Below are 57,671 nucleotides of genomic sequence, written 5' to 3'. Positions count from 1 at the left end.
TCATCGAATACCGTATTGGTATAAGCGATTATCATTTCCATGCACTCATAGGGGTAGGGTGTTTGGTAAATACCTTGCTCAATGCCCTCACGAATAATGGCCGTGAGGATTGGCGGTACTTGATTGATGACCACCTGCTGTATTTTGCGATGCATCAAAGCATTTTGTGGCTTATGAACATGCTCCATCATTTCCTGTCCACCATGTTCATTTTGCATATTCAATGCCATGACAACGCGCAATATACGTTCATTTACAGCGATGCTTGTGTCTGCTGCAACGGTTTTTGCCTTTGCGAGCATCGTGCTTGTATAACGCTCAATCAGTGCATCCATAATATCTTCCTTGGATTTAAAATGATAATAAAGGGTGCCTCGAGCAATACCTACTTTTTCCAAAATATTACTTGTGCTAGTGCCGTCAAACCCCTTCTGCGTAAATAATTCATCCGCTGCATCTAATATTTCATTTCTGCGCTCTTCTGCTTTTTTCATTTCCCTCATCAAGACAACTCCTTATAATTGACCGACTGCCTGTCGATTTATCTTACCTTTATCCTAGCATAGGACGACTTCTGTTGGCAATAATTTCTACAAAAAAAAGAATCTGCTTTACGCAGATCCTTATTTTTGTAGGTCCTCGTTCTTTCGATATTCCAAAATATCGCCAGGCTGGCAATCCAATGCCTCACAAATAGCCTCTAATGTTGAAAAGCGGATGGCTTTGGCCTTGCCGTTTTTTAAAATCGAGAGGTTTGCCATCGTGATGCCAACCTTTTCTGAAAGCTCTGTTACACTCATTTTTCGTTTCGCCAGCATTACATCAATATTAATGATCATTGCCATAGTATTCACCTCAAACCGTTAGATCATTTTCTGATTTGATATCGATGGCATTTTTAAGAAGCTTTTGCAGCACAGCAGCAAAGACTGCCACGACAAAGGAAGCAAAAATAATGACCATTCCGATAAGTATAAGACCTGGTGCATCGTCTACTTCTGCAGCATAGTATATCAGTGGCATGCCAACCACGTAAACACTACTAATAATAATTGCACAATATTTGATCTTGATTAAAGCTTTCACTGACAGCTCTGAAAATGCAATGTTTTGGTCAATATAGCTTAGTAGTTTGATTGTCGTAAATAGAGCAACAAAATAAGCGATAGCCGTTGCATAGACGCCAACTAAAGCAACAATGGTTAGGACCGGAGAATGCCCCGCTGTACCCAAAGCAACACGAGGCACCACCCATACACATAAGGCAAGAACGGGTATGCCTATTAGAAAAACAGCTATCTTTAAAAAGAGCGTTTCTCGTTTCATCTTACGCACCTCTTTTATTTAATCTCCCGTTAAACTTACCACATAATTTATCGTTTTTCAATAAATTTTTATTCCAATTCAAGATGTTATTAGATACCCAATATTTGGTTTACTTTACTTTTTATTGTGCTATAATCAATCCAACCAACGAAAAGGGGGGCATTCGATGATTTATTCACCAACAGAAAAAACGATAGAAACACCGCGTTTAATACTTCGACTTTTTACAGATGCAGATGCACAAGAAGTAAGTGTTTTATGTAACAATTATGCGATTTATAAAAGCACGCTGAATTTACCTTATCCTTATACATTAGAATGTGCACTGTCATGGATTTCCACGCATCAACAAAACTTTGAGGAAAATCGAAGCTACGAATTTGCGATAACAGACAAACACAGCGGACAATTGTATGGAGCAATAGGGCTGTCAAATCAATCTCAACACCAAAGAGGAGAAATCGCTTATTGGATTGGAGAGTCCTATTGGGGAAATGGCTACGGAACAGAGGCAGCTCAAGCGATTATCGAATTTGCCTTTCAGGAGAAGCAGTATCATCGTATTTATGCCCAGTATTTTCAATCCAATCCCGCATCAGGGAAAATCATGGAGAAATGCGGCATGCGCTATGAGGGAACATTAAAGGATCATGTTTATAAAAACGGTACTTTTGAAGATATTGTGTTTTACGGCTTGCTTAATCCATCACACTAGCAACACTTCACGAAAGAGGCACTTCTTCTGTAGATTTGCCTCTCTCTCTTTTAAATACCATTTCCCACATCGCAATATTGGTTATAGTGCGTAATTTGGTTGCGGCCGTTACGCTTTGACTTATAAAGCGCTTCATCCGCATGCTGAATGAGCTCCTCTACTTTCTGAATTTTGCCATGATTGTTCGTACTGACACCAATACTGAATTCCAACTGAACGGTTTGATTATTCACCGTAAGTGACAGTGCCGTTAAGGTTTGATACAGGTTGTCGGCCAACGTTTGCACCGATTCACCTTCCTTTACTTGACTCAACACAATGAATTCATCTCCACCAAAACGGGCGACAATGGACGCAAAGGGCTGAAAATAGTCCTGTAATGTTTTGGCTGTATTCGTCAACGCATCATCGCCAAATAAATGGCCATTCATATCATTGATTTCTTTAAAATGATCTAAATCCACCATCATCAAGGCCAATTGCTGATGACCTTCAGCAGCTTTTTCGACCATCTTTTTAGCCTGTTCATCAAAATAGCGACGATTGTAGATATTCGTCAAAGGATCAATATAGGCATTTTTTTCAAATTGCTTCTTATGATCGTTATATTCCATCTCAAACAATACATGCGAATAGTTTTCACGCTGAATTTCTAACAAAATATTAATATATTCCTTTTGTATCGCGCATAACACGATTTTATTGCCTTGCTCCTCAATTAGCTTCACTAACGAATTATAAATTAATTGAAGCAAGGAAAGATCATTGTTTTGCAAAGCATAATGCTTCGTCTTTTGGTATAAATCTATGGCCTCACTTACACGTCCCTGTCTTTCACATAGGAAGGCATAGGCATTGAGAACCTCCAGTTGTACTTTCGAATAAGGTGGGTGATGAATCGTTGCCATTAATTCTTGTAATATCGTATTGGCTTCTTCAAATTCTTCAAGCCAAATAAGCGCAACAGCTAGGTTCGTCTTCGGATGGATAATCCCTGTATAAGGCTCTTTATGCTTCATTTCAAACGCATTGGCGTAATATAAACTCTTTAAAGCAAATTCCTTCGCTGTCCGATAGCTACCCATGGATATATCTAAGTCGCTCAGATTGTTGTAGATTTTCCCCATGCTCTCCACATGCTGAATCGTTTCAGCAATTTTTAAGCCTTTTAACATCAATTCTTCTGATTTCTTTAAATGACCAAATGTTCCCCAATAAATGGCCGCTAAATTGTAATATTGAATTAAATCAATATCATTGCCATGTTGAAAAGTTAACTCACGATATTGTTCAAGGACGCTTATAGAAAGCTGTAGATCACCCGTTTGAAAATAACTGGCACAGCTATAACGTAATAGAAGAATAGCCTTATCATACATTTCAAGCTTAATGGCACTTTCAATTGCGGCACTACTTATTTCTATATATTCTAAAAAACGATCCGCATTATATAACTCATTCAGCGTAATCCATAATTCTTCAAATTCTTGTGCGTTCATACCGCCCCTCCTTTTCTTCATCCCTACTTCTTTAATACTACATTTGCCCTTGAAATATTACAATTCTTTGGACTCATTTATTTTTTCACTATTAAGTAATTCATCCTAATGTTGAAAATTATTGTGTATTTTATCCTAGATTTTAAAAAAGGTTATTTTAACATGGTACTTTTACTATAATTTTCTCCAAAATAAAAAACAAGCCTCTTTCAAGAGACTTGTTAATCTTCTATACCTAGGATGGCTTTTAATTCCTTCGCTCTGCTGGCACTCAACTGAATTTCACCGCTCCCTACCTTTTGAAGATAAAGGGAACCACCATAGCCCTTCCACATTTCAATACGGACACCTTCTACTTCAAATGAATATTCGGGTGGTCTTTTCATATAATTTGCAGTCTTCCAAGGCATATCCTGTAAAAACTCAGCGACCTCTTTTTCATTTTCCAGCTCAAGCATCCTTGTAACGGTTGGCTCTAGTTTTTCCAATTTAGATAATAAACCATATTTTCTTACGACTCCGTTTTCCTCAATGCTCCCTGTTCCCATTGAAGTTAAAGTAATATAATCTCCCTGCTCGACAGGAAATTCATCCAGCACAGGATACCAATCGGCTTGTTCATATTTTTCACTAAGCTGTTCCTCCGTCATATGCTCAAGATCCTCAGGAATCACCCCTTCAATAAATAAGAAAACATTCGATTCAACCTTTGCAACTGTTCCGACCATTGAAGCGCCATGTGAGCTGGTACGTATTACAATGTTCTGTTCCTTTTGGAAGGCTGTTGCCTGCTCAGTATAATGCGCTTGGAAATATCGTTTGGCATCAATATTGGCTACCTCTTGGTAAGCATAAAAAGCTGGATATTTTTCTTTATATAAGGCATATAGTTTCGTTCTCGTTGTATACATCGGCAGAAGGGGTTCGAGATATGTTTCAACATACTGTTTCGGTGCTAATCCTTGAAAAAGTGCTTCGTATTCAGATGACTGATAAAGCATTTCCAACTGTTCTACTTGCTTCTTTCTCTCCATCTCAAGCTCTGCCTTTGAATAATCAATCCCTAATGATGTCGCAAAATAGTAGGCGGCAACGAGCTTCTCATAAGAAAGGTAGGACTCCTCCTTATAAAATTCCTGCTCTTTCCCTGGCCACATGGTCTGATTAATACGTTCGAAGTGCTCAAGCTGCCTTTCATGAAATAGTGAGGACGTTTGCTTTGGTTCGTTCGTAAGAAGCTGCACCATAACAAACCCTGCCATACAAAGTGTCAGTACGACGGTTAATAGGGTGAATCGAAAAGGCTTCCTTCTATTGATAGACTGTTGTAGCACATGTTTTTTAACACGCTCTTTGCTTGCTGTCATATCACCCGCTACTTTGAGTAATTCCTTGTGTATCTCATTCATGTCTAAGCACCTCCCATTCCTCCTGCTTCAGATGAGGCTTTAATGCTTCTCTAGCCCTTCTCAATCTTGTCTTCACCGTATTCTCAGCAATGCCTAGTAGCTGGGCAATATCACGAATCTTCATTTCCTCAAAATAATAAAGAATGATGGGCTCCCGATAGGTTAGTGATAGCTTTAAAATAGCTGCCCCAATTTGTGAACGTTCCTCTGCTGCCACAAGCTCATCCCGTTGTTTATTCCCCTGCACAGGAAATATTTTTTCTTGTAATAGTAATTTTTTATAATGCCAGCTTTTTAAATAATCCTTGCTTTGATTAATCGTTAATGTCGATAAATATGCACGTAACTGCCCTCGTTCTTCATAGCCATGCTGAGAAAATTTAATAAAGACCTCTTGCACAATATCCTCAGCAGTTTGTCGGTTCTTCACATAAAAATAGGCGAGACGTAATAAATGCGCTGCATGTTCTTCGATCATTTCTTCAAGTATGCCGTCCACCTCCCCTTCTTACACTATAAACGACTGCCACTGACTGACCGTTTCATTTTTTTCAGCTTTTTTCCTCCAGCACCTTGACCTTGGAGCATACTCCAATGTTAGGATGATGTTAGGAGGTACTTACATGAAAATTAAACAATTCGCCGAGAAGTTTCAATTAACAACCGATACCGTTCGCTACTATGAAAAAGAGGGACTCTTACATCCTCAAAAACAAGACAATGGCTACCGTGTGTATGATGCCATGTGTGAACATACAATGAAATTTATTATCGTCTTACGCCAGCTAGGCTTTACGCTACAAGAAATTAAACATTTACTGACACTCGAACAAAAGCCTATTTCAACAACATGTAATGAAGAAACGGTCCAGCTATTTTCCACAAAGATTGCCCAAATCGAGCAGCAACTACGATTCTATCAGCATGCGCTCCATTCGTTACAACTGACAAAAACATTAATGGCTGACGGACAGTTTGAAAAAAATCAAGAAAAAATTACCTCACTCATTGAGGATATGTATCAAAATTTACTGGAAGGTCGTGGTTAAATGAAATTACGTAAAATCATCTCTTTCGAATATCTCATTGCCTTTATCATCACAGTCTTTTTCTTTGGGCATCTCGATTTTTCATGGCTTTATTTTATTGTGTTTTTATTGCTTCCTGATATCACAATGGTCGGCTATCTCATCAATACAAAAATAGGCGCTCTTTTCTATAATATAGGACATAGCTTTGTGCTACCTGCCGTGTTGATGGTCTTTGGTTTACTAACGTCTACACCCATACTTTTGATGGCTACCCTGATTTGGCTCGCCCATATTTTCTTAGATCGTGCACTTGGCTATGGTTTAAAATATGATGACGCTTTTAAGAAGACCCATTTACAGCAGATTGCGTAATGAGGGGATGTATGGCTATCCTGCGATTTTTATTAGAAATTGGGGTTCTACTCGCTTTAGGAAACTGGGGTGTCTTTGTAGGAACAAATCTACTAATTAAATCCTTACTGGGAGTGGGATACCCATTACTCATCATAGGACTATGGAGTATTTTTGGCTCACCCAAAGCAAGGATACCCTTGAATCCCTGGATGCATGGTCTACTCGAAACTGCCCTCTTTACGTTAGCTGTTCTTGCTTTATATGATACAGGCAGAACGTCACTCGCGATTCTATTTGCAATAATGATCATTTTCAGTCAAATCTTATCCTTCCTATTGCATCAAAAAAACAGCCACCCTTCATAATAGGGTCGCTGGTTTTATTGCATATCAGGATTTTGTTTTAATGTCAAACATATGTATCGCCCATATTGCTCCAAAATTATCACTTTATCTCATTATGATCATAAACATAATCACATTATAAAGTGCTGGTGCAACCAAAGCCAGCGCTAAACACACCACCGCTGCCCATTTTGTTTTCTTAATACCACGGTCATCACCCATCTTTAGATGATGAAAATAAGTTAATGTAAAATAAAAGCATAGGACTATAAACAAGGGGAATATGAGTTGTTGAGCCAAGCCATGTAGAAATGTAGCCACCGATGAAACCTCCTATTGGTATCCTCTTTATATAAATATTGTAATATAGTAAGGGGATTATTACCATTCAGAAATTAGTGGGGTTGAGCTATCCTTCTATTTGAGCTTTGTATCCTTTACTTTGAGCGTTCTATCCGCCACTTTTTTCGCTGTATCCCTCACTTTCTGCACTCTAACCGCTCCTCTCTTCTCTATCCACCATTCTACAGAGGCTATCCTACACATCGAGCGTTCTATCCGCCACTTTTATTACTGTATCCTCCACTTTCCACATTCTATCCGCTCCTCAATTCTCTATCCATCATTCTACCGAGGCTATCCTACACTTCGAGCGTTCTATCCGCCACTTTTTTCGCTGTATCCTTCACTTTCAGCTTTCTATCCGCTCCACACGCTCTCTCCGCTCACTCTTCTCCAAAATCAAAAAAAGAATGCACAGCGATTGTGCATTCTTCTTAATTGTGCTAGAAAAATAAACTTAAAAAATAGTAAATCAATGCTGCCATGACAGCAGAGATTGGCATTGTGATGACCCATGTTGTAACGATTTTGCGTGCCATTCCCCATTTTACCCCTTTAACACGGTGTGCTGTTCCGACACCCATGATGGATGAAGAAATTACATGTGTTGTGGATACAGGTAAATGGATTAATGTTGCACCAAAGATAATCGATGCAGAAGCTAAGTCTGCCGCTACCCCATTCACTGGGCGGATTTTCATGATTTTACCACCAACGGTTTTGATAATTTTATAACCACCAACAGATGTACCAAGACCCATCGCAGTTGCTGCTGCAAAACGTACCCAGAATGGAATATCATCTCCCTGGTGTAAGCCGCCCGCGATTAACGCGAGGGTAATAATCCCCATCGCCTTTTGCGCATCATTTGTCCCGTGTGTAAAGGATTGCAAGGCTGCTGTCCCAATTTGCATTGTGCGGAAGCCTTTATTCGTGCGATATAAATTCATATCTTTGAAGATGACCTTCAATAAAGTCATCATCAGGAAACCAGCGGCGAACGCTATTAATGGTGAAAAAATAAGTGCTTGAAGAATTTTAATAAACCCAGCATAGTTCAAAATATCAAATCCTGCTGCGGCAATAGCTGCCCCTGCAACAGAACCAATCAATGTATGAGAAGAACTCGATGGAATCCCAAAATACCATGTTAATAAATTCCATGTAATCGCAGATAATAAGGCTGCTAAAATCACAACAGAACCTGTAATATCGCCATCATAGGCATTTAAAGAAAATGGGTCCACAATATCTTTTGTTAAGGCTTTGGCTACCCCAACGAAGGTAATCGCTCCGACGAAGTTCATAACCGCTGCCATATAAACCGCAGTACGTGGCTTTAAGGCACGGGTTGATACAGAAGTAGCAATGGCATTTGCTGTATCATGGAAGCCGTTAATAAAGTCGAACACAAGTGCGAAAATAACGACTAATATGGTGATTAATAAGATCGTATCCATTTCGTACACTCCATCTTATGCATTACGCATAATTATTGTTTCAATTGTGTTTGCTACTGTTTGACAGCTGTCCGCGATATCTTCAAATTGCTCATAAATATCCTTGAAGACAATCAGACGCATTGGATCTTTTTCTTGGATAAACAATTGCTTCATCGAAGAACGGAAAATTTCATCACATTCACGTTCATTGTCCTTGATTTGAATAGCATGTTTACGCATTTCCACAAGCTTTTTACTATTTAACAGTTCCATGGCTTGTACCATTTCGTCTGTGCTCTTCGCAATATATGTGAGGAATTGACGCATTGGCTCTGTTACTTCTGTTAAGTTGTACATATTGAAGTGCGCAATACAGCCTTCCATCCCATCAATTACATCATCTAATTTATTCGCTAAGGCTAAAATATCTTCACGCTCAATTGGCGTCATAAAGGATTTATTCAGCATGACAATGAGCTCATGGATTAATTTGTCGCCACTTGTTTCGTATTGCTTCATTGTGTCTGCAATTTCTTTTAGCGCATCTATATCTTGAATACGGGCATTATGAGCATAATAAATACCTTCATTCACGTTTTTCGCGATTTTTAATAATGACTGAAAAAATGGATCTTGCTTATTTGAGTTGAACATCCTGTTCCTCCTGTTGAAAATATATTGTCGATTTCTGAACCATCATAACAAAACATTTACACAATTCTACAAAATTTTAAACACGTAGCTGTTGATTTTACAAAACTGTAATATAAAATTCGCCACATTTATTTTCAAGCTATTTTCCAAGTTGCAAACGTTGGAAATCAAATATTAAAAATCACTATTTTTTCTTTAAAAATGACCATTTTTTCTTTTATTTTTATAAAAATACTTGAAATAAACTTTTTTCTGCTTATTTGTTTGCCCTGTGAAATGTTAAGGAATTGTAAACGAAATTTACATGAAAATGCTGGGATTTCATTGTTATTTTTTGACTTTCGCAGTACGCTATGTTAAAACGCAATGGAGAAAGATGGAAGCATACCTATGGATATTGATTTATTTTCACTCACACTATTATTACCACTTGCTTTTATCGCATCTTTTTTAAATGCGATTGTCGGAGGCGGTGGGCTCATCTCCTTACCTGCATTAATGGCTGTTGGTTTACCTCCAAGTACAGCCATTGCCACAAATAAACTAGCCAATACGATTAGTAATGGTACAAGTATGCTAACTTTTTTACGTGCTGGGAAAGTAGACATCAAGAAAATCGGAAAAATCCTCCCCTTTATCTTTGTAGGATCTTTACTCGGTGCCTTTTCTGTCCATCTTGTATCCCCAGCGATTTTAAAACCACTTATGCTTGTTATGCTCGTCCTTGTAGCTGCTTATACAACGTTTAAAAAAGATTGGGGACAGTAATATCAAGAGCGTGTGCTTAGTACAGCCAAAAATTTAGCCTTTATAGGCGCATTTGCGGCTATTGGCTTTTACGATGGCTTTTTTGGACCAGGTACAGGCTCATTTTTTATTTTTATTCTATTAATGATGGGCTATGATTTTCTGCAAGCTGCTGGTAATGCCAAGGCTTTTAATTTCACCTCTAATTTAGCGGCATTAATCATGTTTTTATTTTTAGGAGAAGTTCATTTTCTATATGGTTTTTCGATGGGCTTTGTCATGATCTTTGGGGCCATCCTTGGATCCAAATTTGCGTTGAAGCGTGGAACGACCATGATGCGTGTCATCTTTATTGTCATGACCTGTTTATTAATTTTGAAAAATGCATGGGATTATTTCTTGCATTGAAACCGCCAATTTTCAGTCAATTGACAAAAAATATTAGCGTGCTATAATACTTTTGGGCTTCACCGCATTGAAGCGCAGAAGTATTGATTAGGAGGATTCACATGTTTCGAATAGAAGCAAAGAGTAACCCTCGATTTATTGAGGCAAGCTTCATCATCATTTTAATTATTGCCACAATGGCTTATAGTATCGGCTATTTAAAAGCAACACCGCATATTCCGATTTTTCTTGTGATTGCGATTTTACTAGCTTATGGATTACTGAAAAAAGTACCCTTTCGCGACCTTGAAGGCGGTATGATTGCTGGTGCTAGCGCTGGACTTGGCGCCGTTTTTATTTTCTTCTTTATTGGTATTTTAATTTCGAGCTGGATTATGGGTGGAACCATCCCAACGCTTATCTATTATGGCTTTTTAACTGTTTCGCCAAACTTTTTCTTTGCCATCGTGTTTTTAATTTGTAGTATCGTGGGTATTTCAATTGGGAGCTCGTTGACAACTGTGGCGACGGTCGGTGTGGCATTTATGGGAATTGCCGGAGCTATGGATATCTCCCTAACGATTACAGCTGGAGCGATTGTTTCTGGCGCCTTCTTTGGTGATAAAATGTCACCATTATCTGATACAACCAATCTTGCCTCTGGTACAGTTGGTGTAGACCTTTTTGAGCATATTAAAAATATGGGCTGGACAACCATCCCTGCTTTCATCATCTCCATTGTGCTATATGCTATTATATCGCCAACAGGAGCCGCTACATCGTTTGAAACAGTGGAGCAATTTAAAGAAGGATTACTGTCTACAGGACTTATTCATTGGTATACATTATTGCCAATTGTTGTTCTCATTATCATGACTTTTTATAAGGCACCTGCTGTCATTACATTGGCCGTCGTGTCCATTATCGGTGTAGGTCTTGGAACTCTACTCGACCCACTTCCCGCTTCAGATGTCTTCAAGATTCTGTTTGATGGCTATGTCTCTCAAACTGGTAATGAAGAAGTAGACGCCCTGCTGACTCGTGGTGGGATGAATAGTATGCTATTTACAATCGCGCTTGTCTTACTTGCCCTAACAATGGGTGGTCTTTTGTTCACACTAGGCATTATTCAAAGCATTTTAGCGAAGGTCGAAAGCTTATTTAAAAGTGCGGGCTCTGTTATTACAGGTGCTGCCATTACGGGCATTGGTGTCAATACATTGATCGGTGAGCAGTACTTATCCATTTTGTTAACAGGTGAAGCCTTTAAGGCACAATTTGCAAAGGTCGGTCTTGCACCGAAAAACCTTTCTCGTGTCATGGAGGATGCAGGTACGGTCGTCAATCCGCTTGTCCCTTGGAGTGTTTGTGGTATTTTCATCACAAGTATCCTCGGTATTTCCACACTGGATTACCTACCATTTACCTTCTTCTGCTTACTTGGACCGATTCTAACGATCTTGTTTGGCTGGAGTGGCAAAACATTAACAAAGCTTTAAGCATTACAAAAGGTAGCTGAAAAAACATCAGCTACCTTTTTAGTTTACTCAAAATTTTTATGCTTGCGGAATCTTTACATTTGGACACCGTTTTTCAACTAACGGAGAAACATCCATTTATCCTTTGGTAAAATTAGACCTTATGTTTTATAAAATAATTCTAAGCCCTTATCGGATGTGGAAAATTGATAGCCTGTAAAGCTAGCTGTTGTGGGAGAAACCTTTGTGATACTTTGAAAAGCTCACTGTGACTGACACCTTGTTTACTTTAGCAGAATAGGACATTCCTCACCGATCATTCCAATTTGGAATCAAAATTCATGCTTTTTCGCATTTCTGATTTCGGTTCTCCTTTGCTATGCTCAACTAAAGGAGATGAAATACGATGACAACAAAATGGAATGCTCATTTATATGATGAAAAGCATGATTTCGTTTCAAAATTTGGTACAAGCTTAGTCAACCTACTAGCGCCGCAAAAAAATGAACATATTTTAGATGTGGGCTGTGGTACAGGAGATTTGGCTAATGACATTTCAGCATTTGGGGCTTCTGTGCTCGGAGTAGACGCCTCGGCTACGATGATTTTAGCTGCACAGCAAAAATATCCTGCTATTACCTTTCAAACGATGGAAGCTACAGCCATGCACTTTCCACAGCAATTTGATGCTGTTTTCTCCAATGCCGCACTTCATTGGATGAAGGAACCTGACGTAGTCATTGAAAACGTCTATGGCGCATTGAAGAACGGCGGACGCTTTGTTGCGGAAATGGGTGGACAAGGCAATATCGCTTCCATCGTATGGGCCTTGCAAAACAGTATGGACTCATTAAAGTTGCCCTATATCGAACACTATTTTCCTTGGTATTTTCCAAGCGCCGAGGAGTATCAATCCAAATTAGAGAATGCAGGCTTTCAGGTCGAAAATATGACGCTTTATAAACGCCCTACACCACTTCAAGGGCTGGATGGGCTTCGCAACTGGTTGGTGATGTTTAGTGATAATCTACTACAGCACTTAACGGCAGATGACAAGGAGCAGGTGTATGCGACATGTGAGGAATTATTAAAGCCAACTTGCTTTCACCACAATGAATGGGTCATTGATTATTATCGTCTACGCTTTATTGCGCATAAAAAATAGTTCAAAAAAGGTTACTAGCCTGTCCTAGTAACCTTTTTTCCCTGCTAAGAGCGAGGCAGCAATATCACAATAACGCCGATTAAGCATATCCCAGCGCCAATAAAGTCCAAGTGATCGGGCTTTTTGCCATCAATGCCCCACCCCCATAAAATGGATAGCACGATGAATACCCCACCATAGGCTGCATAAACTCTCCCAAACGTTGGAAAGGACTGGAATGTTGCGACCACACCGTACAGAGCAAGTGCAAATCCGCCAATAATGCCCCAATAAAAAGGTTTGCCCTCTCGTAACCAAAGCCAAATTAAATAGCCTCCACCTATTTCGCCAATTCCCGCAAGAATAAATAATAATATAGCTGTCATACTGTATCTCTCTTTCTCGTTTTAACTTTATTATACATGTCTTACAAGCTCCAATAGGTAATGGTGTCCGTCATCCCGATTAAAATTAATAGGATACCTGCTGTCATTTGAATAGCCCTTCCCATCTTCATACTTTTGCGTAGGATAAGACGCTTGGCATCAAAGACATATATCAACAAAAGCATGATGATAAGTGGTACAGCCGTCGCTACGCCAAAAATACTTGGGAGGAGCAAGCCATAGGAAGTGCTTGCCACAAGGGGCATTAACCACACAAAGAACAAGACAAACATAGTGGGACAAAAGGCAATCGAAAAACTAGCGCCCATTAAGAACGAGCCAAATTTCCCCTCTTTGACTACAGGCGGCAGCAGCGATGTTAAGCGTTGCAGAAAGGTTAATTTGAATAAACCGATTAGCACCAGCCCTGTTAGCAGCATCATCGGTCCAATAGCCTTACGAAAAATTGGAAAATAAACAGTCATCCTTGTTTCAAACGATTGTCCAAATAGCCAAGCACAAAAGCCAAGCACACTAAAAACAACCACTTTCCCTACAATAAAAAATACAATCTCCTGCCAATTACTGCTCTTTTGAAGTGTTCGATTGCCGTAGAATGTAATGGCACTCATATTACCTGTTAATTGACATGGAGCAAATGCGCCTATCAAGCCAAGAAGGATGGCCAGCATCAAGGCAGAATGCTCATAGCCTTGTACAAATTGCGTAATGGGCTCACTAATAAACTGACTAATGGTGGACAACATAGTATACATATAAACACCCTCTATCCTTTATATTAAAATAGTATAAAGAAACATTATGAATAAACAGTGCAGATAGCAGCTTTATCCATACACGCTATTACATGCTTCTAAAAAATCATCATAATCAGCTGAGACATACTTTGTAAGCAAATATGTATCCGATACAATATGGGAAAATTCTTTTACTGAATAGCTATGTAGAAGGCTTTGCTGACAATCTGCTTCAATCACACTTTTAGGCAATAGGGCGATACCAAGACCATGCTTGATGAAATGCTTAATCACCTCTGTTTGATTGATATGCATTGTTTGATGGCTGGCAAATTGCTGTAGCACCTGTTGAACCTCCTGCCAATAGGGCGCATACGCATGGGTGAAAAATGTTTCCTGCTGTAAAAGTGTGAAAGCATCCTTGTCCTTTTTAGCCATAGGGGCAATCAAATGCAGCGGTTCCTGTGCAAGCATCACCGTGTGTAGCTCACGAGTTGAGGTTAATTTGGATAAGCCAATATCGATTACACCAGTAAATACCGCTTCCCCGATTTCATTGGATTTTAAAAGTTCTATCACTACTTGAGTAGTTGGCTTTCGGCGCTGAAATGCTGTGATAATGGCTGGTAATGTTGAATTCGCTATTTGTGGAGCAACACCAAGCGTAAGTTTAGCGGTGTAGCCTTTTACGAAGGCATCCATCTGATGTAGCCCTTCATCTAAAGCGGACAAAATTTTTTGTGCCTGCTGACTAAAATAAGCACCGTGCCGATTTAACATTACCTGTTTGCCCTGTCGATCAAATAATGGCGTTTGCAATGCCCTTTCTAAATGCTGGATGTGCTTCGTTACGGTCGATTGTGTAATAAATCGTTTTTCAGCTGTTTCACGAAAGTTTTCAGTTTGTGCTGCCACCATAAATGTGCGTAGCCATTCTGTTTCCATCGCTATCCCTCTTTCGTTTTCAACTAGTATAGCGAAAAATTCGGAAGTCTTGAAACCTTTTTTCAACATAAGCGTATGTATAGCTAACGATGTCAGTAGGAGGAATGAAAGATGTCTTTTTTTCATAAAGCATTAGCAAGTATTGGAATAGGTTCAGCAACAGTGGATACAAGATTGGAAAAGGAAACTTATCATGCTGGAGAGGTCATGCAGGGGGAAATTATAGTGCGTGGCGGTCAAGTCGAGCAACAAGTGGATACCATTTATTTATCCGTCAATACGACGTATATTCGCGAGTCGAATGATCACAAACATACAGAGGTTGCCGCACTACAAAAAGTCAAAGTAACAGAGCCTTTCACACTGGCGGCTGGCGAAGAAAAGGTCTTTCCCATTTCATTAACACTACCATTTGAAACACCGATTAGTGCTGGTAAAACACAGGTCTGGATTCAAACGGGTCTAGATATTAAAAATGCGGTCGATCCGAGTGATAAGGATTATATTCGTGTTGAGCCAACAGCGCTTGCAGGACATATATTAGATGCGATTCGCGGATTGGGTTTCCGTTTACGTGAAGCTGAATGTGAACAGGCCCCTTCACGCTTCCGTGGCTACTATCCATTTGTCCAGGAATTTGAATTTGTACCAACTGGACAATTTAGAGGTCATTTAGATGAGCTAGAACTAGTTTTCCTCTCTCAGTCCAACCATTCTGCAGAGATTTTCATGCAAATTGACCGCAAAGTCAAAGGCATTGGTAGCTTTTTTGCCGAGGCATTAGATATGGATGAAAGCTATGTTCGCACAACGATTACGATGCACGACCTACCGACACTGCAGGCGAAGCTTCAGCAAATCATTTCAAAACATGCCTAATGAACTAAAACTTCAGACGTTCACTTTTGAAGCACAAAAATTTAATTTCAACATAAATAGGAATGAAAGGCATTTGGAAAAAGGATAAACAATGGGACGATGTTGAAGCGGATGCCCTCGTGGAGGATTTATTAGAAATACCTATAATCATTGACTCTTTCATCCAGTGATGCCAAAAAAACCCATCTACTTGTTGGTAGATGGGCTATCGTTCTATCTTATTTCAATGCTTGCTTTACTTTTTCTAGCACTTCCTCAGCTGTCGCTAACTGTAAAGCCTCCGTTGCTAAAGTCTGCATCTCTGGGACAGATAATTGCTTCAGCAAGGCGCGTGTTTTTAAAATCGATGTGGCACTCATAGAGAACTCATCTAAGCCTAAGCCTAGTAATAGAGGAACAGCTAGCTCATCACCTGCCATTTCTCCACACATCCCTACCCATTTCTGTTCTTGATGGGCAGCTTTAATGACCATTTGAATTAAACGTAAAATGGCTGGATTATACGGTTGATATAAATAGGCAACTTTTTCATTCATGCGATCTGCAGCCATTGTATATTGAATTAAATCATTTGTGCCAATGGAGAAGAAATCCACTTCTTTTGCAAAAATATCGGCCATTACGGCTGTCGATGGAATTTCAACCATCATCCCGACCTCTATAGACGAGCCTACTGCAATACCTGCCGCTATCAGCCTTTCCTCTTCCTCAAGCAAAATCGCTTTAGCCTCACGGAATTCTTGAATGGTCGCAATCATGGGGAACATAATTTTTAAGTTTCCGTAGACCGATGCTCGAAGGAGGGCACGCAATTGTGTGCGGAATAGCTCCTGCTGGTCTAGACATAGACGAATGGCACGATGACCAAGGAATGGGTTCATTTCTTCCTGCAAAGGTAAGTATGGCAAGTGTTTGTCGCCACCGATATCCAGTGTCCGAATAACAACTGGCTTGCCCTTCATTCCTTCCATGACTGTTTTGTATGCTGTAAATTGTTCTTCCTCTGATGGCAAATTTTCTCGGCCCATGTATAAAAACTCTGTACGATACAGGCCAATTCCTTCTGCCCCATGACGTAATACACCATCCAAATCACTTGGTGATCCAATATTAGCCGCTAGCTCCACATGCACGCCATCTTTAGAAACAGTTTGCTCATTCACTAAAGTAGACCATTCTGCCTGCTGTGCACGATAGTTTTGCGCCTTTTCCTGGTAGTCCGCAATCACATCGGCTCTTGGATTTACTAGGACTTGACCCGCCAAACCATCCACGATTAATTGATCGCCATTCTGAATCGTTGCCGTAGCTGTCCCTGCCCCTACTACTGCTGGGATTTCTAAGCTCCGAGCCATGATGGCCGAATGGGATGTACGCCCGCCAATATCGGTAATAAAACCGAGCACATAGTTGCGATCTAATTGGGCTGTCTCTGAAGGTGTCAAATCATTCGCTACGATAATGACCTGTTCGTTAATATTGCTTGGATTTGGAATATGTACACCGAGTAAATGTGCTAATATGCGATTTGTCACATCTTTAATATCTGATGCACGGGCACTCATATATTCGTCATCCATACCTTCAAATATTGCCACAAACATAGAGGACACTTCATGCAATGCATACTCTGCGTTGACCGCTTCGTCTGCAATTTTTTGATTGATGGGGCCAATTAATTCAGGATCATTGACCACTAATAAATGCGCCTCAAAAATCGCGGCTTCTTCCGCACTAAATTTTTTCAATGTTTGCTGTTGAATGACAGCCAGTTCTTGCTCCGCTTTGACAAGAGCGGCTGTTAAACGTTGCTGCTCCGCTACGATATCAGCAACAGTTGTTTTAGCAAATGTTAAATCTGGTTGGACGAAACGATATGCTTTCGCAATGGCAATGCCGTCTGAAGCGGCAATACCAGTGAGTTGTGTCATTGTGCAAGCCCCATTTCTGTAATGAGTGTCGTTAATGCTGCTAATGCTTGCTCTTCGTCTTCCCCCTCTACAGCAAGTGTAAATTGCGAACCTTGCTTTAAGGCTAATCCCATCACACCTAAAATGGATTTCAAATTAGCTGCTTTTTCTTCTGTGCGTATTTCAATAGATGAAGTAAACGGTGTTGCTTTTGCCACAAGCTGGCTTGCTGGTCGTGCATGAATACCTAAAGGATCGACTACTGTAAATTGTTGTGTTTTCATAATTTATTCTCCTCTTCTTGTAAGTCTGTTAAAACAATAACATTTGGATGTTTGGATAAAACAGTGGCTGGTACATCTTCTGTATAATCAGAAGACAGTAAGCGCTCTAACACCTCACGCTTAGCTTCTCCCACTGCGAGTAACAAAATGCATTTTGCACGCATAATCGATTGAATACCCATTGTATATGCCTGTGTTGGCACTTCGTCAATGGAAGAAAAGAAACGCGCATTGGCTTGACGAGTGGATTCTTCGAGTGTCACAAGATGTGTTAAAGAAGCAAATGGCGTACCAGGCTCATTGAATCCGATATGACCATTTTGACCGATACCAAGTAATTGGAAGTCTAATGGATATTGTTGCAATAATCCTTCATAGCGAGCTGTTTCCACTAGAGGATCTATTGCTAAACCATCCGGTAAATACGATGCTAGAAATGGTTTTTGGTTAAATAAATGTTTGTTCATATAATAGGCGTAGCTTTGCTTATGTGTTGCCTCAAGCCCGACATATTCATCCAAATTAAAGCTAATGCTCTGTGAAAAATCAATATCTGTTTGACAAATTTTAGCATACAGCGGTTCCATTGTTCCACCAGTAGCTAATCCGAACGTTGTTGCGCCATTATTTTTTGCTTCCACGATGGTTGCTACTGCATGTGTATATAAATCATCCATTGAGGAAAATCTTTTTATTTTCACCACATATCCTCCTTTGTGCCTTAGAAATGAATGCGCTGACCATATTGATCAATGAGCGCATCGTTATTGTTTTCCCCTAAATTACTGCTACCAAACACAGGTATGCTTGCGCCCTGTGCATGCATCAGCTCAATGATTTGAGCGAATAAAGCATTTAATAAAGTTGCACCTAACACTGTTGATACAGGAGCATATTGCAACTGATTAACGGTTAACACACCGTCGCCTAATGGCACATGCGTATTCAATACTTCATCTACTACTTGCTCTAAACGCTTGCCTGATGAATGGCGTGATGGCTGCTGCTGATATTCCAGCGACTGCAGTGATATGGTCAAAGTGCCTGCTTCCTTTGCAAAAATAGCCATATCAATGGGCGCTGGATTATTAGCAGAGGTTGAAATGATGATACAAACATCTTGGTCATCAAATTGCAGCTGATCCTTATAGGAGGCTAAAAAAGCCTGTTTTTTTTCATTTTGTGAGGATTGCCGTGCACCCTGATGTAGCATTAACGATTCAATGTGTATGGGTTTGACAGGCACTAAGCCACCTGCTCGGTAGTAACATTCCTGTGCTAATAGCATGGAATGACCAGAGCCAAAGAGCTGAATAATGCCTCCCTGTGTGAGACGTTTAACAATTTGCTCGGCAATACGCATCAGTTGATTGCTTTCCTGTTGTGCCATCATTGTTAAATATCGATTAACTTGTTGAAAATAGATATTCATGTTCTATCACCTTTTCATTTCCATCGTTTCATGCTAGATGTTTGCATAACTCCTGACACTATTGCCCATCACCAGCTAGCATTGCATCATAGAAGACCTTGCCCGCCTTAATCGTTTGATGAAGCTTTAAATGTTCATCCAAAATTACTGCATCCGCATCATAGCCTTGTACAAGCTGCCCCTTATTGTCTAACTTCAATTGCTTGGCCGCATTAAAGCTGGACATTTTGACAAGCTCCTCCAGCGTACAATTCGTAATGTGACGCATATTCCGTACAGCTTGATCCATTTTTAAAATACTACCTGCTAACGAACCATTCGATAAATGGGCGCCTGCCTCTGTTACATGTACTGTTTGACCACCTAAATCATACGCTCCAAATGGCATGCCCTTTGCGCGCATCGCATCGGTAATTAAAATCAGTCCGTCTGCTCCCTTTAAACGATAGGCCATTTCCACCGCGCCTTCATGCATATGGATAAAATCAACAATTAGCTCAGCCTTAATCGTATCTAGCAGCAGGACACCACCAACTACACCTGGATCTCGATGGTGGAATGGACGCATTTGATTGTATAAGTGTGTTCCCTGTGTGGCACCTAATTGAACCGCTTGTTGCATTTGCTCAAAGGTAGCATCCGAGTGACCAATCGAAACAATGACACCGCTAGCAGAAATACTTTGCACAGCTGCCATGCCATTCGGTTCTTCTGGTGCTAGCGTAATTTGCTTAATTTTATGGCCACTGAGTTCCTGCCATTTTGTCCATCTATCCAAATCTAGCTCGACTATATATTCAAGAGGCTGTGCCCCGGCACGCTGCTTCGAGACAAATGGCCCTTCGATATGAATACCTAGTACCTCCGCTTCGTCTGGCTGTGGCTGGAACTGCGCCACATTTTCGATAGCTCGCTCAATGTTGTCATAGCTTTGTGTCATCGTTGTGGCTAAAAAGCTTGTCGTGCCTTCTTTTAAAAGGGATTGGGCCATCGTATGAAGCCCCTCATCTGAAGCATCCATTGTATCCATTTGAGCGGACCCATGAATGTGCATATCAATAAATCCTGGCAATAAAAATTTCCCTGATCCATCTAGCTGATCTACATCATGAATATCGAGATGGGAAGCAATTTGCGCAATTTTACCATCCTTCATCCACACATCTACCTGTTCATCTCGTCCATTGGCATTCACCACTGTGATATTTCGAATGAATAAACTCAAGAAAAACATCTCCTTCTTGAACAAGGGCTGTCGAAAAGGCTTCCATTTGCAATAGCTCATTGCCTCTGTGTACCTTCGCTAACAGCCCCATTAGTCGTTACTTCTTCATTGTAATAATATTCGTTGAGCCTGCTCGTTGGTAGCCCGTTTTTTCAAGTGTAATCTCTTGCCCCATTAAGCTTGTAAAGACAACTGGTGTGATGACAGAAGGTACTTGGCCTTCAATCTGTATGATGTCTGCTTTTAATAGCGCATCCCCACGCTTAATTTTTTGACCATCTGTAACGAACAGATCAAAGCCTTCACCATTTAGTTTGACCGTATCTAGGCCAACATGAATTAATACTTCCATGCCTGTATCTGATTTCAGGCCGATTGCATGCTTTGTTGGGAAGATCATTACTACCTGACCATCGAATGGTGCATAAACTGCCCCATCTGTCGGACGAATACCGAAACCTGGGCCCATCAAGCCTGCTGAAAATGCCTCATCTGGCACTTCTGTTAATGGTAATAAATCACCTGTCATTGGCATCTCGAAATCACGGAATGTCATAGTCTCGTTCTTTACTGCCTCTTCCACGACAGGCTGTGCAGTAGGAAGTTCAGCGTTGGTTGGTGCTGGATTGCCTTTTTTCAAACGCTCTTTCATGGCCTCAGCTAAAAACTCTACAGATGTTCCAATAATTACTTGAACATTCGTTTTACTGATACGCATTACACCTCGTGCACCTGTTTGTTTCAGTGTTTTATCATCTACAACATTCGCATCCTGTACAGACAGACGTAAGCGAGTTGTACAGTAATCCACTTGCTGAATATTGTCTTTTCCACCTAATGCTTCAATTGTATAGTAGGCACGTAAATCGACATCATTAGAAATGGTAGCATTTACTTCTCCATCCTCTTCTTCATCGTCTTCACGTCCAGGTGTTTTTAAATCTAATTTTTTGATTAAGAAATAGAAAACAACAAAGTAAATTGCCCCAAAGCCCAAGCCTAACGGTAATAATAGCAATGGTTTATCTGCTAGACCTAAATTGAGCAAGTAGTCAATTAAACCTGCCGAGAAGCCAAAGCCGTCACGGAACCCAACAATATAGGCAACTGCAAGCGAAATACCTGTTAATACCGCATGGATACCATAAAGAACTGGTGATAAGAACATAAATGAAAATTCAATCGGCTCTGTAACCCCTGTTAAAAAGGCTGTTAAAGCGATGGATACGAACATCCCACCAATGATCGGACGTTTTTCTTTTTTCGCTGTAAAATACATCGCAAGACATGCTGCTGGTAATCCGAACATCATAATGGGGAAGAAGCCAGCTTGGAAATGTCCAGCTGATGTGTCTCCTGCTAGGAAACGATTGATGTCCCCTTTCACGATTTCGCCTGCAGCATTTGTAAATTCACCGAAATCAAACCAAATAATGGTATTGATTACATGGTGTAGACCCACTGGAATTAATAGACGGTTGAAGAAGCCATACATCCCTACGCCAAGTGATCCTGCCCCGATCATCCAATTGCCGACAGCATCTATGCCACCTTGAATTGGTCCCCATACGATCGCTAAAATACTCCCTAAAATCGCCATGGTGATGGACGTAATAATTGGCACAAAGCGCCGTCCACCAAAGAATGATAACCATTCTGGAAATTTCACATTATAATATTTGTTATACAATAAGCCTGCCGTAATACCGGCAATAATGCCACCAAACACACCCATATTTAATTCTTCATTAACAGTTCCTAAAACGGCTATTAAAACAAGATGCGCAATTGCACCTGCAAGAGCTGCGCCGCCACTGCTATCGTGTGCCAACCCCATCGCAATACCGATGGCAAAAATAATTGGTAAATTCCCTAGTATGGCATTACCAGAAGCGGCCATAATACTAGCAATGTACTGGATCGCTTCATTCGGTACGGCCCCAAGCATATCCCCTGAACCTAAACGCAATAGTAATGCTGCTGCTGGTAATGTAGCAATTGGAAACATGAGCGACTTACCGATTTTTTGTAAGAAAGCAAACATTCATTATCCCCCTTTGGTATAGTTGTCTAGACCACTTTAGTAAAAAAAAAGCGTTTTCACTAAGTTGCTATTATTATAGGCGCAATTCAAAAAAAAATAAATACTTTTTTAATATTTCGTGATGTCAAACAAAAAAACCGCACCCTAATCTGAAATTAGGGCACAGTTCTTATTTAGCTTATGCCGTGACATCACGTTTCATAAAGGTTGAATAACTAATGACAAGGAAAACTAATGCGTAAATAGCAAGTACTGTTAGTGAGAAGGGCATCGTTACATCAGCAATGATGGAGCCTCCACCATGTTCATACTGTGTTAAATCAGAATGTGTTAGCCAAATATATTTGACGATGTCATATCGGCTTAAGAACATGACAATCATGCCGCCTGTAAAGGAAAGGAACATCGTTAAACCGATTGCTAAGGAGCTTGAACGGAACACAGAACCTATCAAAAAGGCAAATAATGTAGACATTACAAAATCGCCACCAGATAATAGGTAATGATAGGCTAAATCACCCCATACGCCCTTTTCAACAACCTGTTCATTGACGATTTCTAATTCGACACCTGTTCCCATGCCGAACAAGACTAAGCCGACAAGCGCACTTACCACCACGTTGACCACATACAATAATAAACCAAAGAGGAATGTTGTCAGTAATTTAGACGTTAACACTTTTGCACGGGACATTGGACGCGTTAAGAGCATTTTAATCGTCCCTGTTGAAAATTCGCTCGATACAATACTCGCTGCGGTAATGACTGTAAATAAAGTGACAAGCGTTAGCATGCCGCTTGTAAAGGACATAAAGCTCACAAGGCTACTATCCTTTTGACTTGGTGCATCATTAGCTAAACGATATTCAGAAATAGCCATCTGCTCTTGAAAGTATGCTTTATCTTCCTCCGTTAAATCTTCACCTGCTAGCCTCTCTTTATACGACTGAATGGCCTCCTGCTCTATGTCCTGCCAAGAGCCTTCTGTTGGGGATTTTACTTCATAATATTTTGTGATTCCAGCTGGAACAAGAATGACAAGAATAAGCATGGCCACCATTGCCCATGTTCCTTTTTTATGCCATAATTTCATCCACTCATTTTGAATTAGCTTCAGCAATTTGTCCGCCTCCAGTCATTTCTAAGAATTGATCCTCTAATGTTTTTTGATGTGGCTGTACAGCAAATAATTGAATACCTGCTTGTACGAGTTGTGTTGTCATGGCTGGGACATCCTCTTTCTTCATTTCCACCACATAGCCTTGATTTTCTGCTACAAAGTTAAAGTCACGCTGTTCCAGATAAGCAGACACCTGCTCTTTTGGCTGTGCCTCCACATAATAAAATGATGAGCTTTCATTGTGAATATCACGCAGATCAATCAGTTGCCCATTTTGGATCACGGCCACACGATCACACATCAATTCAATCTCAGATAATAAGTGACTTGAGACAAAGACGGATACGCCCTCTTCAGAAGCAATCTTACGCAGGTACATACGAAACTCACGAATACCAGCAGGGTCTAAGCCATTCGTCGGCTCATCTAAAATCAAAAACTTCGGTCTGTGCAATAGCGCCTGAGCTAACCCTAGTCGTTGTCTCATACCAAGTGAATACGTAGAGACCTTTTCATGGATACGATTTTCAAGCCCAACCTGTTGAATGACCTCTTGAATTCGTTCCTTCGTTACATTTTTATGCATACGCGCAAAATGTAGTAAATTTTTATACCCTGACATAAATTTATACATTTCTGGATTTTCTACAATGACGCCAACCTTACTAATGGCTTCCTCATAATGATCCTTAAGTGAAAGACCATCGATGATGACATTGCCCTCTGTTGGATGCATAAGTCCTGTCATCATTCGGATCGTTGTTGTTTTCCCCGCTCCATTAGGTCCTAAAAATCCTGTAATTTGGCCAGGATATAAATCAATGTTTAACTGTTGAATTAATTGCTTTCCTCGAATTGTTTTCGATAAATTTTGCAATTGTACAATTGGTTCAGTCATATTTTTCACCCTTTCTAATCTATTTCGACTTGGCATAATGGCTTACTGACAAGTTTTTCTTCACCTTGAGCTGTCGATGTCTTTTACTGAAGGACGATAAAATCCTTTCATCCACTCGACCGCATCCTTATTGGCCACATCGCGTAATGTTTCGACTTCCTCATAGGCCGTAATAGAGCCCGCCTGCAATAAAATAATTTGATCTAAAATAGGCTCTACCTCATATAATTCATGTGTGGATAGCAAAATCGTTTGATTTTCAATGTCCGTAAATTGAATTAAGCCTTTAATCAGCTGCTCTCTCACTATGGGGTCTAGCCCAGCAAACGGTTCATCCATGACATAATAAGGAACCTCTCGCCCAAGGGTTGCAGCCATTTTCATACGACCACGATTGCCCTTTGACAATTGGCGTAGCTTCGTGCCTTTATCTACCTGTAAAAATTGTGCAACGATACAGGCCTTATCATAGGAAAAATCTGCAAACTGAGAGGCATAATGCTGGAAGAGCTGTTCACCCGTGTAGTACTCAAAAAATAAATCCGTATCGGGCAAATAAGCAATTTGGTCAGCACTTCTACGTGTGACAGGCTCACCATCCAGTGTGACCTCACCAGCAGAGGGTCGCAGCAAGCCAGCTAATACCTTCATTAGCGTCGATTTACCACTACCATTTTCCCCTACAAGTCCAATGATTTGTCCAATCGGGAAGGAAAAGGATAGATCCTGTAAAATCGGCTTTTTCTTATATTGAAAAGATACATTTGATAGCTGTAACATCCCTTCACCTCACCCTTTATTTTTCAAAACCACAAGCATCTCTTCCTTCGAAAAGCCTAAAGCCTCAATCGAAGTTAAAAAATTTTCAGCTAGCTGGTTTTTCATCTCTTCCCGCAATAATTCAATGCGTTCCTCATTGCTCGTAATAAATGTACCCTGTCCTCGTTTGGTTTCCGTTATATTCATCGCCTCTAACTCCTTATAGACACGTTGCACCGTATTGACATTGACACCTGTTTCTACTGCATATTCTCGAACGGAGGGAAGTCGATCACCTAGCTGCAACTTTCCCTTCAAAATGTCCCCACAAATTCGATCGACAAGCTGGCTATAAATGGGTTTATCACGCGAAAAATCCATCGTCATCGTAAAACCACCCTTTCAAGCCACTTCGATGCTGCTAAAAAGAGCAGTAGCAGGAATAACGTAATGGCCACTTCCTCGACAATATAAATCGAGCCCAGCATCCATTCTATTGTCATCCCTTTCGCTTTTGGTAGGTACTGTTCAATATGGTGAAGCGAAACTTCTCCATGGAGGAAAATCGTTCGATACAGCTGACTCTCCGTCACTCGCACCCAACCAGCTGTCGTTAAATAAAACGCAACCATTGTCAACACAATCGAAAAACGACCGATTAGGCGCTTCAATTGCAAATAAAAAGCTAAAAAGAATAAAAGCACGATAAATAGCATTAACTGTAAAACCGTCAATATAATAACAATTATTACTAAAATTAATAAAATTTGTCCAGCGCTCGCAATTAGCTCATCTTTCATATGGAAAATGGCTATACTCGTGAAAAGGGTATTAAAGAGTATATATCCTACTAACGAACAAACTAACTTTGCCCCGATAAGCTTCGTGATGGAGCTTGTTGAATGGAGCCAGCTCTCCTTTGCTTTAATATCCAATCGCATCGACGCTAAAAATTGTAAGATAGAATAAAATCCACCTAGAAAAAGGACGAGTATCGTAAAGGCAAATGCTAGTTGATGCTCATGTGCAAAGAGATCGACATACTGATGTAATACATAGGGAACGATCCAAGATAACATAAGACCCATAAATATCCCTACTAGAAACCATGAGCGATAAAGTACCCATTCTTTTTTTAAAAGTCCTACAAAACTTTTCAATCACAACACCTCGTGTCATAGTGTACTAGTCACATATTACACTATGACTTTTTAGTTGGCAAGTGGCAAATACAAGAAAAAGGAAATTCCTATTGCTCACGTCTTTCCTTCTAATCGTCTTCCATTATTCCTTTATCTATGCTTTACTCTTTATAGGATAATATTGGATATTAGGAGGACGTTTATGAAATTTATTCTTATCTTTGGACCACAAGCAGTTGGGAAGATGACTGTTGGACAGGAATTAGCTAAAATAACAAATTTGAAGCTTTTTCATAATCATATGACGATTGATTTAGTGGGACATTTTTTTGATTACAGCACGAAAGAAGGAAAAAGATTAGTAAATTTGTTTCGTCAGGAGATATTTGAAGAAGTATCAAAGAGCGATATGTATGGCATAATTTTTACTTACGTTTGGGCATTTAATCTACAAGCTGACTGGGATTATGTGAATCAAATCTCGCAGTTGTTCGAGTCCAGAGGTGGTAATGTTTACTATGTGGAACTTGAGGCTGATTTCGATGAAAGACTTGAACGTAATAAAAGTGATAACCGACTTGTACATAAGCCATCCAAAAGAGATATAGAATGGTCCGAGGCTGACTTAAAAATAGCAATGGAGCAGTACAGGTTGAATTCTTTAGAAGGTGAGATTCCTTATTCAAATTATATCAAAATCAATAATACAAATTTGAGTGCACCAGAAGTGGCGAAAATCATCAAGAAAAGCTTTCATTTCTAAATTGATAAGAAGCCTCTGTTATTTATTTGTATCTACACATTTTTTAAAGGAGCTATTCATCTATACAAAACAGAATATATGGATAGCACTCTAACACTAAGCGTAAGGTGGTACTGGAATGGATAAAAGAGTAGTCTTTGACTTTGAAATTGACTTTACCAATGGTGGTGGCATACAGGGGCAGGAATTCCGCCTTGATATTGAAGGAGATGACATATCGGATGAAGAGCTAGCCAAGTATATTGTGGAAGATATGAGGTTGCTCATGGTTGGCAAGGTAACAATCCTTAACAAGAAAATTATTAAGGAAAAACATAAACGAAAACCGCTTGATGAGCAAGAAAGGACATGAAGCTCGTGAAGGCGATACTATTTGATTTAGATGATACCTTACTTAATCGAGATCATGCTGTCGATAACCTGTTTCATATTATGCTAGAAAAATACTATGGAGCTGTTGAGCATTCCGTAAAAACTGACATGCTGCAACAATTTAAAGAATACGATAAAAGAGACTATGGCTATGCCGATAAAACAAATGTTTTATCATCGTTTTTTGATGCGTTTCCACCAACCTTTCAACTGCCTCGCCATGACATGCAAGATTTTTGGAATCAGCAGTTCCCATATTGCTTTTCTATTAATCAACATACGCTGAAGGTTATCCAAACAATGAAGAAGCATGTACAGGTTGGCATTATCACAAACGGCTCTACTCAGCGACAAAAGGCTAAAATCACGCATACAGGCTTAGCGAGTTACTTTGATGTTGTCCTTATTTCTGAGGAAGTAGGATTTACTAAGCCTGACAAACGCATATTTGAATTAGCCTTAAATCAGCTTCATGTACAACCAGAAGAAGCCCTATTCGTTGGGGATGACCTAGAAAAGGATATTGCTGGTTGTCAACAGGCAAAGATGAAGGGCATATGGTTCAATCCTCATCAACTCACGAATCCTACTGACATCAAACCTGATGCCGAGATTCATTCATTTGATCAATTAATAAAAGGAAGAGCCCTGTTTAACTAGGACTCTTCCTTTGACTGTTAGACCATTTTCCCTACTACTTTTACCTTTAATCTTGTTGCATTTTCTGGATGATACGCAAGAGGTGTTTCTTCTACTTCCACTAGCTCAATCGTATCCGCAAGAGCACCTGCTAATACGGCTTGTTTCACAGCCTTGTTTTGTGCATCCTTTAAGGATTCCTGACGTGGTTCTTTGGAATAAATATAAATTTGCTCATATTGACCACTAATTTGCGCAATCGAGGCACCGATGGCATTCGCTACACCACCGTATTCAGATTTTACAATAGTAGAAACGCCACGAATTTTGTCTGGCACAATGATTCCACCGCCGCCCACTAAAACCAGTGACACATCCTCTGAAGAGGTTTTCATTTTATCAATCGCCTGCTCCAGTAAGGAAGAAATTTCTTCTTGAACGGCTTTGGCAAATGCTTCATCAATATGGGCAACTAACGTGGAATCGCCTACGTCTGCTAAGCCTAAACGGACAGCGATATCCGTTGTCGTTAAGGTCGAGCCACCAAAGACAAGGGCCTCTTCACTAATTTTATAGCCTACACTATCTGGCCCAACAGTAATTTTGTCATCATTCACACGAACAATACTACCACCGCCAAGTCCTACTGAGATAATATCGGGCATTCTAAAGTTTGTACGGATGTCCCCCACTTCTACCGCAACAGAGGATTCTCGAGGGAAACCATCCTGTAATACGCCAATATCGGAAGTCGTCCCCCCAACGTCCAATACCATTGTGTTTTGTATTTGGGATAAATACGATGCCCCACGAATACTATTCGTTGGTCCACAAGCAATTGTTAAAATCGGGAATTGCTTGGCATAGTCGATAGACATTAATGTACCGTCATTCTGGCATAGATATACTGCTACATCAAAAATACCTTCTGCTTGCAACGCCTGGACAAAGCCCTGTGTTGTTGTCTCGATCACCTTACATAATGCAGCATTTAGAATCGTTGCATTTTCACGTTCGATTAACCCGACAGAACCAATTAATGAGGAGCAAGAAATCGGGAACTCCTCGCCATAGATTTCTTGAATCCATTCACGAACTTGCAATTCTTGATCGTTTTTAATAGAAGAAAAGACGCCGACAATTGCAATCGATTCTACTTGACCACGCCATTCCTCTAATAGCTTTGTAATTTCCTCCTGATCGAGCGCACTTAATAATTGACCATCATATTCATAGCCACCATGTGCAATCGCATAATTACCTGATAATTTATCAATCATATCGGCTGGCCAAGCGGTATAAGGCAGTACAGAGGCCGTCGCTGGATAGCCTAATCGAATAACACCGACTCTTGCTAGCTTTTTACGTTCAACGATGGCATTGGTGCATTGCGTCGTTCCTAACATTGCATGGGTAATTTTTGCTTTATCGATATTTGCGCCCTCTAGTAATTGTTGCAGAGACTGTTCAATACCCGTTTTAATATCTAAGCTGGTTGGTGATTTCACACTGTAAATGAGCTGACTATTATGGTCTAAAAGGATGGCATCTGTGTTTGTGCCACCTACATCAATCCCAATTTTATACATGCTCTGCTACCTCCTTTTTCACCAATTCCTCAATTGGCGTATACTCATATTCATAGCCAAAGTATTTGGGTCCAGCTGTTTCAATCCCTTTTGCTGTACGCCATTTTTCATGTGCTGGTAAGCCAATCACACGCACACGTTTGCCGTATTTTAGACTTTCTGTTGTAACAGGCAATAAGGTTTCATAATCCACCAAGCAAATTAAGTCTGGTGTCATCGCAACAACCTGTTCATTTTTCTCCGCTAATAAGTTTTCATTTTGGAAATGAACCTTCATTTGATCATTTTTATAAGATTCAATACCTTCAAGATTCATTTTACCTAGGTTAAAGCCACCCTTTGTTTCACGAATAACATCTACTATTTTTCCTTGGAAAAGCTCATATCCTTCCACAAGCTTTAAAAGATTTTGTAGCTTATCGTTCACCTCTTGATCTTTCGAGGCAATAATTTCACCAATTTTTTCAGAAAGCGTCACAATATGATGTACACCGCTTTGTTTAATTTGTGCACCCGTTGTTGGGTAGAGGCTCACTAATGAACTAGCGCCCATTTCCACTGTTGCTGTTCGGGCGATACGCTCTGTCCATTTATTATCAATCGTTTCAAAAATACCAATATTCCCTTTTTCATCTGTGATGGCCATTGGCGTTGCCGAAATCCCATCTAAGTGGAATGTCACCATTTGTAATTCTGGGAATGCACGTCCCATACCATCACAATCAATCAATGGTAGGCCAAGCTGTGCAGCAACTACAATGGGAATCATCGAATTGACCCCACCCGCTTCCATTGGATAGGTGCCTGCAATTTTTTCCTTCCCCAAATATTGTGCGAGCTTTTGGAAAACTTTCACGAACTCATCGCCACGTGGGAATTTCTCCACTAAAACCGATGGTGCTCCCATCATCGCGGCTGGAATGAAAAAGTCATCATCTGCAATTTCATCTACAGAATACAGCTTCACAGGCCCATTTTTTTCGATGGCAGAAAGCGCCATTAATTTCCCAATGTAGGGATCGCCTCCCCCACCTGTTCCTAGAAATGCTGCCCCAATGGCAATATGTTCAATAGCGGCTTGATCTAAATATCTCATCTATGTTCCTCCAATATGACCGTTTTTTGTACAGATACACGATAGCCAACATAATAAATCACGAATGAAATAATAATGCCGATCATCGGTTGGTTTGGTAGTGCTGGCAATGCAGGGAATAAGGAGAATACCACTGGCATACAGGCAATCACAGCTCCTACTAGCCAAGAAAATACGCCTAATCGATTGACCCCTTCAACTTCATGCCAGCTATCTATTTTGCCTTTATGAATGACCCAGTAGGACGCAATCATCACCCCTGCAACAGGTGGTATCATCGCCGATAAAATTGACATAATCGGTGTAAAATAATTTAAAATCCCCACAACGGCTAAGATTGTGCCAAGTGTACCCGCCACACCAATTGCTAATCGTTCTTTGTTTTTGGCAACATCGAATACATTAATTAAGGCAATACCACCTGAAATCGCATTGACCAAGTTGGTTTTCCATGTCGCTAAAATCAGACCAACTCCACCAATAAAGGGTGTTGCGATATGCAGAAAGACTGCGGTAATATCACTTGTTTGATAGGCAATCGTTAATACAGCTCCCACAGCAATCATCAGCACACCTGCTGGAATAATCCCTAATGTAGCGGCTTTGAAAACATCTGAACGTTTTTTGGAAAATTGCGAATAATCACCCGCTATAACAGCCCCTAATGCAAAGGACCCAATCGTTACAGCTAAACCATCCATAAAGCTCATATTGCCTTGAGGGTGATAATCCCGAATGAGCTGCAGCTGCTCGCCAGTTAATGTTTGACCTAAACCGTACAGGCAAATAATGACGAGTAATGGTACAGCAATATAGCTTAAAATACGTAACACTTTCATACCATAAAGAGCCGATACGACCATGACCATACCACTTAGGAATGAAGCAAGAGGAATGGGTATATTCAAATGATAGATAGCTAATAAATTCGCTAAGGCAACGCCACAAACATTGGCTTGAATGCCAAACCACCCTAAGCAAGCAATGGCTAAGATAATGGATAATATTGTACGAGAGCCTTTTTTACCAAACACCTGCCCTGCGATATGGACAGTGGGTTTTCCTAAATCACTGCTTTGCATGCCTTGCAATACCATGATGAATACGACAATAGCATAGCCTACAAAAGCGACAGCCAGTGCCTTTGATAAACTCATATTGGTAATCAGTGCGTTACCTACTAATAAACTAGGGATACAAATCATGGCACCAGCCCAAATAATGCCTAAGCTATACCAAGATTGACCTTTGTTTTCATTTTGCATGTGACTCCCTCCTTATTGGGGTTTAATGTTTTTAATTATAAAAGAAAGGAAGGGCACGAGTCTTTTGCGTAAATGAAAAAAATAATCTGAAATTTTGTTCAAAATGACAAAATTTCAGATTATTCTAATCATTAATCAATCGATATAGCATGCAAGCCATATAGGCATCATAAAATTCCGAGTACACAGTAACATCCGTGCCAATCAGCTCGCTAATTTTTTTAATGCGATATTTCACCGTGTTTTTATGAATATAAAGGAGCTCTGCACAGCGCTCCACACTAGCGTTTGCATCTAATAAAAAGGTCATCAATGTCTGCAAGGCATCCTGATCACGTAAAATGGGTTCTATCACCGACAAGTATTCCTCAATCATTTCCTCGCCCTGCTTACTGACATCAATGGCCCTTTTCATAGAGCGAACTTCCGCTGCTGTAAACAATTTTCGCATTGGGTAAATGGTATGAGCCTTGTCCCCCACCTGATTGACCAATTGATACATTTGACGAACAGACTTTGTATTTCTCATTTTAGGTGCATAAACAATTTCTGCGATTTGTGCATCATACTGGGTCGTTTCACTATATTCGATGGCAATTTCAAACTCATGATGCTTATAAAAGCAATTCCCTACCAGCACGATCATACAATGGTCAATGCATTGGATCACCCTTGTTTGATAATACTTGGAAAGCTGTTCTTCCAATTCATCGCGAATTCTTTTTTCATCTGCTAAATCATGCATGTAGACAAGCCACATCATTTGAATGGCTGAAACATCAATATGAAGGAGATTGGCTAACCGTCTCATTTTCTCCCCTTCATCATTAATAATGGCTTTGACTAGGGCGTATTCACTTACCTCATCATGCTTATCTCCCCATAAATTTATGGCTACTTGCACAACCTCACTTACCTTTTCAATCGTCTTAGCGGGCAGTTTTGTATTTTCTTTTATTAAGAATAAAAATAGCGGCTCGCCATTTTTTTGATGCACTCTTTTATAGTCCACGACACAGGAGACATCACTTCTTTGTAGCTCTAGCTTGCCCGTTTCTCGATGGAAATTGGATTGAGAGCATTCTTCAATCACATTCGCCACATCTAATGATGAATTTCGAGGCCACATCACCTGGTTCACAATTTCAAAATGACTATTCGTGAGCACGATATTGGCTTTCAAACGATCCGAAAGCATTTTCAGTGTAATTTCAACACTTCTTAAATGCTCAGGCAGTAACGACACTTTTTCTAATGTCTCTTTGACAAAATGATCATTTACGCCTTGATTACTAACGATGGCTTCCATGACTTCATAAATAACCTCATTATAGCGCAGTGAATAATCATTTCTTGGCATACAAATGATAATAAACCCTTGCGCCTCTGCTAACGCCAGCACTTCTTCTGGAATATCAGGCAATACAATGCCGACATAATACAAAATCAGACCTAGCTCTCCTAAATCATGTAAATGCTGAATCGTTTCACATTGTTGCTCCACGCTATCTCGAATGGAGTAAAAGGAGCTAATGACAAGCTCCTCTGCATACCATTCCTCCTGCACACGGTTAATAATTTTCGAATAAAAATCAACATTCGATACCTCTAGTACAGATAAGGATGATACGGTACGATGCAGATTATCTGTACCCGTTAACACCTCTGCCCCTCGAAAGGATGGCAATTGTAATAATTCATTGACCGTTACCCCATGTTCCACCACCACTTTTCTTTACAACTCTTTTGAAGAAGAATACCATATCCCCTACTATCTTTCAAAATACAGTTTGCTCTCTATTTTAACTGCTAGCCTGATAGTGTTAAAATAATAATTAAATGGAAAAGATTAGAGAGGAAAATGAGAATGTCGAATCAGACAAAAAAAGTGACAATAGTGGGCACAAAAATCCGACAAAGCCTACAGGCAGATTGTCAAAGCTGTTTTGGTTTATGCTGTACCGCTTTAAATATCGTGGCTTCCAGCGATTTTGCGATTAATAAGCCAGCAGGCACGCCATGTCCTAATTTGCAGGGTGACTATAGCTGTCACATTCATAGCCATCTGAGAGAAACAGGCTTTAAGGGCTGTACCGTTTTTGATTGCTTAGGTGCAGGACAGCAGGTTTCACAGGTGACATTTCACGGACAGGATTGGCGACAATCCCGTGAGCATGCTGACAAGATGTTTCGCGTTTTTCCCATCATGGAACAGCTTTACGAAATGATTGCTTATGTAGCGGAGGCATTATCCTATCAGGTGGATAATACGCTTTATGAGCAGCTCCTTGCCCAATTGGAGCAACTACAGCAAACAACAGCACTAGAGGCTGATGCCTTATTAGCACTGGATATGGTAGCGATTCGTATGCCGATCAATGCACTATTGCTCCAAACAAGTGAGCAAATTCGTCAGCATAGCGTAAAGGGAAAGACTGCTAGCAAATTGAATCAGCGTGGAGTTGATTGGATGGGCAAAAATTTAAAAGGCAAGGATTTACGAGCGACTGATCTAAGGGGTAGTTATTTAATTGCAGCTAATCTTCAAAATGCGCATTTACAAGGAGTAGATTTCATCGGGGCCGATTTACGAGATGCCAATTTGCGCGGTGCTGACCTTTCGACAAGTCTGTTTTTAACCCAAATGCAGATCAATGCCGCACAGGGGGATCGTTCGACTAAATTACCTTCCTATATTAAACGACCAGCCCATTGGCATTAAAAAAGGTAGATGGCGTTTTACGGTCATCTACCCTTTTTCATTAGGCTTGTTTCTTTTTATAAAGCACAGTCGCTGCCACTAACACAAGTAAAATAGCTTGGCCAATGATCGTTTCCACTGTTGGATAGAAGCCAATGAAGCTAATAACAGGTATGCCATCAACAATGGTTGTGGACAGATTATCTGTGAGTTGCAATGTGTGCAAACTGACACCAATAATTTTAAAGGCTAAAACGTAAATTAAAACGGTTGCTACTGCAAAGAATTTATGAATGGGAATTTTGCCACTTGCTTTAAATAACACGACTGCCAGTACAGCAAGAATGACCAGTGCCACCACAATTCCAAGAATAAACTGCGACGTTTCCATTTTTGGTGCAATCCCCGCATAAAAGACCAGTGTTTCTGCACCTTCACGGAAGACCGATAAAAAACTAATCGTAGCCATCGCAAAAATAGAGCCACTCGAAATGGCATTGCCCATTTGTTTGGAAATGTAGCGGTTCCAGCTGACTACACTTGATTTGCTATGCAGCCAGATACCAACACCGATCATCATCGCTGCAGCAACTAACCCTACATACCCTTCCATTAATTCTCGATTCGTATCAATCGTTGCTGAATTCAAAATCGTCGACATAAGGATGGCAGCAACGGCTGATAATAAAACGCCGACAAATGCGCCAACATAGATCCATTTGCGCATCTTGTTCTGTCCAGATTTATTGAGGAATGACACTAAGGCTAAAATAATGAGTAATGCCTCTAGCCCTTCACGTAGTAAAATTAACGCAGCGTCCCAAATAGTGTAATCGGAATCCCCCTGAATCAGCTCAATTTCAGTACGGAAAGCATTTAATTTTTTTGTAATGGCTTGCTGATCGACGTTGGATTTTAATAAGTCGCTCGCGATAATCGGCATATCACTTTCGATTTTCGTATAAAGACTACCATTACGTGTGGAAATTTCAATTTCTACACTTGGCCAAATGGTAATAAACGCTCGTATTTTATCAGAAGCCGCCTGATAGTCACCAGCATCTACAAAGTCCTTTGCCTCATCGATATAAGCAATCAATGTTGCTAACGAATAGTCTCCTTCAACCACTTCAGCTGTTTCTTTACCAGCTACAAAATCCTCAATCGTTTGCTGTAAATCTGCAAATTGCGATTGCATCAGGGCGATATCTGGCGCCTCTGCCGAAATGGCAATACGGAGAAACGCCATTTGTGTTTCGATTTGCCCATACATCGCAATACTTTGCTCACGCACAGGTCGCTCATTTTTATTCCATTTACTATTAAAATCCTTGTAGGCTTCCTCAATGGCCTGAATGTCACCACTTGCTAAAGCTTTTTCAAAGTCTGCCATAATCGGCTTAAACTTTTGCCCAAACTCTGCTCGCTGTGCCGCTTCATCCACTGGATTTTCAAGCTTTTCTAAGGCACGCAATGCATTCGACAGTGCTGATAGCGCCTCTAAACGCTCGTCTTTGGATGTCGCTTCAGTAGCTTGCGCAAGGATTTCATCAACCTTTGCTTTGGCTTCTTTTTGCTCTGAAGAAACCTTAGCCCAATCCGCAGCAAATTGTTCAAGTGCCTGCTTGGCCTCCGCCTCTTTATCCTGCTTTGTATTCATCAATGCATCACTAATGGCAATATAGAGATGACTATAGGATTGTGCAGCTTGCACAGGTAGAGCTAAAGTCAGAATTAAGGCGATTATGATACTACAGCGCGTTAAAAAGTGCTTCACCTAAATAACTCCCCTTTTGTACACCAGGGAAGCATGCAAACACGGCACTGCCTCGATGGGTAATGTACTCATTCATTTTATCCATACGCCCTAAGCTATTTTGGATCGTTGTAAATTGGGCTGGGTCTTTTTGAAAAGAGATAAAGATAAGGCCCGCATCATGGGCTCCTGTATTGGACATCACGCCCGATGCATAGGAATAAGAGCGTCGCAAAACACGCGCACCTGATTTCCGTGCCAAATGCACATGTGATGTATCAGGCATAACATAATTGCCCTTATCATCCTTTGCCTCTACATCAAAATCATCGAATTCCTTTGTTTTGCCAAATGCTGCGCCACTGTCACGATAACGACCAAATGTAGCCTCTTGATCTTTCAGTGATGTGCGGTCCCATGTTTCAAGATGCATTTGAACTTTTCGCGCGATTAAATAAGAGCCGCCCTTTAGCCAGCCTTTATCCACCCACACGACCTCATTTAAGTCTTTTTCATCTGTAATGGCTGGATTTACCGTACCGTCCTTGAACGCAAAGAGGTTTCGAGGTGTCCCACCACCTGCTGGGAACGAGTTGAAGCCTGCCTGTGACCATTTAATCTCCACTTTACCCGAAGCAGCTCGTACGAGATTGCGTACTGCATGGAAGGCCACCTGCGGATCATCTGCACATGCCTGAATACACAAATCACCACCTGTATATTCTTTCTGTAGCTGATCTTTAGGGAAATGTGGTAAATCCTTTAGCTCTGCTGGTTTTACATGCTGCATCCCGAGTTTATCGAATAATGAAGGCCCGACACCAAAGGTAATGGATAGATTAGCAGCATCTAAGCCCTCTGCCTCTCCTGTATCCCCAGTGGGCACTCTTGTATTCGTCGAAACATCAACCATGACTTCACCATTCATTAAACGCACAACAAGAGGTGTCCATTGCTGGAACAACTCTTGTAGTTCCTTCTTCGATGTCACTAACACATCTAAAGAAGCAAAATAAATATTCGTTTGAACAGGTGTCACGATACCCGACTGATGCTTGCCATAGAAATTGACCTTATTGCTAGCCGTCGTGCTATCTGCTACTGTCTCAAAGACATCGTAGCCCATTGCTTTCATGACACCACCCAAGCCAGAGGCACCGATGGCAACACCTGCCACACCGATACCTGTTAGCTTTAACATATCACGTCTAGAGATTTTTTTATTAATGAATTTTTCTTCATTTGACGTTGTCATTTTTTATGTTCACTCCAAAATGATCCCCATTTGACTTAATGGTTCTCCAAGCTGATTCACTGCTGCCGCAAGTGCTTTCGTGTTTTCTTCCGTTAATTCCTCGTAGGATACATAGCCACCATCAGCCGTTGCATGTTGTGCCAATAAATCGTCCACCGCTTTGAATTTTTCATCAAGAGTTGACACTAATGCTGAATCTTTCGCTTCTAATTTTGAACGTAAAATTTCAAAGATTTTTTCTGCGCCTTCAATATTTGCTTTAAAATCATACAGGTCTGTATGAGAGTAAATTTCTTCCTCACCTGTAATTTTAGATGTCGATACTTCGTTTAATAAATCGACTGCACCTGTAATCATTAAGTCAGGTGTCACTTCAACCGTTTGTACAAGGGCATGTAATTCCTTCGCATCTGCAAGCAGTTGATCTGCTACAGCCTCATAGCCTTTTGTTGTATTTTCTTCCCATAGTGCATACTCAAGTTTATGGTACCCTGACCATTCTTCCTCGCCTTTACCTTCTTCTTGGATATCTGCTAAACGTCCATCAATACGAGGGTCAAGATCACCAAAGCTTTCCGCGATTGGCTCTGAACGTTCAAAATACATACGCGCTGGCGCATAAGCCGCTTTTGCTCCCTCAATATCGCCTGCCTTAAATAGATTCACAAACTTCTCTGTATCTAGTAAAAATTGATCCATTTGCTCTAACGCAAATTGTTGATAGGCTGATAGTTCAGCAGATAAATCCACCTCTTGTGTTGCTTGCTCTGCCTGTTCTGTTGCTGGCTTATCTTCTTTTTTTACTTCTTCTGTATTGCCACAGCCAGCCATTAAAATGCCTCCTGCTACTAATACCGACAAAAATGATTTGTTTTTCATACTTCGTACCTACTTCCGAATTTGTTTTATATTGTGATGATAATGATTATCATCATCTATTGCAACAACTATTTTTGTAAATAGAAAAAAACGTCATTTTTCAGTCATTCTTTACGAACAACTAGAAAAAAGACGTTTTTTCTACAATATAATGATTCTAATCTATGAAATTTTTGCTTGTTTCAAATTTTCATGTTTTCCATGTAAAAGGTAATAAAGCACAATCGACACTAAAATAACAAAGACCATCGAGAAGAAAATCGAGCTGTAGCCCATAGATGGTACAAATAAGCCTAAGAAATAAGGCCCGACACCTAAGCCTAAATCATAAAAAATAAAATACGTAGATGTCGCAAGTCCTAAACGCTCATTTGGTGTTACTTTGATGGCAATTGCCTGTGCCACCGAGTTGAAGTTTCCATAGCCAATCCCGATACAAGCGGCAGCGATTAAAAAGGCAATCGTAGTTGTTGCTGAGCTAAAGGCATACATGCCTATTGCAAACAACACTAAACATGGATAGATAATGATATTCGCCCCTCTTGTATCAAGCAATTTCCCTGTAAATGGACGTGTAGCCAAAATGACAATAGCATAGATAATAAAGAAGTAGCTACCTGCTGATACTAAATCTAACTCCTTTGCATAAAACGTCATAAACGACATGACACCTGAATACGCAAAGCCAATCACAAGCGCCACAAAGGCAATCGGTACTGCGCGCATTTCAATAAAGTTCGTCACTTTAAAGCCAGCCTTCACAGCTGTATCCTTCGCTTTTTTCGGTGCATCTGGCACGGTCACCATGAAATACATAAAGAAACAAATAATAGCTAAAACAGAATCGACTGCAAAGATCATGCGATAATCTTCAAACAGCTGTGTTAATAATATGCCGACAAATGGGCCAATGGCTGTGGCTAAAATCGCACTTAGGCTATAATAACCAATCCCTTCCCCACGACGCTCTGCTGGTAAAATTTGTGCAATAATCGTACCTGTAGCTGTACTGGCAATTCCTAGTGCAATCCCCTGTATTAAACGATTAACCATCAGCAGTGGTAGACTGCCTGCTATAAAATAAGACATCGTTGACAACATAAATAATAGCAATCCGCAAAATAATGTTTTTTTGCTACCCCAGTCACCAATAATACGCCCTGTCCCAAGACGACCTAATAGTGTCCCGATAATAAAAATGCTCGATACAAGCCCTGCTGTACTTGTAGAGGCATTAAAATGCTCCACCGCATAAGCCGCAATCGTCACCATTAATAAATAAAAGATTAACGTAATGGTAAAATTAATAAGTGAGACAATTAAAAAATCCTTTGTCCATAGTTTCTTTCTGGTTGCTTCCACGTTACTCTCTCCTATTGATTGATATTCATACAAATTCTTGCTAAAACCTGTGTCGCAATGTAAATATCTTCCTTGGGCACACCTGCCAGTGCCTGCTCAAAAAACGGACTCAAATGCGACTTTATTTCCTGCACAAGCTCTTCCCCATGCTTTGATAGGTGTACAAGCTTTTCACGCTTATCCTTACCTGCCATCGTTTCCACATAGCCCAGCTCCACAAGTTTATGTACAAGCTTCGTGACACTTGGCTTCTCTATAGACATGAAGTTCGCGATATCTACAAATGAATGTGGCCCCCTATCATTCAAGAAACGAAGCACTGCCCACTGCGAGCTATATAGTTGATAGGGTTCAAGCTGTACATTCAGCTGATTAATAAACGGCCGATACATTAAGCGGTACTGATTAAAAAATTCCTGTTCAATTGTCACACTATCACTTCCTTTTAAATTAGTTAGCCTAGCTAACTATATACCTAAAAACTCTATTTGTCTAGTAGGAAATAAGCGAACCCTCGCTCAGAAAGGAGGTAGATTTAGCATACTTTTCGGAGAATTCATCCTCATCTTGATGCGTGTATCCGCCACTTTCTCTGCTGTATCCTCCACTTCTCACGTTCTATCCGCTACTTTCCCTTCTCTATCCACCTACTTATTGCGTATCCTCCACTTTCTCTGCTGTATCCACCACTTCTCACGTTCTATCCGCTACTTTCCCTTCTCTATCCACCTACTTATTCCGTATCCTCCACTTTCTCTGCTGTATCCACCACTTCTCACTTTCTATCCGCTACTTTTCTTGCTCTATCCACCTACTTATTGCGTATCCTCCACTTTCTCTGCTGTATCCACCACTTCTCACTTTCTATCCGCTACTTTTCCTTTTCTATCCACCTACTTATTGCGTATCCTCCACTTTCTCTGCTGTATGCTGTATCCACCACTTCTCACGTTCTATCCGCTACTTTCCCTTTTCTATCCACCTACTTATTGCGTATCCTCCACTTTCTCTGTTGTATCCACCACTTCTCACGTTCTATCCGCTACTTTCCCTTTTCTATCCACCAACTTATTGCGTATCCTCCACTTTCTCTGTTGTATCCGCTACTTCTCGCGTTCTATCCACCTCAAAAACTATGAAAGCAACTCATTCAGACCGCTTGAATGAGTTGCTTAGTTTTTAAAATCCTTATTCCATAATCCAGTACTTCCTATGTTTTTTGACACCCTCTGCTTGCAAAGGGAGTTGCTGTAACAACTTGTACGCTAAATCGGGCGAGTCAATGCCAAAGAATTCGCGGAAGCTTCGATTGGTTACCTGCTGCCCGACTAGTAATCGGTAATCTTCCAATGTTCGCATCAGCGCTTCTCGATCCACCAATCCACAGCGTGGGCAAATCCATTTTTTATAGTGATACTTTAATCGCTGTCCCGTACCACATTGTGGACATAACACACCTTTCACCATTTCCTGAAGCGGTATCTCTACCTCTTTTTTCAACTTCGTGTGTAGGGATAATAGAAGGTTCGCCAATCGTAAAAGATCTACGCTTTCTCTAGGATGATGCCGCTCTATCCATTTTTGGAAATAAAATCGTAACCCTGTCACATGAAATATAGGTTGCCCCTGAAAACCCTTTGTTAAAATACCATTTTTCGTTGCCAGTACAACCGCATGAACAACAGGTAAATCGATACGTTCTCGCTGGAACAGTTTTTTCATCCAAACCACATGTCGCTCCAGCTGAACAAATGGATTAGCCATTCCTTCCACCGTGCCATCCATGGTCGTACGTGTGAACTGTGCAAAAGAGGCATCATATGAGAGATTTCCTGTTATATTTTTGATTTCTAGGATGAGTAAAAAATGGGGACAGAGAAAAATGGTGTCCATTTGATGGGTAGAGCCGAAGCCATTCGTGGTTTGAAAATCATGGAGAAAATAATGGGGGGATGGTAAATCGATCTCAAGCCATTCTGCATCGACACGCTGTTCGCCAGCAAGCCCTGCTTGGACACGGCTCAACCGTTCACTATAATAGGCGTAGTCATTGTGCGTCTGCGGCAATCTTCGTAGCATCACCTCTAGTATTTTCTGAGAATCCGATGGTTGTCGTGCTAATAGAATCATGTATTCACCTCCTGCCCTGATTATATAAAAAAAGAACCTCAACAAATGAGGTTCTCAAAAACTTAAAAGATAGATATTGCAAAATCAATTTTTCACAATTTTTAGTAGATCGAAAGACTGTTCTTTCGAGCGACAACTAACGTTTGCAAATACGTTTCTACACATTCTTCCGCAATAAATACAGGAAGTAGGGTGCGCCAATAAACGCAACAACAATACCAGCAGGAACTGTTGCACTTGCAATGGCTACACGCCCAATGGTATCAGCCAGCATTAGCAAGCTTGCGCCAATGAATAAGGTCAGTGGTAAAAAGAATTGGTAGCGCGGGCCAACAAGCTGTTTCGCAATATGCGGAGCCATCAAACCGATGAAGGCTACACCACCTGTTACCGATACAGCAGCTGCCGCTAGCGCAACGGCGACAATTAATAATCGCAAACGTTCTCGCCCAATATTCATACCGAGGCCGACTGCGGTTTGCTCCGTCATGGCCAAGACATTTAACACATTCGCTTTATAGAAAATGTACGGGATACCCAGTACAAGCCAAGGCACTAACGCCCAGAAAAATGGCCAATCTGTGCCCCACACATTTCCGGCTAGCCATTGTGCAATAAATTGTACATCACTACGTTCAGCCGAGGAAATTAACACCATCATGACCCCTGATAAGGCGGATGCTACGCCAACCCCTACTAAAATAAACTGCACAGGATGTACGCCCTTATTTCGTTGATAAGAGAAAAAGTAAATGCACAGGGCTGTCACTAAGGCACTACAAAAGCCGACAATCGGTAAAATATAGGCAAAGTGAGGAAGGTCGCCATTTACTAGCAAATAAAAGACTGTAATCCCAACACCTGCCCCGGCACTAATGCCAATAATCCCTGGGTCCGCTAAATCATTGCGGGTCACGCCCTGCAATACGGCACCCGCCAACGCTAATGCCATACCCGCAGCCGCTAGCACAAACATTCTTGGTAAACGAACGGAAAATAGCACGAACGACTCTTTAAAACTACCATCGCCCAACAAGGTCGGGATAATTCGATCAAAAGATACGGATGCGGCACCTAATGAAATCCCCATCACAAAAATGAATAAGGTGACCACTAGCCAAATGAACAACCATTTCCGTTGTTTTTTTCGACCTTCTTTAAACAAATTGACGTCCTCCCTTCCGCACTAAGAGTAGGAAGAATGGAAGACCTATAATCGAAATAATGGCCACAACTGGCGTTTCATAAGGTGCGTTAATCATGCGACCTGCAAAATCAGCCAATACCATAAACCAGCCACCTACAATGGCGCTCATTGGTAAGACAAAGCGATAGTCTGTCCCTACAAACGCACGGACAATATGCGGCACCATTAAGCCAACGAAAGCTAGATTCCCGACAAGGGCCACAGCAGAGCCAGCTAGAATAACCACCACAAACATCATGATACCTTTTACGAACGTGGTGTTTTGTCCAACCCCTACCGCTACTTCCTCATTTAAGCTTAAAATCGTTAATTGACGACTGAAAGCAAATGATAGGAGTAGACCGATGATAATAACAGGAACGATTAATAATGCCTGCCATGTTGTGCCAATAAAACCGCCACTTGTCCACATCGAAACATCTTTGGAAATTTGAAATAAAATGCCTGTTCCTTCTGCGATTGCCTGTAATAATGCCGTGACAGCCGCACCAGCCAAAACAAGCTTCAACGGAGAAAAGCCTTTTTTAGTAGAGGCACCAATCCCATAAACAATCATCATACCAATACCAGCCCCAACAAAGCAGGCTAAAATTAACGTATAATACGAGAACTTCGGAATAAATGCCATCGTTAAAGCAAGGGCAGCATTTGCCCCTGCTGTTAAACCAAGCAGCCCTGGATCAGCTAATGGATTTCGTGTAACCCCTTGCATAATCGCCCCAGCGACAGCGAGGGCACTCCCAACAAAAATAGCTGCAATGATACGCGGAAATCGAATTTCACGTAAAATCGTGTAATGTTTGCCACCACTTTGTCCAACAATTGCTTGAAAGACATCTTGAATGCTAGTATTCGCTGCCCCTAAGCACAGCGAGATACTAGCAGTGCCAATTAATACAAGCAATGCTAGCAATACTTGAAGCCAAAATGGAAGCTTTCGAAACTTTGTCATTTGCCTTCGCTACTCTCTACTAATTATTGTAAAAATTTCTCTTCAAAGAACTTCAGTTGATGTTCTAATGTGATAGGGTCGTTGAAGTAAAAGGCATTTGCATTCACTTCAAATAAATGACCATTTTTCACTGCTTCTAAATCTTTAAACCACGCTGCATCTGTAAAGGAATTATCTTGATCTTGGAACATACTGAAGATCACATAGTCACCAGCGTATTCCCCTAAAACTTCTTGAGAAATAGCATAGTAGCCAGGCTCTAACGCTGTTTCTTTTACTTTTTCAGGCATTTTCAAGCCCATTTCTTGATATAAAATCTCTGTTCCACGGCCCCAGTTATCGCCATAAATATAGAACTGTTTATTGAAGTTTTCTGCCACTGTTACAGTCGCATCTTCACCGATTTTTTCTTTAATTTTTTTACCAGCTTCTGCTGCGCGTGTTTTAAAATCTTCTACCCATGCAGTTGCTTCTTTTTCTTTATTCACAACTTTACCGATTTCAATGAACTGCTGTAAATAATCTACTTTACCATACGTAAATAATACTGTTGGCGCGATTTCTGCTAATTTATCAGCATTTTCAATCCCATTTAAGCCAATAATTAAATCTGGTTCTAGCTCAAGAATTTTTTCAATATCTGTATTTTCAACTACGACAGCATCTTTAATCCCGTCTTCGAAGTTTGGATTTTTCGCTGCCCATGCATCTACACCAACAACATTCACATCAAGCTGTAATAAGCTTCCTACAAAAGAAGATAGTACAACTACACGTTTCGGATTTGCTGGTACTTCAACAGGACCTGACTCTGATTGATATGTGATTGTTTCTGCTGATGTTTCTTCTTTTGAGCCTTCATCAGCCTTCTCTGTTTTTTCTTCCTTATTGCCACATGCTGCAAGTACTAGGACAAGCATCATAAACATTGGTAAAAGCCACTTTTTCATTGTTATTCTCCCTTTAAACGGTTTGTAATAAGTCATATGTAATGCACATTGGTTTGTTTGTTCGTGGATCTTTGCCAATGACTGCATCAATATTAAATACTTTTTTCAATACTTCTGGAACCATCACTTCTTCAGCCGTTCCGAATTTTACAAGCTCACCCTGTGAAAGCGCTACAATATAATCTGAAAAACGTGCCGCTTGATTTAAATCATGGAGTACCATGACAATGGTGCGCCCCTGTTCTTCATTCAGCTTGTAAAGCAGCTCTAAAACTTCTAGCTGATGAGCCATATCTAAATAAGTTGTCGGTTCATCTAAAAAGATAATGTCGGTTTCTTGGGCCAATGCCATCGCAATCCATACGCGCTGACGTTGTCCACCAGATAAAGCATCTACAGTTTGTAAACGGAATTCTTCTGTTTTGGTTACCTGTAAAGCCCAGCCAATCACATCTTTATCTTTTTGTGATAAATTACCGAAGCCCTTTTGATAAGGAAATCGACCGTAGGATACAAGCTCTTCCACTGTTAAACCATGTGCACTTTCTGGACTCTGTGGTAAGATTGCCAGCTCTTTTGCCAATTCTTTTGTGTTCATCTTGGAAATATTTTGACCATCTAATATGACCTGTCCACTCTCATGCTTTAAAATCCGTGTGATGGCCTTTAATAAGGTTGATTTTCCACAACCATTTGAACCAATGATTGTTGTTATTTTGCCATCGGGAATTTGCAGCGATAAGTCATGCACAATTATTTTATTCTCATAACCAACACGAATCGATTCAACTTCTAAACGCAAATCGGACCCTCACTTTCTTTTTACTTCTTTCCATGCTATGATATTCAAAGCTTAAAATGATAATCATTATCACTAGAATTAGTCTAGTTTTTTGATAAGATTTTGTCAATTACTTTTTTACTATTTATTAAGGATGTGGCAATAAAAATGCAGCATGTGTATGATGTGACAATTATTGGCGGAGGCCCAGCTGGCTTATATAGTGCCTTTTATAGTGGTTTACGTGGTTTAAAAACAAAATTACTAGAAAGCCAATCACAGCTTGGCGGAAAAGTACTACTTTATCCCGAAAAGCTGATATGGGATATTGGGGGGCATCCTCCCGTGTTAGGCGAACAATTTGTCAAACAATTAATCGAGCAAGCCAAAACATTCGATCCTACTATTTTGACAGATACAAAAGTCGATTTGATTGAACGTCACGATGATATTTTTGTGATACATACAGCAACTGGTGAAAAACATTATTCTAAAACGGTGCTGCTCGCTGTTGGTGGTGGCATTATTAATCCTCAAAAGCTAACACTTGAAGGCGCTGAAAAATATGAAATGTCAAATTTACATTACACTGTGCAATCGTATAAACGTTTTGTCGATAAGGATATCATGATCTCAGGTGGTGGCAATGCAGCCATTGATTGGGCTGTTGAGTTAAGTCCGATTGCCAAAAGCGTGACGGTGGTTTACCGCAAAGAGAATTTATCCGCTCATGAAGCCACTGTACAGGAAGCACTGGATGCAGGTGTGCGTATTGAGTGTAATACATCGATTACAAAGCTTTCCGCGAATGCTGATAAAACCGCTATTCAATTAGTGACATGCGAAAATACGATAACGAAGCAAAGCTATACTCGTCAAATCGATGAGGTAATCGTCAGTCACGGCTATAATCGTGAGGCATCTCTTGCATTTGATGAGGCCATTGCCCTTCCAAAAAAGGATGATTATTATTTTGAAGGAAAAGCAACAGGCGAAACGGCACAGCCTGGTATTTTTGCAGCAGGTGATATTTTATCGTTTGATGGAAAAATCAATTTGCTACTTGGAACATTCCAGGATGCAGCCAATGCGGTCAACTCCATTAAAACGTATTTAGAACCGACCGCCTATCGTCATGGCATGGTGTCCTCACATAATGAACTATTTAAAGAGAAAAATCGCTCTATTATCGAAAAGCAATTGGCCCCAGCCCATTAAACCCAAATATGAACCCTCTTAAGATCATTTTCTTAAGAGGGTCTTAGTGTTACAGTCAATTGAAAGGTAGAAATGGATTTCCGTTGCAGGCTACTTGCTTTCCTGTGGGCGAGCGCCGAATCGCTTCCTCCGCTACCGCTCCGCTTAGAGTTTTGCCTGTCTCGCTATCCCACGGGAGTCAAGCAGCCTTCCACTCCAACCCACAAAAGTGTTACCTTTTTAGCAAAGGTTTTCAAATAAAGGGAAGTTATTCACTACTCTTTATGAAGGGGTGTTGTCACTACACAATGAAAATAAGAGCCTATCTAATTATACAAATCATGGGCTATTTTGATCGCTACGGTTAGTATGTAAGATAAGGAAAAGACACTTTTGCACATGGTTGATTGGAGTGGAGCCAGCGTAACTCCTAGGGGATTTAGCGTCACAGAGGAGACCCTGGAGCGAACGTAAGTGAGTGAAGCGGCTCCTCGGACGCCCCCTGGAAAGGACGTTGGCGGAACGGAAATCACCCCTTCACCTTGCCAAGTTGCTTTTTCTGCCGTTGACATCCTCTTTTTTCAACAACATGACCCTCTTAAGATCATTTTCTTAAGAGGGTTTCTAGTTTTTATCTAAATAAACTTAGTAACGATCCCATCTGCCTCAACATATTAACTCCATTTGTAATCGTCCCAGCATGCCCCATAATCGTATTTAAATGATCTGGTAAATTTCCTAGTCTAGGGCCTTGTTGTTGTTGATTGGGAGAATAGTAAGGTTGCACCATTCTACCTCGAAAAGGTGGGCCAAAATATTGCCTATTGTTTGGCGGATATGGGCCCCTTCTAGCATTCGGCTGAAAATATGGCATTTATACACCCCCTATCTGAAAGCTTCTCACTAGTATATGTGCAAATATTAATAGCGAATTAGACTTTTGAAGAAGAGGTTAAAAATAATGAGGGAACCATACTAGTTTCCCTGTCATACTATAAGAAAAAAAGAAGGTGGTACTATTCAAGGCTCTCATTATCTTACCTTTTTAGCTAAATTCGGGGTTGGAGGCGCACATCCAGGGGGCATCAATCTATCAAAGGCGGTCTTGCAAGCAGAGAATATCGAGCAAAACGCACATATTTTAGATGTAGGATGTGGTACAGGACAAACGGCCGCTTATTTAGCATCTTCCTATCAAGCAAACGTCACAGGTCTCGATATTCAGCCTATCATGATAGAAAAGGCTCGTCAGCGCATGCAGAAAGCGCGTCTACCTGTCAGTCTTCTGCAAGGCTCTATCGAACAAACCTCGTTAGCGAACGAGTCATTTGACTTGATTCTAGCTGAGTCGGTTCTGGCCTTTGTTAATCTACAGCTGGCTTTGCAGGAAATTTATCGTTTATTGAAAAAAGGTGGCCGCTTCATTGCCATTGAATTCACCATTCCCAAAACACTTCGCACTGAACTTACAGCGGACATCCAACAATTTTACGGCTTTCAGTCTCTCCTCACAAAAAAGGATTGGGTAAGACTACTACAACAGGCTGGTTTTCATGATATCCATATACAAAAAAACAAATCCATCTCATCCAAGCCTGAATTTCAAGTTTCCACAGATATGGAATCCGAGTTCTATGAAATGATGGATCAGCACATCGCCATGAATGAAAAATACGAAAAGATTTTAGACTATCGCATCTATACCTGTACAAAATAATGAGCCAGCATCCAAAGCGTTGCTGGTTTTTTGTGCTGTCACAGCATATTTTATGACACCTGTCATCAAGATCTTTTGACTGGTGTGAATAGGTTTTCTTTTGAGATTTTCTTATCCTTAAGGTAAGAAAACAAAGAAAGAGTGATCGAACTTATGCAAACGCAACAAAGACTTCCTTTTATCGATATGTTAAGAGGCTTTGCCGTTTTAGGAACGCTCGGCACAAATATTTGGATTTTTGCCTATTTAGGAGATTTATCGTATATCACAACAAGTAACTATTCTGGTTGGTGGTCCTTCCATGATTTTTTACGAATGGTCGTATTATTTTTCGTTAATGGTAAGCTGCTTGGACTGTTAACGATTATGTTTGGGGTAGGCTTACAATTAAAATATCAGCAAGCCTTACGTAGAGGCACAGCTTGGCCTGGCGTGTATCTGTGGACTATCGTCTTTTTAGGGTTGGAGGGGCTGCTGCATTACACGCTTGTGATGGAATATGATATTTTAATGAGCTATGCCGTCACAGCATTCATCGTTGCTTTTATTGTGCGTTTGGGAGACAAGGTCATGACAGGCGCCTTCTATCTTTTTGGGGGCTTTCACGTTCTATTGATTCTGCTTATTTTTATCAGTACCTTACAAGGAGCTGGAGTTTCCTTAAATGGTATGGCGTCCGTTGCCACGCTCTATGAACATGGCACATGGCTTGCGCAGGTACAGCATCGTCTAACAAACTTTTTATTTTATCGCTCAGAAGCTATTTTTATTATCCCAATGAATGTCTTTTTATTTTTACTTGGCGTGAAGTTCATGCGTAATGAGGTATTTTCACCAACAGACAAAGGACGCCTTGCTCGACAAAAGCTATTTAAGATTGGTGTATTCATTGGCATTCCTATCAATCTGCTTATTTTTATTCCTGGTGGGCTTTTTGATTTACCTGTTCGCTATCTATGTGCCCCTATTCTATCTATTGGCTATATTGGAATTTTAGGTAAACTGGTAGAATATAAGAGGCTAGATTGGCTTTGGCAGCGCTTTGCCTATGTCGGCAAAATGTCTTTAAGCTGCTATGTCCTCCAAAACGTGCTTGCGTCGATCATTTTTTATGGCTGGGGGCTTGGCTTAGGCGGGCAAGTCAATAGCTTCACCGTCATTGGTATTTGGCTATCTCTATCAATCTTGCAGCTAGTTATAGCGTTCGCTTGGTTACAGCCATTTCAAATGGGTCCGATGGAATGGCTTCGTAAAAAAGCCCTTCAAGCAATGACACAGCAATCAGCAACAAAGGATGGTGCTAGTAATAAAAATATATCCAAGAGAACAAATTAAGCATTATTTAATCATTGATACAGCTTCTGTCATTTTCTTGATCACTATGGTTCTAGGGTCTCAATCCCTTCCCTTAACTATGAAAATAGCAGTGCTCCTTTTATACCTAATAGTCTTCTACATTGCTTTATGGCATCGAGATGGGAGGCTACTTGTTGCATCACTAGTAGCCTTTGTCCTTATCACCTTACTTGGCATTTTAGTCGATCCTTTTATGCTTATTTTTGGCTTTACCTTTGCCGATTTACTAGGACGGGCAAAATCAAAAAGGCATATTGCCTGTGGAATCGTAGCCATCGCTGTCATGTTTTTGACGGTCATGTACATAACAACAGATTCCCTTTTACAAAAGGAGTCACAGGTGCTAGTACCGATTATGATGTTTCAGCTGGTGCTCCCGATTCTCATTTATTTTGTGGAAAAGTCGAAAAATCTGCAAGCCGAACTGGCTGACGTGAATACACAGCTTGTTCAGCAAGAGGAACGACAGCGAATTGCTAGAGACCTTCACGATACAATTGGCCATACACTCACAATGATTAAAGTGAAAACCGAACTAACGACAAAACTAATCGACCGAGATCCCTCAAGCGTAAAGCCTGAACTACATGATATATTAGCCACTACCCGTACAGCTTTAAAACAGGTACGGGAGCTTGTGTCTGAGATGAATTTTATTTCGTTGCAAACGGAGCTTGTCCATTGCCAGCAGCTTTTACAAAGTGCGAATATTACGACAACCCTGGCCAATCAATGTCCTCAAATCGTACTTTCTAGTGTGGAGGAAACGATGCTCGCTTTATGTGTACGAGAAGCCACTACGAATATTCTCAAGCATAGTCAGGCAAAAAAATGCCATATCACCATCTATTGTCATACTGGACAATATACCCTTGTGATGAAGGACGATGGTATCGGTTTACAGTCACAAGGACGCGGGAATGGCATCCACTCCATAAAAGAAAGAATGCATATGCTGCAAGGCTATGCCATGATTGACAGTGACACACCAACAGGCACAAGCGTCACACTTACTTTACCAATTCAAGATGGAAAGGAGCCTCTAACATGATACGTGTATTACTAGCAGAGGACCAGCAAATGTTACGTGGTGCCTTGACTTCGCTCTTAGCATTTGAACCTGATATTGAGGTCATAGCCGAGGTGGCAGATGGTCAACAAGCATGGGAATTTATCCAGCAGGAACCACCAGATATTTGCCTCGTCGATATCGAAATGCCCCATCTGTCAGGGCTAGAGCTTGCTGAAAAAATACAACAGGCCAACCTCCCTTGCAAGGTGATGATGGTAACAACCTTTGCACGCCCAGGCTATTTACAGAAGGCAATCGATTGCGAGGTTCACGGCTATCTATTGAAAGACGAACCAATTGATTATTTAATCGCTACTATCCGAAAAATCATGCAGGGAGAAAAGGTGGTCAGCAAGGATTTAGCTGCTTCCTTATTTATGAAGGAGCAAAACCCTTTAAATGAACGAGAAATTGCGGTACTTCAGCTAGTCAAAGAAGGCTTGACTACAAACGAAATCAGTAAGCAATTATATTTAACAAAGGGCACAATTCGCAATTATTTATCAACCTCTATCCAAAAGCTACAAGTGGAATCCAGACAGCAAGCCGCTCAGGTAGCAAGTGAAAAAGGCTGGCTTTAAAAAAATCTCGCCACAGCCGTGACGAGATTTTTACGAGGTTAGACATTATTTCACGGAAACGATTATTTTCCTTGTAGCACTACATTTGTCGCTGTAGCCCAGTTGTTTAATGGGATAACGGTATAGCTGACATTTGCCTTCAACGTGCCACCGTTCGCTAGATCAAAAATGCCCACAGCACCTTTACGTGATGAATAACGATATTGCGCTTGCAATGTGCTTCCATCATTTCCTTTTAGCTCTACACTTCGGCCAGCAAGTAAATCAGATGGTGGATCGTTTCTTAATTGTAATTCAAAGGATTTTTCATCTATTGCTTTCGCTGATTGCAGGGCGAATGGCGCGATTTCATTCGCTACAAAGCTCTTTCCATCTATCTCCGCCCATTGTGCGTACACACGGTAAGTCACACCTGATTTTAAAATTTTGCCAGCAGGAAGTCTAAATTGAGGAGCTTGTCTGCCATCAGCTGCTTGTGTAAATGGTACATAATTAGCGACAAACTCTTCTCCCTCACTTGTTTTCACTGTCACATAGCGATCACGTAATGAAGAAATAACATCAAAGCGTTTTCCGCTAGCATCTCGATTATGACCATCTAAGCTAAATGCTAAATCTCCACGACCCGCGCGATAGGCTTCAATAATGTTAGCATAATCTACTACGCCATCTTCTTGGAATGATTCCAACGTGAATGTATCGTTTGTGACTTGCTCCACATGGTGTACATACACCTTTTCATCCGTGCCCTCAAAAACTTGATTGCGTTGCTCTTTATAGCTCAAAGTATAAATAAAATCATCTTCTTGGAATGTTGTCGGTACAATATATGTACTCTTAGAACCTGTCATTAAGCGTGGCACATTGACAATCGCTAAATCTCCATTAAAAGTAAAATGTTTTTTAATGGCATCTAAATTATTTAGGTCTACATCAGCAGCTGCTAATGGCTGATTAAATGTAATTTGTAGTGTCATCGTATTTAATGGCTTGATGTTTGTTATTTTAGCTACTTGCTCATTTTCCGCTGCTGCTACCGCTTTATTGCTTGCTGCATCCACATTTAATGGCTCGCCTACGGTTACTAGACCTGCTGATAATACCGATAAAGCTAATGCTGCTGGGACAATACGTTTTCTTAATTTCATTTGTTGAACTCTCCTTTATGGTGTTATTTGGTTTACAAAATTTATCATAAGGTCCATATCTAAACTGCCAATAAATAAATGATTAAAAAAGAATTAAAAAATAGGAAAAATAATTTAAGAACAAAAAAAACTGTAGAGAGCCGTCTCTACAGTTTGGGTTATGTCGCGCCTGCTGCAAGGAGGATTTGTTCGATCTCTTTAAATCCTCGCTGTTTTGCATGTTGCAGTGGTGTCACCTTATTTTGATCGGGAATATTCACATCAGCACCATGTTCAATCAGCAGTTGTACCACGGTTTGCTGTGTTGCATTGCCGTTATTTAAGACAATTGCCTCCATCAGGGCTGTCCAGCCTAAATGATTCACATGATTGACGTCCATGTCAGTATTGCTCAATAGCTCCTCGATGACCTCCACATGACCATGCTCTGCTGCTGGTATGAGTGCTGTTCCCCCATATCGATTTAAAATAGTCGGATCGGCACCAGCTTGAATGGTCATTTTTAAAATAGCCAAATAGCCTTCCGCCCCTGCATAGAGAAACGGCGTATTTTGCTGATTATCCTGAATATTAACATCTGCTCCTGCATCTATTAATAATTTCGCTGCCTCTATATCCTGATTATAGGTAGCAACCATTAAGGCTGTTCGGTTATTTGAATCCTGAGCATCGATATTCACGTTTTGACTTAAAACATGTTGAAGCCCATCGATATCTCCCTTTTCAGCTGCCTTCAGCAACGCACTCGACCAATCTGTTTCCACCGCTTCACTATGCTGGATCGTTTCTGTATCATGTAAGGCACACCCTTGAAGTAAAAATGTTAATGCGATGATAACTGCCTGCCTCTTCTTCAATTTTCATACACCGCCTTTCTTTTCCTCAGTGTAAGTGGTAATGCTAAATTGCCCATTAATGCATTCTTAAAAAAGTCTAAAAAAATCTCGCCACAGCCGTGACGAGGTAGTTTGTACTTAAACATTGAAGCGGTAGCCTGCACCCCATACTGTTTCCAAAAACTTGGGCTGTGCTGGATCTCGTTCAATTTTTTCACGCAGCTTTCGGATATGAACGGTGACAGTCGAAACATCTGCAGCGGATTCATAGCCCCAGTTTCGCTCATAGAGTTGCTCTTTACTTAAAACTTGATTGGGGTGTTTGACAAAAAAGACGAGTAAATCAAATTCCTTAGTTGTAAAGGCAATTTCATCCCCATTGACAAACACCTTTCTAGCCGAAGTATCGATTGTAATGCCATGAATGGACATCATATGATTCGTTTGCTGATTGGTCGCCAGTCGCTCATATCTTGATAAATGGGCCTTGACCCTTGCCACTAATTCACTCGGACTAAATGGTTTCGTAATATAATCATCCGCTCCTAGTCCAAGACCGCGAATTTTATCAATATCCTCTTTTTTAGCTGAAACAAATAAAATGGGAATATTGTGTACGGCTCGAATTTGTTTACAAATTTCAAAGCCACTCATCCCAGGCAGCATAATATCCAAAATGATTAAATCATAATTGCCTTCAAGTGCCTGCTTTAGTCCATCCTCTCCATGATGTTGGATAGCTACTGTAAAACCATTAATCTCTAAATAATCTCGTTGAAGCTCTGCTATGCTCACTTCATCTTCAATTAGCAGAATTTTTTTCATGATGATTCACCTTCTCCTCATCCTTTTTCAATGAAATGATTATGCTCGTCCCCTTCGTTAATTCGCTCTTTGCCCAAATATCGCCGCCCATTTCAACAACGATTTGTTTTGCAATGGCTAACCCTAAGCCACTGCCACCTGTTTGCGAATTACGTGAAAGCTCCGCACGGTAAAAACGATCAAAAATATAGGGTAATGCGGCAGGATCAATGCCTGCACCATTATCTGTTACCTGAATAATTGCATCCTCTGCTCGCTCATGCAATGAAATAATAATTTGCTTATATGGCTTATCCATATATTTTTCGCTATTGCTTAAAAGGTTCGTCAAGACACGTCTTAATTTATCTCGGTCCGCCATCGCAAAAAGCGGCGAGCCTGCTGAGATATATTGTAAATGAATGTCTCGTGCAATAAAATCAAAGCTCGCATCCTCTACATAATCATGCATATATTGCTGGAGATTGACGCTTTCCATTTGGAATGGAATCTTTTTTAAATCCAATTTAGAAAATAAGAATAGCTCATCAATTAATACATCCATATCCTTTGCTTTTGTATAAATAGTTGTTAAATATTTATCCATTTTTTCCTCTGTATTCGCTACACCATCTTTTATGCCCTCCACATAGCCGATAATAGAAGTCATTGGCGTTTTTAAATCATGGGAGATATTGGAGATGAGCTCTTTCCGATTTTCCTCATATTGGAGCTGAAGCTGGATTGATTCTTTTAATTTGACTCTCATTTCCTCGAATGACCGATTCAGCTGTCCAATTTCATCATTTGAGTGGGACGCAATCTCAAAATTCAAGTCGCCCGATTTAATGCGTTCTGCCCCTTTTTTTAATGCTGAGATCGGTTTAATAATACTTCTTGAGACTAAATAATTTAAAAAACCAATAATCATCATAAATAAGACAAATAAAATACCTAAAAGAATTGGTAACAGTTCTCGCGTTACCTCTGCATGGGAACTAACCTCTCTCAAAACGAAAATACTTCCCTCTGTTTGATTGGGGAAATAAAAATCAAATTTGACATACGTATAAAAGGCCTGATTTATCATAATCGTGTCACGAGAATTAATATTGGTCGCTTCAAAACCAGGTAAACTTTGAAGCAATAATTGTTTATGCTCTTTCTGCGTTGAATAAACAATTTGATGATCTTTTCGTACCACAATCTCAATCGAAGGCGCATTGATTTTTTCTAGCTGTTCGAGATCTAAAAGCTGCTGGGGATTATTTTTAGCTAGCCATTTTAAATCTAGAAAGGCATTTTCCTCAACCGTCGTCAAAGGTTTTTGGACATAGGATTTTTTATAAAAATGCTCAATTGCTTTGACATCGCCCGTAATGGCAAAGGAAAAAAGAAATACGGCTGCTAGTAAAAGCGTGATGGCAATGATAATGACACCCACATACGATAGCAAAAACCTTGTTTTAATTGACATCTACATTCCCCCAATAAGCTGAAACTACTAGCAATGTACCATACAAATCTTAAAACTTTATAAAATCATGCTGAAAAATCTATAAACAATTTATAGTATTGCGCTCATGCTAGTGAAATAAACAAAAAAAGATACGGCACAATCCTGCTATGCCGTATCTCTATGCTTTATTTAGTTTCTTCTGCTCTTAACTTCTTCTTTGTTTGCCAGCCTAAAATGAGGAGTTCAATCAACACCACAGCGATTAATGAAGCACCAAATAGTGGCATTACAATCCCTAAAATCACAAGGAAAATGATGAATGGCATGGACATTTTATGAGAAATTTGCGGTGGTGCAGACAGCTCCCCTTTTTTTCTACGTAAAATCCAAGTGCGAATTCCCCACATAATTACAGCTAAAAAGGCTAGACAAACCACTAAATTTAATAGCTTATTCGGCCAGCCGAATAAATGCCCCTCATGTAATGGGATGCCCCATGTAAAGAATTTGGCTAACATGCCATAATCGTCATAATTCACTTGATCGATAAACTTCCCACTATACTGATCAAAATACATTGTGGCTTCGGCTGTAGGCTTCACATCCAGCCCTGTTACACCAGAATTACTAGCCTTCGCCACTGTATAGACGCCCTCACCGTTTGACGGATAAATAATCGAATATGGCTTAGCGATATTCATGGCATTGATTTCTTCTTCAAGTTGAGCAATCGTCATTTGACTGTCGTTCGTATAACGGACAGCGCCACCACCATGATGCTGTGCATGTTCTCCTTCTGATGTGGGTGCCTCTAATTGACGAGTGGCCCATGGCATTTCAGAGACATCAGATGTTGGTGGCTTTTGTTGAAGTAATGGATAGCCAAAAGTAGGATTTTCTGAAGCTATATCTGCTAGCATCGAACCTTGAAAAGCAGACCATAATAGCCCTGTAGAAATAAACATCACCATTGGAATCGTAATGATTGTCCCAACAAGTGCATGCAATCTCTTACTTTTTTGTCTCTTATTCTCCGACTTGCCCTTCTTTAAGAGATTTCCTTTGAATGTCATATAAAGCCCTGACAGTAATAAAAAGATCGTCCAACATGCCGCCAGTTCTACTAAATAGTTCACAAAGGTACCACCAA

59 protein-coding genes and 1 pseudogene (2 of these 60 only partly in view) are annotated in these 57,671 nt (G+C 40.5%); 17 read left to right on the top strand and 43 right to left on the bottom strand.

Annotated features, from left to right (window positions below):
• From MHB40_RS09575 to MHB40_RS09565, 3 genes are all read right to left on the bottom strand, one after another.
• Positions 1-503, bottom strand: the 5' portion of a protein-coding gene (locus MHB40_RS09575; protein WP_342534418.1) for a TetR/AcrR family transcriptional regulator. The gene continues 148 nt to the left of window position 1, outside the view; only the first 503 of its 651 coding nucleotides appear in the window; the start codon lies at positions 501-503; its stop codon lies beyond the left edge, outside the window.
• A gap of 120 nt (positions 504-623) precedes the next feature.
• Entirely contained in the window at positions 624-845 is a 222-nt protein-coding gene (locus MHB40_RS09570; protein WP_205442832.1) for a helix-turn-helix transcriptional regulator, read from the bottom strand.
• Between the two features lie 10 nt (positions 846-855).
• Positions 856-1,326 (bottom strand): DUF2975 domain-containing protein, encoded by a 471-nt coding sequence (locus MHB40_RS09565; RefSeq protein ID WP_342443288.1) that lies wholly within the window; start codon positions 1,324-1,326, stop codon positions 856-858.
• A gap of 166 nt (positions 1,327-1,492) precedes the next feature.
• Between MHB40_RS09565 and MHB40_RS09560 the strand changes: the two genes are divergently transcribed.
• Positions 1,493-2,041, top strand: coding sequence for a GNAT family N-acetyltransferase (locus MHB40_RS09560; protein ID WP_205442830.1), 549 nt, complete (start codon positions 1,493-1,495; stop codon positions 2,039-2,041).
• A gap of 50 nt (positions 2,042-2,091) precedes the next feature.
• Here the strand turns inward: MHB40_RS09560 and MHB40_RS09555 are convergent, their stop codons facing one another.
• From MHB40_RS09555 to MHB40_RS09545, 3 genes are all read right to left on the bottom strand, one after another.
• Positions 2,092-3,540 (bottom strand): GGDEF domain-containing protein, encoded by a 1,449-nt coding sequence (locus tag MHB40_RS09555; protein ID WP_342443287.1) that lies wholly within the window; start codon positions 3,538-3,540, stop codon positions 2,092-2,094.
• Between the two features lie 221 nt (positions 3,541-3,761).
• The gene (locus tag MHB40_RS09550; RefSeq protein WP_342534417.1) at positions 3,762-4,949 is read right to left on the bottom strand and encodes a hypothetical protein; all 1,188 of its coding nucleotides are present in this window, start codon (positions 4,947-4,949) and stop codon (positions 3,762-3,764) included.
• Entirely contained in the window at positions 4,942-5,448 is a 507-nt protein-coding gene (locus MHB40_RS09545) for a sigma-70 family RNA polymerase sigma factor (protein WP_342534416.1), read from the bottom strand. The genes MHB40_RS09550 and MHB40_RS09545 overlap by 8 nt, the downstream gene beginning before the upstream one ends.
• Before the next feature lie 124 nt (positions 5,449-5,572).
• Here MHB40_RS09545 and MHB40_RS09540 point away from each other — a divergent pair, with 124 nt between their 5' ends.
• From MHB40_RS09540 to MHB40_RS09530, 3 genes are read left to right on the top strand one after another with little or no spacing between them, the layout of a single operon-like run.
• Positions 5,573-5,998 (top strand): MerR family transcriptional regulator, encoded by a 426-nt coding sequence (locus MHB40_RS09540; protein ID WP_342534415.1) that lies wholly within the window; start codon positions 5,573-5,575, stop codon positions 5,996-5,998.
• Entirely contained in the window at positions 5,999-6,352 is a 354-nt protein-coding gene (locus MHB40_RS09535; protein WP_342534414.1) for a DUF4260 domain-containing protein, read from the top strand. It abuts the gene before it with no gap.
• A gap of 11 nt (positions 6,353-6,363) precedes the next feature.
• Positions 6,364-6,699: a YrdB family protein gene (locus MHB40_RS09530; RefSeq protein ID WP_342534413.1), complete on the top strand. Its 336-nt coding sequence runs from the start codon at positions 6,364-6,366 to the stop codon at positions 6,697-6,699.
• Between the two features lie 84 nt (positions 6,700-6,783).
• Here the strand turns inward: MHB40_RS09530 and MHB40_RS09525 are convergent, their stop codons facing one another.
• The 3 genes from MHB40_RS09525 to MHB40_RS09515 form a co-directional block, all read right to left on the bottom strand.
• Positions 6,784-6,999 (bottom strand): hypothetical protein, encoded by a 216-nt coding sequence (locus tag MHB40_RS09525; RefSeq protein ID WP_342534412.1) that lies wholly within the window; start codon positions 6,997-6,999, stop codon positions 6,784-6,786.
• A gap of 464 nt (positions 7,000-7,463) precedes the next feature.
• Positions 7,464-8,480 (bottom strand): inorganic phosphate transporter, encoded by a 1,017-nt coding sequence (locus MHB40_RS09520; protein ID WP_342534411.1) that lies wholly within the window; start codon positions 8,478-8,480, stop codon positions 7,464-7,466.
• A 15-nt stretch (positions 8,481-8,495) separates the two neighbouring features.
• Complete coding sequence (locus MHB40_RS09515) at positions 8,496-9,116, bottom strand: DUF47 family protein (RefSeq protein WP_004229078.1); 621 nt, start codon at positions 9,114-9,116, stop codon at positions 8,496-8,498.
• 390 nt (positions 9,117-9,506) lie between these two features.
• On the opposite strand from MHB40_RS09515, the pseudogene MHB40_RS09510 reads away from it, so the two are divergent.
• The 3 genes and pseudogenes from MHB40_RS09510 (at position 9,507) to MHB40_RS09500 (ending at position 12,893) form a co-directional block, all read left to right on the top strand.
• Positions 9,507-10,271: pseudogene (locus MHB40_RS09510) on the top strand (TSUP family transporter).
• Between the two features lie 101 nt (positions 10,272-10,372).
• Positions 10,373-11,749 carry a Na+/H+ antiporter NhaC gene (gene nhaC, locus MHB40_RS09505; protein ID WP_342534410.1) on the top strand — a complete coding sequence of 459 codons (1,377 nt, stop codon included), beginning with the start codon at positions 10,373-10,375 and terminating at the stop codon, positions 11,747-11,749.
• A 385-nt stretch (positions 11,750-12,134) separates the two neighbouring features.
• Positions 12,135-12,893 carry a methyltransferase domain-containing protein gene (locus MHB40_RS09500; protein WP_342534409.1) on the top strand — a complete coding sequence of 253 codons (759 nt, stop codon included), beginning with the start codon at positions 12,135-12,137 and terminating at the stop codon, positions 12,891-12,893.
• 44 nt (positions 12,894-12,937) lie between these two features.
• Here MHB40_RS09500 and MHB40_RS09495 read toward each other — a convergent pair whose 3' ends face one another.
• From MHB40_RS09495 to MHB40_RS09485, 3 genes are all read right to left on the bottom strand, one after another.
• Positions 12,938-13,258, bottom strand: coding sequence for a YnfA family protein (locus MHB40_RS09495; RefSeq protein WP_342534408.1), 321 nt, complete (start codon positions 13,256-13,258; stop codon positions 12,938-12,940).
• A 41-nt stretch (positions 13,259-13,299) separates the two neighbouring features.
• Positions 13,300-14,034, bottom strand: coding sequence for a sulfite exporter TauE/SafE family protein (locus MHB40_RS09490; RefSeq protein WP_342534407.1), 735 nt, complete (start codon positions 14,032-14,034; stop codon positions 13,300-13,302).
• A gap of 72 nt (positions 14,035-14,106) precedes the next feature.
• Positions 14,107-14,961, bottom strand: coding sequence for a LysR family transcriptional regulator (locus MHB40_RS09485; protein ID WP_342534406.1), 855 nt, complete (start codon positions 14,959-14,961; stop codon positions 14,107-14,109).
• Positions 14,962-15,072: 111 nt separating this feature from the next.
• On the opposite strand from MHB40_RS09485, the gene MHB40_RS09480 reads away from it, so the two are divergent.
• Entirely contained in the window at positions 15,073-15,840 is a 768-nt protein-coding gene (locus MHB40_RS09480) for a sporulation protein (RefSeq protein ID WP_342534405.1), read from the top strand.
• Between the two features lie 218 nt (positions 15,841-16,058).
• Here the strand turns inward: MHB40_RS09480 and ptsP are convergent, their stop codons facing one another.
• From ptsP to MHB40_RS09425, 11 genes are all read right to left on the bottom strand, one after another.
• Positions 16,059-17,771 (bottom strand): phosphoenolpyruvate--protein phosphotransferase, encoded by a 1,713-nt coding sequence (gene ptsP / locus MHB40_RS09475; protein ID WP_342534404.1) that lies wholly within the window; start codon positions 17,769-17,771, stop codon positions 16,059-16,061.
• Positions 17,768-18,034: an HPr family phosphocarrier protein gene (locus MHB40_RS09470; RefSeq protein WP_205442799.1), complete on the bottom strand. Its 267-nt coding sequence runs from the start codon at positions 18,032-18,034 to the stop codon at positions 17,768-17,770. Before MHB40_RS09470 ends, ptsP begins: the two co-directional genes overlap by 4 nt.
• Positions 18,031-18,735, bottom strand: coding sequence for a glucosamine-6-phosphate deaminase (locus tag MHB40_RS09465; protein ID WP_342534403.1), 705 nt, complete (start codon positions 18,733-18,735; stop codon positions 18,031-18,033). The genes MHB40_RS09470 and MHB40_RS09465 overlap by 4 nt, the downstream gene beginning before the upstream one ends.
• A 20-nt stretch (positions 18,736-18,755) precedes the next feature.
• Positions 18,756-19,466 carry an SIS domain-containing protein gene (locus MHB40_RS09460; RefSeq protein ID WP_342534402.1) on the bottom strand — a complete coding sequence of 237 codons (711 nt, stop codon included), beginning with the start codon at positions 19,464-19,466 and terminating at the stop codon, positions 18,756-18,758.
• A 58-nt stretch (positions 19,467-19,524) separates the two neighbouring features.
• Positions 19,525-20,700 carry an N-acetylglucosamine-6-phosphate deacetylase gene (gene nagA / locus MHB40_RS09455; protein WP_342534401.1) on the bottom strand — a complete coding sequence of 392 codons (1,176 nt, stop codon included), beginning with the start codon at positions 20,698-20,700 and terminating at the stop codon, positions 19,525-19,527.
• A gap of 88 nt (positions 20,701-20,788) precedes the next feature.
• Entirely contained in the window at positions 20,789-22,735 is a 1,947-nt protein-coding gene (nagE, locus tag MHB40_RS09450) for an N-acetylglucosamine-specific PTS transporter subunit IIBC (protein WP_342534400.1), read from the bottom strand.
• Positions 22,736-22,913: 178 nt separating this feature from the next.
• Positions 22,914-23,855 (bottom strand): ABC transporter permease, encoded by a 942-nt coding sequence (locus MHB40_RS09445; protein WP_205442790.1) that lies wholly within the window; start codon positions 23,853-23,855, stop codon positions 22,914-22,916.
• The gene (locus MHB40_RS09440) at positions 23,833-24,753 is read right to left on the bottom strand and encodes an ABC transporter ATP-binding protein (RefSeq protein ID WP_205442789.1); all 921 of its coding nucleotides are present in this window, start codon (positions 24,751-24,753) and stop codon (positions 23,833-23,835) included. Before MHB40_RS09440 ends, MHB40_RS09445 begins: the two co-directional genes overlap by 23 nt.
• Before the next feature lie 60 nt (positions 24,754-24,813).
• The gene (locus tag MHB40_RS09435) at positions 24,814-25,533 is read right to left on the bottom strand and encodes an ABC transporter ATP-binding protein (protein WP_342443268.1); all 720 of its coding nucleotides are present in this window, start codon (positions 25,531-25,533) and stop codon (positions 24,814-24,816) included.
• Between the two features lie 9 nt (positions 25,534-25,542).
• Positions 25,543-25,899 (bottom strand): GntR family transcriptional regulator, encoded by a 357-nt coding sequence (locus MHB40_RS09430; RefSeq protein ID WP_342534399.1) that lies wholly within the window; start codon positions 25,897-25,899, stop codon positions 25,543-25,545.
• The gene (locus MHB40_RS09425; RefSeq protein ID WP_342534398.1) at positions 25,896-26,672 is read right to left on the bottom strand and encodes a hypothetical protein; all 777 of its coding nucleotides are present in this window, start codon (positions 26,670-26,672) and stop codon (positions 25,896-25,898) included. Before MHB40_RS09425 ends, MHB40_RS09430 begins: the two co-directional genes overlap by 4 nt.
• Before the next feature lie 184 nt (positions 26,673-26,856).
• On the opposite strand from MHB40_RS09425, the gene MHB40_RS09420 reads away from it, so the two are divergent.
• From MHB40_RS09420 to MHB40_RS09410, 3 genes are all read left to right on the top strand, one after another.
• Positions 26,857-27,417: an AAA family ATPase gene (locus tag MHB40_RS09420; RefSeq protein WP_342534397.1), complete on the top strand. Its 561-nt coding sequence runs from the start codon at positions 26,857-26,859 to the stop codon at positions 27,415-27,417.
• Between the two features lie 118 nt (positions 27,418-27,535).
• Positions 27,536-27,769: a cyclase gene (locus MHB40_RS09415; RefSeq protein WP_342443264.1), complete on the top strand. Its 234-nt coding sequence runs from the start codon at positions 27,536-27,538 to the stop codon at positions 27,767-27,769.
• Positions 27,766-28,449, top strand: a complete 684-nt coding sequence (locus MHB40_RS09410; RefSeq protein ID WP_342534396.1) for an HAD family hydrolase — start codon at positions 27,766-27,768, stop codon at positions 28,447-28,449. Before MHB40_RS09415 ends, MHB40_RS09410 begins: the two co-directional genes overlap by 4 nt.
• 17 nt (positions 28,450-28,466) lie before the next feature.
• On the opposite strand, the gene MHB40_RS09405 is transcribed toward MHB40_RS09410, so the two are convergent.
• From MHB40_RS09405 to MHB40_RS09390, 4 genes are all read right to left on the bottom strand, one after another.
• Positions 28,467-30,017 carry a hydantoinase/oxoprolinase family protein gene (locus MHB40_RS09405; RefSeq protein WP_342534395.1) on the bottom strand — a complete coding sequence of 517 codons (1,551 nt, stop codon included), beginning with the start codon at positions 30,015-30,017 and terminating at the stop codon, positions 28,467-28,469.
• Positions 30,010-31,113 carry a DUF917 domain-containing protein gene (locus tag MHB40_RS09400; protein ID WP_342534394.1) on the bottom strand — a complete coding sequence of 368 codons (1,104 nt, stop codon included), beginning with the start codon at positions 31,111-31,113 and terminating at the stop codon, positions 30,010-30,012. The genes MHB40_RS09405 and MHB40_RS09400 overlap by 8 nt, the downstream gene beginning before the upstream one ends.
• Positions 31,110-32,378 (bottom strand): cytosine permease, encoded by a 1,269-nt coding sequence (locus tag MHB40_RS09395; protein ID WP_342534393.1) that lies wholly within the window; start codon positions 32,376-32,378, stop codon positions 31,110-31,112. The genes MHB40_RS09400 and MHB40_RS09395 overlap by 4 nt, the downstream gene beginning before the upstream one ends.
• 124 nt (positions 32,379-32,502) lie before the next feature.
• Positions 32,503-34,107: a PucR family transcriptional regulator ligand-binding domain-containing protein gene (locus MHB40_RS09390; protein WP_342534392.1), complete on the bottom strand. Its 1,605-nt coding sequence runs from the start codon at positions 34,105-34,107 to the stop codon at positions 32,503-32,505.
• A gap of 138 nt (positions 34,108-34,245) precedes the next feature.
• Here MHB40_RS09390 and MHB40_RS09385 point away from each other — a divergent pair, with 138 nt between their 5' ends.
• On the top strand, positions 34,246-35,100 hold the full coding sequence (locus MHB40_RS09385) for a pentapeptide repeat-containing protein (RefSeq protein ID WP_342534391.1): 855 nt from the start codon (positions 34,246-34,248) through the stop codon (positions 35,098-35,100).
• 40 nt (positions 35,101-35,140) lie between these two features.
• Here the strand turns inward: MHB40_RS09385 and MHB40_RS09380 are convergent, their stop codons facing one another.
• The 10 genes from MHB40_RS09380 to MHB40_RS09335 all read right to left on the bottom strand — a co-directional run bounded on the left by MHB40_RS09380 (position 35,141) and on the right by MHB40_RS09335 (position 46,372).
• Positions 35,141-36,856 carry an FTR1 family protein gene (locus tag MHB40_RS09380; protein WP_342534390.1) on the bottom strand — a complete coding sequence of 572 codons (1,716 nt, stop codon included), beginning with the start codon at positions 36,854-36,856 and terminating at the stop codon, positions 35,141-35,143.
• Positions 36,831-38,090, bottom strand: a complete 1,260-nt coding sequence (efeB, locus tag MHB40_RS09375) for an iron uptake transporter deferrochelatase/peroxidase subunit (RefSeq protein ID WP_342443257.1) — start codon at positions 38,088-38,090, stop codon at positions 36,831-36,833. The genes MHB40_RS09380 and efeB overlap by 26 nt, the downstream gene beginning before the upstream one ends.
• A gap of 9 nt (positions 38,091-38,099) precedes the next feature.
• Positions 38,100-38,969, bottom strand: a complete 870-nt coding sequence (gene efeO, locus MHB40_RS09370) for an iron uptake system protein EfeO (RefSeq protein WP_342534389.1) — start codon at positions 38,967-38,969, stop codon at positions 38,100-38,102.
• 162 nt (positions 38,970-39,131) lie between these two features.
• Positions 39,132-40,331 carry an MFS transporter gene (locus tag MHB40_RS09365; protein ID WP_342534388.1) on the bottom strand — a complete coding sequence of 400 codons (1,200 nt, stop codon included), beginning with the start codon at positions 40,329-40,331 and terminating at the stop codon, positions 39,132-39,134.
• A gap of 11 nt (positions 40,332-40,342) precedes the next feature.
• Positions 40,343-40,762: a MarR family transcriptional regulator gene (locus MHB40_RS09360; RefSeq protein ID WP_342534387.1), complete on the bottom strand. Its 420-nt coding sequence runs from the start codon at positions 40,760-40,762 to the stop codon at positions 40,343-40,345.
• A gap of 757 nt (positions 40,763-41,519) precedes the next feature.
• Complete coding sequence (locus MHB40_RS09355) at positions 41,520-42,461, bottom strand: NERD domain-containing protein (protein ID WP_342534386.1); 942 nt, start codon at positions 42,459-42,461, stop codon at positions 41,520-41,522.
• Positions 42,462-42,618: 157 nt separating this feature from the next.
• Positions 42,619-43,626: an iron ABC transporter permease gene (locus tag MHB40_RS09350; RefSeq protein WP_342443252.1), complete on the bottom strand. Its 1,008-nt coding sequence runs from the start codon at positions 43,624-43,626 to the stop codon at positions 42,619-42,621.
• Positions 43,619-44,620 (bottom strand): iron ABC transporter permease, encoded by a 1,002-nt coding sequence (locus MHB40_RS09345; protein WP_205442766.1) that lies wholly within the window; start codon positions 44,618-44,620, stop codon positions 43,619-43,621. Before MHB40_RS09345 ends, MHB40_RS09350 begins: the two co-directional genes overlap by 8 nt.
• Positions 44,621-44,643: 23 nt before the next feature.
• Positions 44,644-45,570 carry an iron-hydroxamate ABC transporter substrate-binding protein gene (locus tag MHB40_RS09340; protein WP_342443251.1) on the bottom strand — a complete coding sequence of 309 codons (927 nt, stop codon included), beginning with the start codon at positions 45,568-45,570 and terminating at the stop codon, positions 44,644-44,646.
• Between the two features lie 13 nt (positions 45,571-45,583).
• Positions 45,584-46,372 (bottom strand): ABC transporter ATP-binding protein, encoded by a 789-nt coding sequence (locus MHB40_RS09335; RefSeq protein WP_342534385.1) that lies wholly within the window; start codon positions 46,370-46,372, stop codon positions 45,584-45,586.
• Positions 46,373-46,519: 147 nt separating this feature from the next.
• On the opposite strand from MHB40_RS09335, the gene MHB40_RS09330 reads away from it, so the two are divergent.
• Positions 46,520-47,569, top strand: coding sequence for an NAD(P)/FAD-dependent oxidoreductase (locus tag MHB40_RS09330; RefSeq protein ID WP_342443249.1), 1,050 nt, complete (start codon positions 46,520-46,522; stop codon positions 47,567-47,569).
• Positions 47,570-48,179: 610 nt separating this feature from the next.
• On the opposite strand, the gene MHB40_RS09325 is transcribed toward MHB40_RS09330, so the two are convergent.
• Positions 48,180-48,422, bottom strand: a complete 243-nt coding sequence (locus MHB40_RS09325) for a hypothetical protein (protein ID WP_205442760.1) — start codon at positions 48,420-48,422, stop codon at positions 48,180-48,182.
• 210 nt (positions 48,423-48,632) lie between these two features.
• On the opposite strand from MHB40_RS09325, the gene MHB40_RS09320 reads away from it, so the two are divergent.
• The 4 genes from MHB40_RS09320 (at position 48,633) to MHB40_RS09305 (ending at position 52,274) form a co-directional block, all read left to right on the top strand.
• Entirely contained in the window at positions 48,633-49,265 is a 633-nt protein-coding gene (locus MHB40_RS09320) for a methyltransferase domain-containing protein (protein WP_342534761.1), read from the top strand.
• Positions 49,266-49,418: 153 nt separating this feature from the next.
• On the top strand, positions 49,419-50,600 hold the full coding sequence (locus MHB40_RS09315) for a DUF418 domain-containing protein (protein ID WP_342534384.1): 1,182 nt from the start codon (positions 49,419-49,421) through the stop codon (positions 50,598-50,600).
• Positions 50,560-51,672 (top strand): sensor histidine kinase, encoded by a 1,113-nt coding sequence (locus tag MHB40_RS09310; protein ID WP_342534383.1) that lies wholly within the window; start codon positions 50,560-50,562, stop codon positions 51,670-51,672. The genes MHB40_RS09315 and MHB40_RS09310 overlap by 41 nt, the downstream gene beginning before the upstream one ends.
• Positions 51,669-52,274, top strand: a complete 606-nt coding sequence (locus MHB40_RS09305) for a response regulator transcription factor (RefSeq protein ID WP_342534382.1) — start codon at positions 51,669-51,671, stop codon at positions 52,272-52,274. The genes MHB40_RS09310 and MHB40_RS09305 overlap by 4 nt, the downstream gene beginning before the upstream one ends.
• Before the next feature lie 62 nt (positions 52,275-52,336).
• Here the strand turns inward: MHB40_RS09305 and MHB40_RS09300 are convergent, their stop codons facing one another.
• The 5 genes from MHB40_RS09300 to MHB40_RS09280 all read right to left on the bottom strand — a co-directional run.
• Positions 52,337-53,422, bottom strand: coding sequence for a hypothetical protein (locus MHB40_RS09300; protein ID WP_342534381.1), 1,086 nt, complete (start codon positions 53,420-53,422; stop codon positions 52,337-52,339).
• 158 nt (positions 53,423-53,580) lie between these two features.
• Entirely contained in the window at positions 53,581-54,279 is a 699-nt protein-coding gene (locus MHB40_RS09295; protein WP_342534380.1) for an ankyrin repeat domain-containing protein, read from the bottom strand.
• Positions 54,280-54,396: 117 nt separating this feature from the next.
• Complete coding sequence (locus MHB40_RS09290) at positions 54,397-55,083, bottom strand: response regulator transcription factor (protein WP_205442750.1); 687 nt, start codon at positions 55,081-55,083, stop codon at positions 54,397-54,399.
• Complete coding sequence (locus MHB40_RS09285) at positions 55,061-56,539, bottom strand: HAMP domain-containing sensor histidine kinase (RefSeq protein WP_342534379.1); 1,479 nt, start codon at positions 56,537-56,539, stop codon at positions 55,061-55,063. The genes MHB40_RS09290 and MHB40_RS09285 overlap by 23 nt, the downstream gene beginning before the upstream one ends.
• Before the next feature lie 167 nt (positions 56,540-56,706).
• Positions 56,707-57,671, bottom strand: partial view of a PepSY domain-containing protein gene (locus tag MHB40_RS09280; RefSeq protein WP_342443242.1) — the 3' portion only. It continues 397 nt past the right edge of the window; 965 of the gene's 1,362 nt are visible here — the last part of the coding sequence; its start codon lies off the right edge, out of view; its stop codon occupies positions 56,707-56,709.

The sequence above is a fragment of the Lysinibacillus sp. FSL K6-0057 genome (assembly GCF_038630885.1).
GTDB classification, from domain to species: Bacteria; Bacillota; Bacilli; order Bacillales_A; family Planococcaceae; genus Lysinibacillus; species Lysinibacillus fusiformis_F.
The sequence above is the reverse complement of the archived record's forward strand: the minus strand, read 5'-3'. Positions and strand labels throughout refer to the sequence as shown.

What these genes read in the sequence shown, in the direction of transcription:
- MHB40_RS09570 (WP_205442832.1), bottom strand. Translation starts at nt 845, where the DNA reads ATGGCAATGATCATTAATATTGATGTAATGCTGGCGAAACGAAAAATG.
- MHB40_RS09565 (WP_342443288.1), bottom strand. Translation starts at nt 1,326, where the DNA reads ATGAAACGAGAAACGCTCTTTTTAAAGATAGCTGTTTTTCTAATAGGC.
- MHB40_RS09560 (WP_205442830.1), top strand. Translation starts at nt 1,493, where the DNA reads ATGATTTATTCACCAACAGAAAAAACGATAGAAACACCGCGTTTAATA.
- MHB40_RS09555 (WP_342443287.1), bottom strand. Translation starts at nt 3,540, where the DNA reads ATGAACGCACAAGAATTTGAAGAATTATGGATTACGCTGAATGAGTTA.
- MHB40_RS09550 (WP_342534417.1), bottom strand. Translation starts at nt 4,949, where the DNA reads ATGAATGAGATACACAAGGAATTACTCAAAGTAGCGGGTGATATGACA.
- MHB40_RS09540 (WP_342534415.1), top strand. Translation starts at nt 5,573, where the DNA reads ATGAAAATTAAACAATTCGCCGAGAAGTTTCAATTAACAACCGATACC.
- MHB40_RS09535 (WP_342534414.1), top strand. Translation starts at nt 5,999, where the DNA reads ATGAAATTACGTAAAATCATCTCTTTCGAATATCTCATTGCCTTTATC.
- MHB40_RS09530 (WP_342534413.1), top strand. Translation starts at nt 6,364, where the DNA reads ATGGCTATCCTGCGATTTTTATTAGAAATTGGGGTTCTACTCGCTTTA.
- MHB40_RS09520 (WP_342534411.1), bottom strand. Translation starts at nt 8,480, where the DNA reads ATGGATACGATCTTATTAATCACCATATTAGTCGTTATTTTCGCACTT.
- MHB40_RS09515 (WP_004229078.1), bottom strand. Translation starts at nt 9,116, where the DNA reads ATGTTCAACTCAAATAAGCAAGATCCATTTTTTCAGTCATTATTAAAA.
- nhaC (WP_342534410.1), top strand. Translation starts at nt 10,373, where the DNA reads ATGTTTCGAATAGAAGCAAAGAGTAACCCTCGATTTATTGAGGCAAGC.
- MHB40_RS09500 (WP_342534409.1), top strand. Translation starts at nt 12,135, where the DNA reads ATGACAACAAAATGGAATGCTCATTTATATGATGAAAAGCATGATTTC.
- MHB40_RS09495 (WP_342534408.1), bottom strand. Translation starts at nt 13,258, where the DNA reads ATGACAGCTATATTATTATTTATTCTTGCGGGAATTGGCGAAATAGGT.
- MHB40_RS09490 (WP_342534407.1), bottom strand. Translation starts at nt 14,034, where the DNA reads ATGTATACTATGTTGTCCACCATTAGTCAGTTTATTAGTGAGCCCATT.
- MHB40_RS09485 (WP_342534406.1), bottom strand. Translation starts at nt 14,961, where the DNA reads ATGGAAACAGAATGGCTACGCACATTTATGGTGGCAGCACAAACTGAA.
- MHB40_RS09480 (WP_342534405.1), top strand. Translation starts at nt 15,073, where the DNA reads ATGTCTTTTTTTCATAAAGCATTAGCAAGTATTGGAATAGGTTCAGCA.
- ptsP (WP_342534404.1), bottom strand. Translation starts at nt 17,771, where the DNA reads ATGACACAACTCACTGGTATTGCCGCTTCAGACGGCATTGCCATTGCG.
- MHB40_RS09470 (WP_205442799.1), bottom strand. Translation starts at nt 18,034, where the DNA reads ATGAAAACACAACAATTTACAGTAGTCGATCCTTTAGGTATTCATGCA.
- MHB40_RS09460 (WP_342534402.1), bottom strand. Translation starts at nt 19,466, where the DNA reads ATGAATATCTATTTTCAACAAGTTAATCGATATTTAACAATGATGGCA.
- nagA (WP_342534401.1), bottom strand. Translation starts at nt 20,700, where the DNA reads ATGTTTTTCTTGAGTTTATTCATTCGAAATATCACAGTGGTGAATGCC.
- nagE (WP_342534400.1), bottom strand. Translation starts at nt 22,735, where the DNA reads ATGTTTGCTTTCTTACAAAAAATCGGTAAGTCGCTCATGTTTCCAATT.
- MHB40_RS09440 (WP_205442789.1), bottom strand. Translation starts at nt 24,753, where the DNA reads ATGACTGAACCAATTGTACAATTGCAAAATTTATCGAAAACAATTCGA.
- MHB40_RS09435 (WP_342443268.1), bottom strand. Translation starts at nt 25,533, where the DNA reads ATGTTACAGCTATCAAATGTATCTTTTCAATATAAGAAAAAGCCGATT.
- MHB40_RS09430 (WP_342534399.1), bottom strand. Translation starts at nt 25,899, where the DNA reads ATGACGATGGATTTTTCGCGTGATAAACCCATTTATAGCCAGCTTGTC.
- MHB40_RS09420 (WP_342534397.1), top strand. Translation starts at nt 26,857, where the DNA reads ATGAAATTTATTCTTATCTTTGGACCACAAGCAGTTGGGAAGATGACT.
- MHB40_RS09415 (WP_342443264.1), top strand. Translation starts at nt 27,536, where the DNA reads ATGGATAAAAGAGTAGTCTTTGACTTTGAAATTGACTTTACCAATGGT.
- MHB40_RS09410 (WP_342534396.1), top strand. Translation starts at nt 27,766, where the DNA reads ATGAAGCTCGTGAAGGCGATACTATTTGATTTAGATGATACCTTACTT.
- MHB40_RS09405 (WP_342534395.1), bottom strand. Translation starts at nt 30,017, where the DNA reads ATGTATAAAATTGGGATTGATGTAGGTGGCACAAACACAGATGCCATC.
- MHB40_RS09400 (WP_342534394.1), bottom strand. Translation starts at nt 31,113, where the DNA reads ATGAGATATTTAGATCAAGCCGCTATTGAACATATTGCCATTGGGGCA.
- MHB40_RS09395 (WP_342534393.1), bottom strand. Translation starts at nt 32,378, where the DNA reads ATGCAAAATGAAAACAAAGGTCAATCTTGGTATAGCTTAGGCATTATT.
- MHB40_RS09385 (WP_342534391.1), top strand. Translation starts at nt 34,246, where the DNA reads ATGTCGAATCAGACAAAAAAAGTGACAATAGTGGGCACAAAAATCCGA.
- efeB (WP_342443257.1), bottom strand. Translation starts at nt 38,090, where the DNA reads ATGACAACGTCAAATGAAGAAAAATTCATTAATAAAAAAATCTCTAGA.
- efeO (WP_342534389.1), bottom strand. Translation starts at nt 38,969, where the DNA reads ATGAAAAACAAATCATTTTTGTCGGTATTAGTAGCAGGAGGCATTTTA.
- MHB40_RS09355 (WP_342534386.1), bottom strand. Translation starts at nt 42,461, where the DNA reads ATGATTCTATTAGCACGACAACCATCGGATTCTCAGAAAATACTAGAG.
- MHB40_RS09345 (WP_205442766.1), bottom strand. Translation starts at nt 44,620, where the DNA reads ATGACAAAGTTTCGAAAGCTTCCATTTTGGCTTCAAGTATTGCTAGCA.
- MHB40_RS09340 (WP_342443251.1), bottom strand. Translation starts at nt 45,570, where the DNA reads ATGAAAAAGTGGCTTTTACCAATGTTTATGATGCTTGTCCTAGTACTT.
- MHB40_RS09330 (WP_342443249.1), top strand. Translation starts at nt 46,520, where the DNA reads ATGCAGCATGTGTATGATGTGACAATTATTGGCGGAGGCCCAGCTGGC.
- MHB40_RS09325 (WP_205442760.1), bottom strand. Translation starts at nt 48,422, where the DNA reads ATGCCATATTTTCAGCCGAATGCTAGAAGGGGCCCATATCCGCCAAAC.
- MHB40_RS09315 (WP_342534384.1), top strand. Translation starts at nt 49,419, where the DNA reads ATGCAAACGCAACAAAGACTTCCTTTTATCGATATGTTAAGAGGCTTT.
- MHB40_RS09310 (WP_342534383.1), top strand. Translation starts at nt 50,560, where the DNA reads ATGGTGCTAGTAATAAAAATATATCCAAGAGAACAAATTAAGCATTAT.
- MHB40_RS09305 (WP_342534382.1), top strand. Translation starts at nt 51,669, where the DNA reads ATGATACGTGTATTACTAGCAGAGGACCAGCAAATGTTACGTGGTGCC.
- MHB40_RS09300 (WP_342534381.1), bottom strand. Translation starts at nt 53,422, where the DNA reads ATGAAATTAAGAAAACGTATTGTCCCAGCAGCATTAGCTTTATCGGTA.
- MHB40_RS09290 (WP_205442750.1), bottom strand. Translation starts at nt 55,083, where the DNA reads ATGAAAAAAATTCTGCTAATTGAAGATGAAGTGAGCATAGCAGAGCTT.
- MHB40_RS09285 (WP_342534379.1), bottom strand. Translation starts at nt 56,539, where the DNA reads ATGTCAATTAAAACAAGGTTTTTGCTATCGTATGTGGGTGTCATTATC.